The organism is Clostridium sp. UBA1056 (assembly GCA_002316385.1).
Taxonomy (GTDB): Bacteria; Bacillota; Clostridia; order Clostridiales; family Clostridiaceae; genus Clostridium_J.
The window spans coordinates 48086-105756 of the sequence record DCDL01000041.1 but is presented as its reverse complement, the minus strand read 5'-3'; the positions used below and the strand labels follow the sequence as shown (position 1 = coordinate 105756).

Sequence of the window (57671 nt, the reverse complement as noted above, 5' to 3'; positions counted from 1 at the left end):
CTTATTATATACCTCATTACTCTCTGATATTTCGACTAATTTTCCTAAGTACATTATTCCAACTCTGTTGGATATGTGCTTAACCATAGATAAATCATGAGCTATAAATAAATAAGTTAAGCCAAAGTCATTTTGTAAATCTTCAATCATATTAATTATCTGAGCTTGTATAGATACATCTAGTGCAGAAATAGGCTCATCACAAACAATAAATTCTGGATTAACAGCAAGAGCTCTTGCTATTCCAATTCTTTGTCGTTGTCCACCAGAAAATTCATGAGGATAACGATTCATGTGATTCTGATCAAGTCCTACCTTATCTAGAAAATACTTTACTTTTTCTTCCCTTTCTTTTCCTTTACACATCTTATAAATATCTAACGGCTCACCAATGATATCTCCAACAGTTAATCTTGGATTAAGAGAAGCATAGGGATCTTGGAATATCATTTGCATTTTCTTTCTATAAGGCAACATCTGCTTAGTATTTAACTTTTCAATTGCTTCATTATCATAAAATATTTCTCCTGCTGTAGGGTTATATAACTTTAATAAGGTTCTACCTAAAGTTGTTTTTCCACAGCCTGATTCTCCTACTAATCCTAAAGTTTCACCTTTTTTTATATGAAGAGATACACCGTCAACAGCCTTTAGTATACCTTTGTCTTTCTTAAAAACTGATTTTTTGGTATGAAAATATTTACATATATTTTTTACCTCTATTAAATTTTCTGTATTACTCATCTTCCTTCCTCCTCTTTATTGGAGTTTCAACCTTTGATGCCCTCTTGTCATTTAACCAACAAGCAGATTTATGTCCCTGAGCTATTTCATAGTATCCAGGTCTATGCTCTTTACATACTTCCATAGAATATTTACAGCGAGCATAAAATGGACATCCTTTTGGTGGCTTGAATAAATCTGGAGGCTGACCATCTATAGGTCTTAACCTTTCTCTTACCAAAGTATTAGGATTCGGAACACTTTCCATAAGACCCCAAGTATATGGATGTCTAGAATTATAAAAAATATCTTTTACAGTTCCTTGTTCTATAATAAGACCTCCATACATTACATTTACCTTGTCACATATATCTGCAACCACACCTAAGTCATGAGTAATTAATATTATGGAAGTATTTAATTTTTGTTTTATATCCTTCATTATCTCTAAAATCTGAGCTTGTATTGTAACATCAAGTGCAGTAGTTGGCTCATCAGCTATTAAAAGTTTTGGATTACAAGTTAGTGCCATAGCTATCATAACCCTTTGTCTCATACCGCCAGAAAACTCATGTGGATATTGCTTCATCCTACTTTCAGGACTTGGTATTCCAACTAAGTATAATAATTCTATAGCTTTTTTATGTGCCTCCGCCTTAGTCATCTTTTTGTGAATTCTAAGGGGCTCCATGATTTGATTTCCTATAGTCATAAGTGGATTTAACGATGTCATAGGATCTTGGAAAATCATAGATATTTCATTTCCTCTTATCTTTGACATAGCCTCTTCATTCAATGATACTAGATCACTATCTTCAAACCTTATATCTCCATCTTTTACCTTTCCATTTTGATCCAAAAGTCTCATGATAGACATCATAGTAACGCTCTTACCACTGCCTGACTCTCCAACAATTCCCATTACCTCTCCATATTCTAAATTAAAAGAAACTCCTCCAACAGCTTGAACTTCTCCAAATTGGGTATAGAAAGATGTTTTTAAATTATTTACTTCTAACAAATTGTTCATCCTTCCACCTCCTACTTTTTAACCCTTGGATCTAGAGCATCTCTTAGCCCATCACCAAGCATATTAAATGAAAAAATTGTTATACATATAGCCAAAGTTGGGAATAAAAGTTGATAAGGATATAATCTCAAAGTTGATAGAGCATCATTAGCTAAAGTTCCCCATGAAGCAAGAGGTGGAACTAGTCCTAATCCAATAAAGCTTAAGAATGCCTCTGTAAATATTGCCGTTGGAATTTGAAGAGTAAGAGTTACTATAATCGGTCCTAAACAATTTGGAATTAGATGCTTAAATAGTATTCTCTTTCCCTGTGCTCCTAAGGTTTTAGCTGCTAAAATAAACTCTTGTTGTTTAAGTTGAAGTATTTCTGCTCTAACTATTCTTGCCATTCCTATCCAATATGAGATAGCTAAGGCTACGATAATATTAAATAATCCACCTTTTTCTAGGATAACCATTAATAATATTACATATATGGTCATAGGTATAGATGATATTATATCTACAATTCTCATCATAACGTTATCTACCCATCCACCTACAAGGCCAGCAATTCCACCATATATTATACCTATAAATAAATTTAGTATAGATGCTACAAAGCCAATTATTAAGGAATATCTAGCTCCATACATAACCCTTACGAATAAATCTCTTCCCAATGAGTCAGTTCCAAACCAATGCTCTGCTGATGGCCATTGATTAGTTAACATCAGGTTGTTTGTTTTATAATCATGATGTGAAAACCACGGAATAAGTACAGCTCCTAGAGTTATAAGAATAACAAAAATAAGCCCCACTATTGCCAACTTATTTTTTTTAAGTTTTCTCCATGAATCTTTCCAATAAGATACACTTGGTCTATTTATAGTATCTTTTTTCTTATTAGCTTCATCTACAAATACAAAATCTTTCTCTAAAATTTCATTGATTTCCTCATTAAATTCCATAACCTCACCCCCTATGCTTCAACATTTTCTAATTTTATTCTTGGATCTATGATTACATACATAATATCCACAATTAAATTACATAGTATAAGAAGTGTACTGTAAAATATAGTTACTCCAAGTATTGTTGTATAATCCCTGTTTGTTATTGTGGTTACAAACTCTCTTCCTAAACCTGGTATCGCAAATATTTTTTCTACTACAAAGCTACCAGTTAATATACCTGCAATTAATGGTCCTACATAGGTTACTATTGGAATTAATGTATTTCTAAGAGCATGCTTAAACATAATTCTTCTACCATTAACTCCCTTGGCTTTAGCAGTTCTAATATAGTCTGATTTCAAAACTTCTAAGAGCTTTGATCTGGCAAGTCTAGATATAAATGCTATTGAGTATCCCGCTAAAGCTATTGATGGTAAGATATAGCTCTTCCAACTATCTAGGCCTGTTATAGGTACTAAGCTTAGTTTAACTCCAAATACATACATCAATAATGTCGCTATAACAAAGCTCGGTAGTGTAACTCCTAAAGTAGCTAGTACCATACATATAGTATCTGGCCATCTATTATATTTTAGAGCTGCAATTATTCCTAGAAGTATTCCGAAAGTTAAAGAAATTACCACTGCTACTCCACCAAGCTTTGCAGATGCTGGGAAAGAATAACTTATTATTTCTTGTACTTCTCTTCCTTTGTATTTCATGCTTGGACCTAGATCACCCTTAAGTAAGTCTTTTAAATACATGGAGTATTGCTCTCCTAAAGATTTATCCAATCCATATTTTGCTTCTAAACTAGCCTTTATTTCTGGTGGTAATGGTTTCTCTCCATCAAAAGGTCCTCCAGGCATTAATCTCATCAAGAAGAATGTGGCAGTAATAACTATAAATATAGTTATCACACTTATACCTAGTCTTTTTAGAATGTACTTAATCAAATTCTCACCCCCATTTTTTATATGATATATATATATTGAATTATTTTCTCAATATTCCATTAATTTTTATTTAACATATTACTTTAAATTGATAAATTGATAACAAACTTCATACATATATATTTCTTTATTTCATCAAAGAGTTAAGCCACATTATTAAATGTGTAAGTTACTTATATACGTTTTATTAAAGTTTCTATATGAAATTTACTTACAATCCTAAATTACGCTAAGAAATATTAATAAATTTTATTTATTGTAACTTATATAAAATAAAGAGCTATCTCAAAATAATTTATTACTTTTCATATAATATCTGATTAGTAATTTAATAACTTAAATACTAATCAAGTATTAATCTAAGTTTTAGATCATTTTAAAATAACTCTTTTATAATATTAATTTATAAGTTTCTTTACGAAGGTACCTTCTTTCATTATTACATCCATTTTATCACTTCTTATATCATGAATATCCTTTAATGGATTACCATTTAACACGATAATATCAGCAAACTTTCCAGATTCTAAAGTACCTGTTATATTCTCTATCTTAAGCATTTCTGCGCCATTTTTAGTGGCTGCTAAAATTACTTCCATATTTGTAAGTCCAGCCTTACAAAGGGTATACATTTCTGTAATTGCATATTCTCCATAAGGAGTTAAACTACTGCAGAAGGAATCTGAACCTACAGTTATCCTTATACCTTTCTTATTTGCATTTCGCAAATTACTTATGATACGATTTAGTTCCTTTTCAGCTACTGTATTTCCTTCATAATCATCTAGAATTTTTCTATAAGGAGGCTCGTACACTGTAAACCACTCGTAGAAAAATTGTAGGGTTGGACAAAAGCTTATATCCTTTTCCTTCATAATTTCTAGGCATTCTTCATTCAATTCCTGACCATGTATTATAGCAGAAACTCCTGCTTTACATGAATTTAATGCTCCTTCATACCCTTCCGCATGAGACCAAACTGGTAATCCAACCATATTGCACTCATCTACTACCGCTTGTATCTCCTCTATACAATAATGAGAAGCCGCTTTAGCATCGTGTCTCCATATTCCGCCTCCTGTAGACCATATTTTTATGGCATCAGGATTTTCACGAATTCTTTTTCTGATGGCTTTACGTAGATCCCATGGTCCATCCACTCTTTCTGCCCATGGATGTGAATTCTCATTATATTCCAATGGTAAATTATGCGAATCCCCATGACCCGAAGTTCTACAAAAACCTAATCCTGTTGCAACTATACGTGGTCCAGGTATTATTCCTTCTTCAATCATGTTCCTAAGATAAATTCCAGAGCGAGAAATTTCACCTACGGATGTTAGTCCATGCTCTAATGCTTCTTTGGCTTGAGCAACAGCTACTATAGTTTTTTGTATCACAGGCTCTAAAACCCATTCAGTATCGTTATCTGTTTTATTTCCACTGAAATGTAGATGAGAGTCTATAAGTCCAGGCATAATGGTTTTCCCAGATATATCTATAGTTTCATAGCCCCCTTCTATGTCTTGCATAGTTCCAGCATAAAGAATCTTCTTATTTTCAACAAGGACTAATGAATTTTCTATAGGCTCCTTTCCTGTACCATCTATTAAAAGTCCACCTATAAAGGCTATCCCTTTCATATTTATACCTCCTAAGTCTTACATATTACTATTAATTTTTACTATGTAATTATTAAAATATATGTAAAAACCAATAGTTTGCCTTAAATCATTATTATACCATATATGTAAAATTAGAAAGAATTAATTTTAGGATGTTAAGGATTAGTATATGAAAATTTATATTATATAAAATAAGTAGATAATAGCTTCATCATCTACTTATCTCGTAATCTATATTCATATAAATCAATTAGTTAACTCATCCTGCTAGCTAAATATAGAGTTTTTCATGAAACTAATATCTCTATTCGATATATAACCTCTTTTAACAAATATATACTTAGATATATGGAGCATTTTAACGTTTTAACAAGTTACCAAGAAAACTATTTAAATATTTAACTTTTTAAAATGTTAAATAGTTGCTCTATGCATAGGCTCATGGAATCTATTATTGGAATTCTCAATAAAATACAAAATGTTGACAGTATCATCTGTACTACTTTTAATTAGTACAGATGATTATATTATTAACTAGTTATAAATTGACCACCGTTTATATGAATAGTTTCCCCAGTTATAAAGGAAGCTCCTTCTCCAGCTAAAAACACATAGCTTTCTGCAATTTCAACTGGTTGCCCAGCCCTCTTAAATAAAGTATTACTACCAAAAGTAGATACTTTATTTGCATCAAATGATGATGGTATAAGTGGAGTCCATACTGGACCTGGTGCCACTGCATTTACTCTTATACCTTTAGCTGCTAATGACTTTGCTAAACTTCTAGTTAAAGCCGTCAAAGCTCCTTTGGTACAAGAATAATCTATTAAAGTTTCATTACCCTCATAAGCTGTTATAGAAGTAGTATATATTATACAATCTCCCTTCTTCATATGAAAAAGCACTTCCTTTGTTAAATAAAATGCTCCAAAGAAGTTTGTATCAAAGGTTTTATGCAACTGTTCACTAGTTATTTCATTAATTTGTTGACATTCATGCTGTTCCGCTGAATTTGATACAAATATATTTATAACTCCATACTTTTCTATCACCTTTTTTATAGCATCTTTACAAAAAGCTTCATTACCAATATCTCCAGCGATAAGCAAACACTCTCCGCCTCTTTCTTCAATGAGCTTTTTAGTTTCTTTAGCATCTTCATGTTCATTTAAATAAATGATACATACCTTTGCTCCTTCTTTTGCATATAGCAGAGAAATAGCCCTACCTATGCCACTATCTCCACCTGTAATTAAAGCTATTTTCCCCTTTAATCTATCTGACGTTTTATGATAGTCTTCTATTTCATATATAGGTTTTGGTTCCATTTTACTTTCAATACCTGGCTGTACATTCTGATGTTGTGGCTTAAAACCAATTGAAAAATTATAATCCATCTTAACTCTCCTCATTTATCATAGAAATCAATATCATATTTCCCATTTTATTATATCTTCTATGTCTATGTTATCTTTAGTTTTTAATTTATTTTATATCCTGTATGGCAAATACAATTTTTAATTTCTTCTGGAGTTGCTGGACTATTATAATTTACTTCTACTGTTCCTCTTCCTATATCTACACAAACTTGTTGTACTCCTTCAATTTTATCTAAAGAATTATTTAACTTAGTTCTACTTTCTGAGTTTACTAATCCTGAAACGTTATAATGTACTGATTTCATTTTATTACCCTCCAATTATTAGTTTTCTAATATATTATCTTTTAAAGTAGCAAATTTTATGCATGAAATTACTAATTCTAGACTACCCACTTTTTATTTACCATAAAAGATACACTTACCCAGTTATTATAATAGGACTGTTATAAATAAGTCATAGAATAAATACATAAAAAAAGATGCTACCTAGGTAACATCTTTAAACTTATATTTTATTCTTAAATGGCTTGAAGCTTGCTTAATAAATCATCTATTTCTAATCCATGAACCATGCATGCCTCTTCAAGTGTTTCTGCTTGTGCTGAAGGACACCCAACACATCCCATACCAAAACTCATTAAGACTTCTGCTGATTTTTCATTTTGTCTTATTACTTCTCCAATAGTCATTTCCTTTGTAACTTGCATAACTATTACCTCCATTTTTATTTTAACTAATTTTCATATAAAAATATATTCTTAATCATATTATACTACATTTCTACATATTCTAATTATTTATTTTTATATCTATATTAATTCTCCTATTTTCTTTATTAATGCAATGCAGTTTTTTGCAGTCATATCACTTTCATCTAAAGATGGATTAAATTCTACGAAATCCATAGATTTAACTAGTCTAGTATTAAATATACTAGTTAATAACTTTTCTGCATCATTTATATTGAATCCACCTGGCACTGGGGTTCCTGTACCTTTCATTATTTCTGGATCTACAGAATCTATGTCAAAACTAAGATGAATATTTTTTATTCCTCGTACCTCTAAAGCTTCTAAAAGTTCTTGACATACTTGTTCTACACCTATTTCTCTTACTTTCTCCATATTCCAAACAGTTAAATCTATATCTTTAATTAGTTGAAGCTCACCTTCATCTAAATCTCTTGCCCCAATTATAAATACATTTTCTTTTTTAACTTTGATGCCATCAAAATATAAATTTGTTAAAGATTTATCTCCAAATCCCATAGATGCAGCTAAAGGCATACCATGAACATTTCCTGAGGGACTTGTCTCAAATGTATTTATATCTCCATGAGCATCAATCCATATTACAGCTATATCTCCGTTGAAATACTTACTTACTCCTGCGACACTTCCTGTAGCTAGTGCATGATCTCCACCTAAGGTTATAGGAAAACCTCCACTACAAAGAGCTCCATAAACTGAATGAGCTAGATTCTCAGTTACTTCTAAAATTTCATTAATGTATTTTGCATTTACTCCGGCCGCAAAAGGTTGCTTATTCTTTGTATTATCAACATATATATTCCCTAAATCATATACCTTATTTTTATGATTTTCCAACAATTCTCTAATTCCATTTTCTCTTAGTGCATCTGGTCCATTTTCTACGCCTGCTCTATCACATCCATAATAAAGAGGTACTCCAATTAAGTTAATATCCATATAAATTCTCCTCCGTTAAAATGCTACTTATGTTATATTAGCATTTAGTTAAATTTTACTGTCAAATTCCTATTTCTATTATGTACCCTTCTAATATAACTTAGAAATTTTTCATCAATTATTACTTTATTCCAAAACTAATAAAATTACAATAGAAAACTAATATTTATTTTGTTTGATATATATATTTTTCTATACTAATAATTATATTATTCATTAATCTTAAAGATAATTGTATGGTTATCTTTAAGGCTTTATAATATCTGTAATAAACTTCATTTTATTTTAAAATATATTTCATAAAACTTTTATCTCTAAAGTATATTTGTATAGAAGCTATTTTTCATCTTAATAACATGTATTTTTATACATGAATTTAATACTAATTAAGGAGTGATATTTAAGTGAATGATGACTTTAATGGACTTAAAAACTTGAATAATCCAAAACACTCAAATTATGATAATGTGACTTTAGGTAGCTACAATAATGGAAGAGAAGATGTAGTTTCTACTGGAACATGGATCGTAATTATGATTATCATGGTTATTCCCTTCATAAATATAATTGCAATGTTTATTATGGCTTTTACTGATATGAATACTAATATTAAAAACTTTGCAAAGGCTGAATTAATTTTATTTACTATTATCTTTGTAATAATTTTTCTATTTAAAGGCTGTTCTATAATTATTTAGTCCTTTTTATTAATATTATAAAGACCTATTTCAACACTTTTCATGAAATAGGTCTTCTATCTATAACTTTTTATAAAGGGTTATTTCTGTTTCACCTTCCTGAAATTTGGCAAGCTCTGGCACAAGAGTGGTGAAGTGCTTAGTACTATTATGTAATTTTATTGCTTCTTCATTTTCCCAACGCTCAATAAATGCAACTACACTACTGTTATTTAAATCTTCATACAGTTCATATTCTATACATCCTTCCTCTTTTCTACTCTCATCTATAAGTTTGCTTGCTAAATTTTTAAACTCTTCTTTTTTCTCTTTATTAATAGTCTTTTTTGCTACAATAGTAATCATATTTATATTCCTCCGTGATTAATTATTTAGTTACCTATAAGAATTATAGCATCATTGTTAGTATTTATATATAAAAAGGAGGACTTAAAACATCTTTATAATATGCTATAAATCCTCCTTCCTCGTCTAATTTAATCTAAGAAAATACCACTATTTTGTTATTATAGTTCCTGTGCTACCATGTAATGCTTCTTTAGCTCTTTCTAAAGAAGTAATTAGGGCTTTACCATTATTAGTGAACCTTACATAGTCCATACATGCTTCTACTTTTGGTAACATTGACCCTTTAGCAAAATGACCTTCTTTTATATATTTATCTGCTTCTTCTAAATTAATTTCTGATAATTCTTCTTGGTTTGGTTTATTGAAGTTTATACAAACCCTATCAACAGCTGTTAAAATAACTAGCATTTCTGCACCTAGATCCTTTGCAAGTTTAGCACTTGATTTATCTTTATCTATAACTGCTGCAACACCTCTAAGAGATCCATCTAATTCTTCTACTACAGGAATACCACCACCACCAACAGTAATGACTATAGTCCCTTGCTCAACTAATTGTTTAACTGTTTCAAGTTCTACAATTTTTTGTGGCTGCGGAGATGCAACTACTCTTCTGTATCCTCTACCAGCGTCTTCAACAAAGGTAAATCCTTTTTCAGTAGCTATTTTTTCAGCTTCTTCTTTGCTATAGAACATTCCTACTGGTTTACTTAAGTTTGTAAAGGCTTCATCCTTTTCATCAACTACTACTTGAGTAACTATAGTAGCAACATTTTTTTTAATTCCTCTAGATAAAAGCTCTGATCTAATTGATTGTTGTAAATGATATCCAATATATCCTTGACTCATGGCACCACACTCTGCGAAAGGCATTAATGGAGTGTTAGCCCCACTATTTGCTGCAAACTCCATGGCTAAGTTTATCATTCCTACTTGTGGACCATTACCATGTCCAACAATTACATTATATCCTTCTTCTACTAAGTCAACGATAGTTTTTGCTGTATGTTTAACTAGCTCTAATTGTTCTTCTGCTGTTTTTCCTAAGGCATTTCCCCCTAAAGCTATTACTAGTTTTTTCATTTAATTCACCTCATATATAATTTAAAATAAAATATGTTCAGAATATAATATTTAATTAGTTAGTTAAATATTAGGTTAAGCCCCTTCCTTTCCTAACGGTAAGAAAGGAGCTTAATTATTATAGCCCTATAGTTGCAGCCATAACTGCTTTAATTGTATGCATTCTATTTTCAGCTTCATCAAATACTACAGATTGTTTTGATTCAAACACTTCATCAGTAACTTCCATTTCAGTCATTCCAAATTTTTCTCCCATTTCTTTTCCAACTGTAGTTTTTAAATCATGGAATGCTGGTAAACAATGCATGAATATAGCTTCTGAATTAACATTTTCCATAACAGCTTTGTTTACTTGATATGGTCTTAATTCTTTTATTCTTGCTTCCCAAACCTCATCTGGTTCTCCCATAGAAACCCAAACATCAGTATAAATTACATCTGCATTTTTGGTTCCTTGTAAGACATCTTCAGTTAATGTTATAGTACAACCATTTTCATCAGCAATTGCTTTACAAGTTTTAACTAACTCTTCAGCAGGGAATAATTCTTTAGGTGCACAAGCTGTAAAGTTTAAACCCATTTTTGCACAAGCAACCATTAAAGAGTTCCCCATATTATTTCTAGCATCACCCATGTATACAAAATTAATTCCTTTTAATGTTCCAAATTTCTCTTCTATAGTTAATAAATCTGCAAGCATTTGAGTTGGATGGAATTCATTTGTTAATCCATTCCAAACTGGAACTCCTGCATAAGCTGATAATTCTTCAACTATTTCTTGTTCAAAGCCTCTATATTCTATACCATCATACATTCTACCTAGCACTCTAGCTGTATCTGCAATAGATTCTTTTTTACCCATTTGAGAACCTGTAGGTCCTAAATAAGTAACACCCATTCCTAAATCCATAGCTCCTACTTCAAAAGCACATCTTGTTCTAGTAGAATCTTTAGCAAATAGTATTGCAACATTCTTTCCTTCCAAATATTTATGTGGTACTCCTGCTCTCTTTAAATTTTTGAAGTTCTTAGATAAATCTAATAAATATCTAATCTCTTCTGATGTGAAATCCAATAATTTCAAAAATGAACGTCCTCTTAAATTAATAGCCATTGTTATACTCCTCCTAATATGTTATAATAATTGTGTTTAGTTTTATTTTATTCTTCTTTAGTATTTTATTATTAGATACTTAAAGAAGATTTCTTATTTTGTAAAGTTTTATTTTCAAAATTAAATTTACAATATTAATAAGCTTAATTAGATTTATTTCTTTAAGGTTCACGAATTAAAGGCATAGACATACATCTTGGGCCTCCACGACCTCTTGATAATTCTGATGATGGTATAATATGAGTTTTTATTCCATAATCCGTTAATATTTTATTTGTTACATAGTTTCTTGAGTATACTATAACTTCACCTGGTCTTATACATAAGGTATTAGAACCATCATTCCATTGTTCTCTTTGTGAAATTACATAATCTCCACCACCACATCTAATCAATTTCACATCACATTCTAAATATTTAGACAATATTTCTTGTAAAGTCATACTCTCTTTAACTAATTTTACTTTCCCCTGTTCCCCTTTAGTTAATTCAAATATTTCAAGAGGCCCTTCTATTTGTGGGTGAATAGTGAACTTATCATAGTCAACCTGAGTAAATACTGTATCTAGATGCATATAAGCTCTTGTTTTTGGTATCTTGAATGCTAATACAGTTTCAATTTTATTATCTGGTGTTTCAAAGAATATTCTCTCCGATATTTTCTCAATAGCCTGTGGTGTTGTTCTTTGAGATATTCCTATAGCAAGAACCTTTTCTGATATATTCAGTATATCTCCACCCTCTATATTGTATTCAAAATCCCTATCGTATACTCTGTGAGTTCCCTTAAAATCTGGATGATATTTAAATATAAAATGTGCATATATTGTTTCTCTATTTCTAGTTTCAGAATACATTCTGTTTAAACTTACAGAATTACCTATAGATGCAAAGGGATCTCTTGTAAAATAAAGGTTTGGCATCGGATCTGTAATAAAAGGATATGATTGATTTACATAATCTTCTAAATGTTTTGTTTTAACCTTTGGCAATTCTGATTTACTAATTCCAGCCATCGTCTTTTTAATTAATTCCTCATTACACTTAAAGCTATTTAAATAATCATATAAATCCTCTTGAGCTTGATCACTTTCTACCCTTGCCTCTTTTATAAATAGTTTAATAAATTCATCTTTAACATCAGGTTCTTTTATTACTTCTGCAGCTAATTCATGTAAATACACAACCTCTACTCCATTGTTCCTTAAAACCTGTGCAAAAGCATCGTGCTCTTCCTGGGCTACTTTTAAATAAGGAATATCATCAAATAGTAATCTTTCTAGATATTCCGGTGTTAAATTTTCAATTTCAGCGCCAGGCCTATGCAACAAGACTTTTTTCAATGGCTTAATTTCGCTTGTAACATTTATCCCCATAACTCTTCCCCTTCTCATGTAATATTTTGTTAGTTAAAATTACTTTATTCAATCTAACAATTTTTTATTTATAATATCAATATCCCATAATTCAAATGATAAATTAAATTATGTAATATTGGTTTACACAAGTAAAAGTTTACACTTTTCAAGTAACTTTCTAAAGTTTATAGTTGATATGAATAAAATCACATGGACTTTCATATATTTTCAGCTTTAAATAACCCTAAGTTACTAGTTATATAAATTTCTCCATTTTTATCAATATTTTTCTTGATATAACTTTCAAACTCTTTTTTCTTATTATCAATGATATCTAGTATATTTCCAGGTATGGAATAGATATATTCTAATATGCCATTAGTATCGTTAACAATAAGCTTATCATCATATAAAACTTTCTCTACCTTATTAAAATATCTATTGAGTATACCCTTACCATTTTCAAGACCAAATTTAGAAGATAGCTTGTCTTCATATATACGTATACTACTACTAAAACTTAACATTAACTCTTGTAGTTCCTTCATATGATTACTTCCAAAGGTAGAACAATATACTAAACCTCCAGGTTTAACTACCCTCTTAATTTCAGATAAAGCCAAATCTATATCCTTCATAAAAAATAATATATGATTAGCAATTACTATATCAAAGCTGTTATCACTAAACGGTAATGAATTCAAGTCAGTTATTATGAAATTAAATCTATTGGAATTATCTCTTAAGTTTAATTTTGCTTCATCCATCATATCTTCACAGATTTCTGTTAAAGTAACATCTACATTTTTGTATAGATTGTCCATATTTTTAGCCCATAAGACTCCATTACCACAACCTACCTCTAAAACTTTATCATTCTTTTTAATATTTATATTATCAAATACCCAGGAGTACCAACCATACTTATTAGTAGAGAATCTATCCATTAGCTTAACACCTTCATTTAAATTAGATACATCTCTACTACGTTGTAATAACGCCTTCTCACTCTCTAGAGATTTTATTACATCAATAGCTTCCTCCCATTTCATATTAGAGTTCTCACTCATACTAAATTCTGCAGTTTCTATAGCGTTTAATACTTCCTTTATATTGTTCATCTTATTTTTAATAATACTTTTCTGAAGTTTCAGAGAATTTATTAGATCCTCTTTCTTGTAGTCACACTTTTCTGTGCTTATAATTTCATCTAAGGATAATCCTAGATATTTTAAAGCTAATATCTTTTTTAATTTTATGAAATCTTCATCGGAGTAATATCTATATCCTAAATTATTGAGATAAGATGGTTTAAGAATTCCTTTACTATCATAATATCTAATAGTTCTAATAGTAACTCCAGCCTTCTTTGCAAATTCCCCTGTGGTATAAAATTTATGATCATTCATATTTATCCCTCCAAAGTAATTGTATACCTTACCCCATACTAATATTTTAGAAGGTTACGTAAGGTAACTGTCAATACCCTTTATGAATTTTATTACATTTTTACAACTTATTAATTATGCATATAATAATTTTATCATAATTTTATACAATATTCCCACTTTTCAATATAATGCTAATATTTAGTCTAATATTTCTGTTGCTATATAATAAAAAAGATAGAATTAACTAGTATATTTTAGTCTTCTATCTTTTTATAGATTAATTATATAGTTTTACATCGGATATAAATTCTAATACTTTTTTCTCATCTGTTGCCCAAGATGTAACAAGACGAATAGCTGAGTTTTCTTTATCAACTTTTTCCCAAATTATAAATAAATATTTCTCCTCAAGTTTTTTAATTAAACCATTAGGCAATATAGGAAATATTTGATTACTAGATGAATTTATCATAAAACTGTAACCTGCATCTTCAATACCTCTTTTAAGAATCTCTGCCATATTATTAGCATGAATTGCTAAGTCAAAGTATAGGTTATCCTTAAATAATTCTTCAAATTGAATCCCTAATAGTCTTCCCTTTGCAAGTAGAGCTCCCTTTTGTTTGATATGATATCTGAAATCCTTCTTCAAAGAATCTCTACATATTATGAGAGCCTCTCCCATTAAAGCTCCTCCTTTAGTTCCTCCTATATAAAACGCATCAACTAATTGAGCTAATTCATGGATTTCCATATTATTCTCTTTAGAACATAGAGCTGATCCTAATCGTGCACCATCAAGATAAAGATATAAATCATTTTCTCTGCATACCTGGCTTAACTCTTCTAATTCTTCTTTTTTATATATTGTTCCTATTTCTGTGGAGTTTGAAATATATATAAGCTTCGGCTTTACCATATGTTCATCAGTATGTTCTTCTATTACAGCTTCTATATTTCCTCTTGTTAATTTTCCATCTTCCACATCTACAGAAATAACTTTGTGTCCCGTAGCCTCAATAGCTCCAGTTTCATGGACTAATACATGACCTGTTTTAGCTGCAATAACTGCTTCGTGAGGTCTTAAAAAAGCTGATATTGCAGTAAGATTAGTTTGGGTTCCTCCTACTAAAAGATGAACATCTATATCTTCTCTTCTTATTTTTTCTTTAATTAATTTAATTGCTCTTACTGTAAATAGATCTTCTCCGTAACCTTCACTCTGCTGTAAATTACATTTAGCTAAGGCTTCTAATATTCTTGGATGTGCTCCTTCACTATAATCATTTTTAAAACTGTACATCATATCCCCTCCATTTTAAGCCATATCTATATATAAATCTATATTCTCTTCTTAATCAATCCTATTAAAGAAAATATCATAAATGCTATAATATTTACTACTACTATGCTAGCTCCTGCTGGAGTTGAAAAAGCAAAGGATGCCATAATACCAAAGAAAAAGCAAACTATTGATACTATAGAAGAAGAGATTACCACTGATCTAAAGCTTCTACATACTCTCATTGATGTAAGGGCAGGAAAAATAATAAGACTAGATATTAACATAGTACCCATAATTCTCATTCCTATTACAATAGTAATAGCTGTTAAAAATGCAATAAGCATATTATATCCTTTTATCTTTGTACCTGTTGCTTTTGCAAAATTTTCATCAAATGTAACTGCAAAAATTTTATTATAAAATACTATAAATAAAATAAGTACTACCGCAGATAAGCTTAAGCTAAGGTATACATCTCCTTTGCTCATAGCTAAAACACTTCCAAACATATAGTTATATACATCTGTATTCATACCTGTAGTAATAGAAGTTACAATTACACCTATAGCTAACGCACTAGTTGATATAAGAGCAATGGCTGCATCACCTTTAATTTTACTATTTTCACTAATTCTAAGAAGTAAAAATGCTGCTAAAACTACTACCGGTACTGATACTTGAAGAGGTGCTAAATTCATAGCCATAGCAACAGATAGAGCTCCAAATCCAACGTGAGAAAGACCATCTCCTATCATAGAATATCTTTTTAGTACTAAGCTTACTCCTAAAAGAGCTGCACACAATGAAACTAAACTTCCAACAATTAAGGCTCTTATTATAAATCCATAGGAGAATAATTCTTGAAATAGACTAAACACTAGCAACACCCCCTATAAATCTATTACTCACATCACTATTTCTATATTCTTCTGTACTTCCATAAAATAAGACTTTTCCATCTATATGAAGTATCTTATTGGCATTTTCTATTGCACTAGTAATGTCATGTGACACCATAATAATAGTAATTTTATTTTCTTTATTAAGCTTTTTAATTAATTCATAGAACTCAGCAGTTACAACAGGATCAAGTCCTGTTACTGGCTCATCTAAAAGTAATAGCTTTTCTGTAGCACATAAAGCTCTTGATAAAAGTACTCTTTGCTGTTGCCCCCCTGATAAATCAGCATAGGATTTCTTTATTAAATCTTCTATTCCTAATTTTCTCATACTATCTAAAGCCATTTTCTTTTCCTTTTTGGAAAAGAAAGGTTTAAATCCTCTTTTATTTAAACATCCTGATAAAACCACTTCAAAAACTGAGGCTGGAAAATCTTTCTGAATACTAGTTTGTTGAGGTACATATCCTATTTGATTTTGCCTTACGCCATCTCCAAATCTAATTCTTCCAGACTTAGGTGCTTTAATTCCCAATAAGCCTTTTATTAAGGTACTCTTACCTGAGCCATTTTCTCCAACTATACATATGTAGTCACCTTCATTAATTTCAAAATTTATATCTTTTAGAACTATGCTATTTTCATAGCTCATAGTTAAATCTTCACAATAAATTAAAGCCATACTAATTAACACCTACTTTCAAGTTTTCTGCATTCTGTTTCATTAAGCTAATATAAGTAACTCCTCTTTGAAAATCAGCTTTAGATACATTATGGCAAGAATGTAATAATAACATTTTAGCCCCTGTTTCATCACTTATGGTCTTAGCTACTTTTGTACTTGAAAGTTCTCCATAATAAACTACTGGTATATTTTCTTCTTTGATCTCATTAGTAAGCTCTGCTACCCTCTTTACGCTTGGCTCTGAGTCCTCGCTACAAGAATCAAAGGCAGCCTCATAGTCAAGACCATACTCCTTTGCAAAGTAATGCATTGCAAATCTATCTCCAAAAATAATTTTTTTTCTTACTCCATTTTCTACAATAGTTCTAAACTCTTTATCTAACTTATCTAACTCTAATTTATAGTTATTAGCATTTTCTTTATAGTATTCTGCATTATCAGGGTCAGTAGTACATAATGATTCTAGAATATTATCTACCATGATTTTAGCATTAATAGGACTAGTCCAAATATGTGGGTCATATATATGGCTATGTTCTTCTTCACCATGGCTATGTTCTTCTTCATCATGACCATCTGCACTTTTATCTAAATTTATGTTTTTAGATACATCTAAAACTTTAAGATCCGCATTGTCAATACTATCAATTATAGTTTTTGCCCAAGGTTCCATATATTCTCCAGTATATATAAATAAATCTGATTTGTTTATTTTAATTATATCTGCTGGAGTAGGTTCATAGGTATGACTTTCTACTCCTTGGTCCATAAGCATTACAACTTCGCCTTTATCTCCTACGATTTCACGTGCAAAATCATATTGTGGGAATAAAGTAGCTACAACAGTGATTTTATTCGAATCCTTCGTTAATGAATTCTTATTTTCGTCTTCATTGACCTTAGATGTACATCCAGTCAACATACCCATTAAAAATATAGCTGTAATAAAAATTGATACTAATTTTCTTTTCATTCTATCCTTCTCCTTGTCTTACCGATGACACTTACCACAGTGTCCATATAACACGGTTTTTCTACTGTCTATTCTAAAATTATGATGATGTAAAATATGCTCATCAGCTTCTGCAAGGTAATTACATTGAAGATGTATGAGTCTACCACAATCAATACATTTTAAATGAAAATGTTCTTCACAATCATTATTCTCATCTTGATATTGATAACAAGCTCCAATTCCCTCTTCAATAAAGTACTTTCTAATAGCACCCTGCTCTATAAGCTTATCTAGATATCTGTAAACCGTTGATTTTCCTACTGATGTTCCTTCATTATTAAGGTGTATTACTATATCCTCTGCAGTTACATGTTTAGATCTATTTTCTATAAAGTAATTTAAAATTAAATCACGTTGTTTAGTTTTATATCCATTACTTGTACTCACTTTTCATCTCTCCTTAAATATGAAACTGATTCCCAATTTCATATTTTATCACTATGAATTTTTAGTGTCAATAAATTCTAAATAAAATTATCAAAGGTTTATAGTATATAATTTTATATTTTCTATGTAATATCTTATTCTATTTTTATGTTAAACTTATATTTATTACATAACTGTTAACTATTATTCGTTAATGTTTAGTAGGAAAATATATTTATGTATACTAGAAATATACTAGCCTATATATTACTCTGTTATATGGTAATACGATACTTATTAATCTGCACGAGGAGGTTAACTATGATTTACAAAAACATAATCACTATAAAAAAATTAATTATTATTGCACTTTTTCTGATAATCATCATGATTTTTTGCTATTGGCAAAACAATAGTATAATTGTAACTAATATAAATTATGTAAACTCAAAAATTCCTAATAGCTTTAATGGATACAAAATACTTCATATATCTGATTTACACAATAAAGAATTTGGAAAGAATCAGAAAAAATTAATATCTCTAACTAAAGAACTTAATCCAGATATAATTGTGGTTACTGGTGATTTAATCGATAGTCGTAGAACCACTATAGATGATATGCATATAGCTCTTTCCTATATGAAATCAGCCACAGATATAGCTCCTGTATACTATGTCTCCGGAAACCATGAAGAAAGATCGAATCTATATAATGATTTAAAGATTGCCCTTGAAGAATGCGGAGTTATAAATATGGGCGACACTCATAAAGATATAGAGTTAAATGGTGATAGTATTTCTCTTTTAGGCCTTGCGGATATCTCTTCTAACTCCATAATTAGTTCAGAATATAATACCTCGCCCTTAGGATTTGATGAGATATTAGGTAATCTAAAAACTGAAAGTAATAATAAATTTACTATCTTACTTTCTCATAGACCCGAACTAATTAAACTTTATTCTAAGGAAAATATTGATTTAGTATTTTCTGGCCATGCCCATGGTGGACAAATTAGACTTCCTTTTTTAGGTGGACTTATAGCTCCAAACCAAGGTTTCTTCCCAAAGTATACAAATGGTATTCATAAACTAAATTCTACATCTTTAGTAATTAGTAGAGGTCTTGGTAACAGTCTTGCTCCACAGAGATTATTCAATCGTCCCGAAGTTGTTGTTGTAAATTTATCAAATAAGTAGAGTGATGAGATACTATTCTGCATTAACATTTCCCAATATACTATATACATCAACAAATTTTTATTGAAATGCAATAAAAATTTGTTGTAATATTTTAATACCTATGATAATCTTAGATTGTAAACTTTTATTCATCTAAGATTTTTACTTATAGGAGGAAATAAAAAATGTTAAAAGAATTTAATGCTAAAATTCCAAAAAACTACAAAATATTATTATATTTATTAATCATCAATTCCTTAATAGCAATTATTTATTTATCTATAAGCATTATTATAAAACCTCTAGACTTGTATTTTAGAGGATGGATTGATATGATTGCAAGTATTTGTTTATACCTAAGCGGGATTAGTATAATAATTTTTGTTGCTACGGCTTTATGCAATTTATGTGAACATAAATTTTTAAAAACTCTTACCTTTACTTTAGCTACTTTACTTATATTAATATTTAGCTTTTTTAGTTTTATTATATTTGCATTTACTTATAGTCCTGAACATACTATTACAAAAAATAATGAAAAAGTAATAGCAAAAGTTCATATGGGCCTTCTTCACTCCTTTACTGAATTTTATGAACCAGCAACCATATTTTTCAAACGTCCATCTGATATTCAACATGAAGAATTCAAAGGTAGCTATGATCCCTACAAATAAATTATTTTATACTAACTCATTATTTCATAAGCATTTTTTGCAATATTTTAAGCAATTAAAGCACTATTTATTGCAAATTCACTCCGTATAATAAAAGTATAAGAATTTATTAGATGACGGAGGAATAATAATGAAGTTATATAAATTACTTAATGAAATAAGTTACACCCTAATAAATGGACATGTAAATATAAATATTGATAATGTATGCTATGATTCTAGAAAAGTAAAGTCAAATTCTTTATTTATATGCATAAGTGGTAATAATGTAGATGGTCATGACTTTATCAATAAAGCTGTTAAAAATGGCGCTGTAGCCATATTAGTTGAAAAGGATGTTAATTATACAAATCAAGATATAGTTATTATAAAAGTAAAGAATACCAGAATTGCTTTAGCTAATATAGCTAATCTGTTTTATAATGAACCCTCAAAAGAAATAGAACTTATAGGGGTGACGGGGACAAATGGAAAAACTACAATTGTACATTATATCAAAGATGTCCTAGAGAATTACGGAAAAATTATAGGCACCATAGGCACTCTAGGCTTTGATATGACAAATAAGAAAGTGAACATGAGTAAAACAACCCCTACTACTCCAGAAGCTTTAGAACTTCAAGAAGCATTAAGATATTTTAGTGATAACAGTGCTGATAGTGTTGTTATGGAAGTCACATCCTCTGCTCTTGCAAATCATAGAGTAGATTCTTGTGATTTCAATATAGGAATTTTTACAAATCTCTCCCAAGACCATTTAGACGAGCATGGTACTATGGAAGCATACAAAAAAGAAAAAATGAAATTATTTCATAAGTGTAAATTAGGAATTATTAATATAGATGATAATATTGCATCTGAAATAATAAACGATGCCACTTGTAAAATACTAACCTATGGTATAGAAAAGCCAGCTGATATTCGTGCTACTAATATAGTATACGATAATAGATCTGTTAGCTTTAAGATTATTTTAAAAGATTCTTGCAATGAGGTTAGTGTAAACATTCCTGGTAAATTTACTGTCTACAATATTCTAGCTACTATAGCTACCTGTTATGCTCTAGATATGAATATAGAAGATATTTTAAAATTAATTTCTAAAGTTAACCCTGTTCCTGGTAGGATTGAATTAATAAAAAATCATTTAAATAAAAATGTAATAGTAGACTACGCTCATACTCCTGATGCTTTGGAAAAACTTCTTATTATGGCAAGAGAAATAACCACTGGTAGAATTATCACTATCTTTGGGTGTGGTGGAGACAGAGATAAAAGTAAGCGAGGGATTATGGGTAAAATAGCTGGAGCACTATCAGATTATTGTATAATTACCTCAGATAATCCGAGAAACGAAAATCCAGAATTAATTATTAACGATATAGAGTCTGGTATGTTATCTTCCATAACTCCTTATGAAAAAATTGTTAATAGAAAAAATGCTATAGAACGAGGTTTAAAACTTTTAAAAGATAAAGATTTTCTTATAATTGCTGGTAAAGGTCATGAAGACTATCAAATTATAGGTGAAAGAAAACTTCATTTTGATGATAAAGAGGTTGTTAAAGATGCTCTAACAAATTTTCTTTAGCTAAAATATTATATCATTTATTAGTGACTTATGGATAAATTTCCTTAAGTCATTATTTTATAATAAGAATTATAAGTAAAATAAAACACATACTAAATTAGAGGTGATAATGTTGAATCATATATTAATAACTGGTTGTGGATCTGGCCTTGGACGTAAAGCGGCTATAACCTTAGCTAGTAGAGGTCATTATGTGTATGCAACTACTCATACCGATGAACAAGCTTATAGATTAAATATGTTAAATAGAAAATGGAAGCTTCCCATGGAGAACTTTAAACTAGATGTGTTATGTAAGGAGGATAGAGACAAGGTTAGAGATTTAAAAATAGACGTACTAATAAACAATGCTGCTATAGGTGATTCTGGCTCCATAGCTGAAATAGATGTAAATAGGTTTAGATCTACCTTCGAAACTAATGTGTTTTGTCCCATAGAATTGACTCAGATTGTTCTAGAGCAAATGATAAAAAGAGGTAGTGGTAGAATTATCTTTCTTTCCTCCTTAGCTGGTCGTATAGCTATACCATTTTTATCTCCTTATTGCTCTACTAAATTTGCTCTTGAATCTATTGGATATTGCTTAAATAAAGAACTTAAACAACTTCCAAAAGTTCACATTCCTGTAATCTTAATTGAACCTGGCTCCTATGCTACAGGATTTAATCAATTAAATATAAGTAAGCAGTTTAATTGGATGAAGATAAATTCATATTTTAAAAATCATATAAATAAATTGCAACGAAAGCAGTATCTATACTTTAAGGTCACTGAATCAACTAATATGGATAGCATAGTTAATAAATATATAGCTGCTGTGGAAAACCCTCGTCCTAAATTTAGATATATTGCACCTTGTATTCAGGGGTGTGTAGTTAAAGCTAGAGATATATTTTCTAAGTAATTATAAATACTAAATACATTTACTAATGTAATTACTATAATATTCTTATTTAGAAGTTTTTATTTTATAAATATAAGGAGGTCTAATATGACTACTAAATATAATGATAAATTTGAAGAAATTTTATTTAAACCAAGAAACATTGTATCTGCCATGGATGATGATTTAGATTATGTAACTACCTTAAACAAGGATTTAGATCATTTAAAAATTAATGACGATTTCTCTAATGAAGAACAGTTTAAGGATCAGCATTCAATACAAACTCAAAATTCTAAAAATATGTTAATAGATGCCTTAGGAAAAACAGAAAAAGGCCATGAAACCATAAATAATTTAAACCATAGAAAAGACTCCGTAGACTTAAATAGCTTACCTTTAATAAATAAGTAATTTATGATTTAATTCAAAAGCTTCTCATGATTGTACCATAAAATTTTCACTCTAAAGAACATGAGATCTCACAAAATAATATAATTTAAAATAAGGCTTTATTAAAGAATAGTGTTGGTATTATAGCATTTTTTGAAGGAACTCCAGAAGGAGTTCCTTCAGTTCGACTTTTTGAATATTGTTCATTATTACTCTTTATCTCTATTTTCTATTTCAATAATAGTCATGATAGAGTAATTGGCTAAATCTAATAGCGTATCTATAATGCTCTCGTCTTTTACTTCAGCATCCTGTTTAATTAATTGCTTATATCTTCGCAATTTATCTTCTAATCTAATTGCAGGCATAATAAAACCATACTCTTGAAATCCCTCGCTAAAACTATCTCCATAATCCTTATTCTTTGCGGTATATATCTTATTTAAATTTTCACATATTTCCTTATGTCGGTCAATTTTTTCCATATAAAATACTCCTTTCGTTTGATTCGTCATTTACTACAAAGATTCATTTATTATATTATACAGTACAAAATCACAATATTTCAAATATTTAGTATACCTTATACATAAATTGGTTCTCTTGCTCTAAAATCCTTTAATTTTACATCAGTATGATAGGTGTGAGATTGTACCAAAAGATTTTTACTCTTTATAGTATCCTTCTCTGTATTAAAGATTTCAAGCCATTTAAGCCAATACACATAGTTAGCAAGATATTTAGTCTCAACACCATTAAACCTATCCATCTACTTCTTGAGTTTGCTATGGAAAGCATTAATATGCTGTATGTGATATATTCCTTCTTTATGCTTGCCACGCTTAATCTGTTGAAGTTCAATGCCTAAATTCTGGGCGAACTGAATATAACTTTTTTGGGAGTCCGTACAAAGGATGGCTTCATCCTCAATCCTTCCAGTAAAGAGCCTTTCTAAATCTATATGTTTCATTCTTCCTTTGCATATAAATTCTGTAATAAGATTTCCTGTTCTATCGATAGCACAAAGAACACAGATCTGTTCCTTGGATATACCCCTTTTTCTCTTTTCGGTCTTACTACTAAAATTGCCTTTAACGCCTCTATTATGGGACTTTCGTGGCATAGTAAAGGTACTGCTTTTCTTATGGTTGCCTTTAAAAGACTCCCTAAAGAAAGCCTTGTCAACCTCTATAATGCCACCTACACTTCTGATACCCATAAAGGCTCTAATTGCGTCTAATATTTTATAAACATTAGTAAATGATTTATTTTGCCATAGCTACTTTATATTTATATAGGTTTTATCACTAAATTTCTTTCTGAGAATACTTTCCCTCATTAGAATATTTATTAATTAAATCGTACTTTAGTGTCCATAATTTTTCTGATAAATCTACATAATAATTATGTGGATTTTTTAATCTTAGGGATTCTTCCCATAAAGTTTCAAGTTCTTTTTTGCAATGATCTCTAATTTCCTTAATACTAGGAGAAGAATATACACATTGACCTTTTTCAAAAACTTTTACTTGCAATTCCTTTACATAATAATCTGCTAAAACTGTCTTTTTCCACGTATGAATTGGATCAAAAAGAATATAGGGCTTACTTTCATCTATTTCTTCATTGCTTAAAGCTAGTAAATCTCCTACAGATTTATTGGTTTTCTTATCATAAAATCTATATGGCTTTTTAAACCCTGGATTAGTTACTTTTTCTGGATTTTCACTTAATTTTATTTTCGAATCCAGTTTATGGCCGTTTTCTATGGCAACTAACTTATATACACCGCCAAATACAGGACTTGATTTAGATGTTATCAAATTTTCCCCTACTCCAAAGATATCTATTTCTGCCCCTTGTAGTAGCAAATCTTTTATGAGATATTCATCTAGCGAATTAGAGGCAGTTATTTTACAATCTTTCATTCCCGCTTCATCTAACATCCTTCTTGCACATTTTGAAAGATATGCGATGTCTCCGCTATCTAACCTAATTCCTTTTAATCTATTACCCTTTGGCTCTAATATCTCCTTAGCAACTTTTATAGCATTAGGTACACCACTCTTAAGGGTATTATAAGTATCTACAAGAAGCACACTTGATGTAGGATAAACTTCTGCATAAGCTTTAAAGGCTTCATATTCATTATCAAAGCTTTGAATCCAGCTATGAGCCATAGTTCCTACTGATGGAATTCCATAGATTCCTTCTACCATTGTACAGGCAGTACCAACACATCCTCCTATATAGGCAGCCCTTGCTCCTAAGAGAGCTCCATCATATCCTTGAGCTCTTCTAGAACCAAATTCTAAGACCTCTCTCCCCTGTGATACTCTTACAATTCTGCTTGCTTTGGTTGCAATCAAACTTTGATGATTTATAGTTAAAAGTAGCATGGTTTCTATTAATTGAGCCTGCGGAAGTGGACCTCTAACGGTTACAATAGGTTCATTAGGAAACACTACTGTTCCTTCTGGTATAGCCCATATATCGCATTGAAACTTAAAGTTTCTTAAATACTCCAAAAAATCTTCTGAAAATATCCTTCTCTTCCTTAAGAAATTAATATCTTCTTGTGAAAAGCTCAGATTGTTTATATATTCTATTAGCTGTTCTAGGCCTGCTATTACTACATATCCACCATCATCAGGAATTCTTCTAAAAAACATATCAAAATATGCTATTCTATCTTTCATGTCCTTCTTTAAATATCCATTTGCCATAGTTAATTGATAAAAATCTGTTAACATACTTAAATTTCTTTTTATATTTATGCTATCCTCTATTGTAGTACTCATATGCTGGTAAGCTTCCTTTCCTTAGTTTTGTATATTGTCTAAACCTATATTAAATCAAAGGTTTAAATTCAAAATCAGTTATACTATTGTTAGTTATTTCTTAATTGTTGAATTATTATACTAAGGATCATACCCACATATTTTAATTATATTACATTTAATCATTATTCATCTTTAAGTAATTCTTTAACCTTGTCCAAACTAAAATTTTCATCTACTATAACCCCAACTTATTTCTCTATTCAAACCACCTACCCTTAAAATCTCATCCTCTATGGTACTTTCGATTTTCTTTCATTGAAATAAAATTATAGTATAAGATAAATAATTTTAAGGAGAGATGTATATGAAAGTAGGCGTATTAATGGGTGGAATTTCCTCGGAAAGGGAAATATCCCTTTTATCCGGTGAAGAAATGGTTAAGAATTTAGATATGAATAAATATGAAGTTATTCCTGTGATTATAAATTCTAAAAGTGAAGTTATAGATAAGATTCAAAATTTAGAGTTTGCCTTTTTAGCCTTTCATGGAGAATTTGGTGAAGATGGTACTATTCAAAGTGTTTTAGAAAGTTTAGGAGTTCCTTATTCTGGAAGCAATCCTTTAACTAGTGCTCTCTGTATGAATAAAAAACAATCTAAGAGAATTCTTAAGGCTGAAGGTATTCCTATAGCAAATGGTATCAGCATATATAAACATGAAGGTGTAAATTTAAAAGAAATAGAAAAATTAAAATATCCTATGGTAGTTAAACCTAACAGTGGTGGTTCAAGTCTTGGAATTTCCTTAGTTTATAGTCGAGATGAGCTTAGAAGTGCTATTCTAGAAGGATTTAAATATGGAAATGAAATAATTATAGAAGAATATATAAATGGTAGTGAGTATACTGTTCCTCTATTAAATGGTGAGACATTACCTATTCTTTCTATAATCCATAAAGGCACTTTCTTTGATTATGAATCCAAGTATAATGATATAGATACTCTAGAGGAAGTAGCTATTCTTCCTGACTCTCTTCAAAGTGAAATCAATGAAATAGCTGAAAAATGTTACAGAATCTTTGATTGTAAAGCCTATGCTAGAGTTGATATAATAGTGAGCAATGGCAAACCTTATGTACTAGAATTAAATACCTTGCCTGGTATGACTAAAAATTCTTTATTCCCTAAAAGTGCGAAGGCTGCTCACATGAGCTATTCAACTTTACTAGATAAGATTATTGAATTTTCATTAATATAATAATATAAGTGGTGAGCCAATTGGCTCACCTCTTATATTCTATCTTTTAATAAGGCAATTCTTAAAATTAATCTCCCACTCCAAAATCTGTATTTTCAAATAACACTTCAATTTTACTAACATCCTTAAGGAATTTATATTCTCTTTCAAACCAACTTATTAATTCTTCATCCCTCCTTATAGGTGTAGTATTTTCTGTGAAAATATTTATTGTCCCATAATCAAAATGATTTAACACTATATCAATATCTCTTTTAATCATTTCTTTGCTTTGTCCTTTTATACCTACCATTAAGCACACTGAGCTAAAATACTTTCTAACTTCATTATAGTCTTTAAATCTAGCATTTTTATTTAATACTAAATTTCTAAAATTATTATCAAAACTTTCAACTCCAATTTTAAAAACAATTTCAATACCAAAGAAATCTCTTATTTCTTGCAACCTATTTCTATAGCACCAATGGCTTTCTAAAAACATCTTTTTTATATTCTTTTCTCTTATTACTTGTCTAATATTTTCTAAAGTTTCTTTAGGTAATTCAAAGCAACTTCCTGAATTAATTACTTCTAATGTACCATATGTTCCTTTTACTTCCTTTAACACCGACTTATTAATATCATTGATTTCTGAAGAATCTGTTGAATTATCTTCTATATAATCACAAAATGTACACTTCCCCCAAACACATGGAAAAGCCTTTAGTAATACTATTTCTCTTTTATTTTTTCCTATTATTATATTATATCTATCCATACTATTCATTCCTAACAATCTTACTTTTAATATCTAATGGTAGCATTTTAATAATTGTAAATACTAATCCAAAACTCACAGCTTTATCTAATAAATCTGTAAAAATTTGAGTAGAAAAAACTGCTGTAATAATACTAATTCCTGAATTTTTAAGTATTACAACTAAAATACTTGAACCTGAAGAAGTTACCCCTTTAAAAACAAAGGAAGCAATAACTGCTGCCGTTGCTGAACCTAAAACAGTAATTAATAGTATCCTTAAAATTAACTTTAAAACTCCAATCTTCATATCTTTAAAAAACATTCCTGTACTTATTCCCACCACTAATTGTACTGGTAAAAAATAAAAAGATATGGGATCAAAGGTTATACCATTAATAATTGATGATAATCCTCCAACCATAGCTCCGCTTACTGGCCCAAATAGTATTGAAACTAAAATAGTCCCTATGGTATCAATGTAAATCGGAAGTTTTAATGACAATGCTATAAATCCTCCTACTAAATTTATAGCTACTGCCAAACCCATAAATATAATTCTCTTATTCTCTTTACTGTTCATACTTTTAACCTCCCTATTCTTAATTTAATCCGTATTTAGAATTATTTAGAACTGAGATGATATCCTCTTTATGGTTTGGAAAAATTCTTGTTAGAAACATTTCCATAAAACCCTTTGAATTTACTTCCGATAACACTAAACAATTTGGTTTTTCTCTATAAAAGTTCCCTTCGTCCACCAGTGTCATTCCTATGGCTTTTCCTTCTGTAACTACATCCACAAAATATTCTTTTCCAGAGCATAATTCCGGATTAATAAAATATGCTACTGCTAGTGGATCATTAATTACACACCCTAATGTTCTTTCTTGGTTCCAATGAAAATCCACATAAAATTTAGTTATCTTTACAATTAGCTCTCCAAGGGGCTCATTAAACTGCCTTATCATCTCTATATAATTTGGAGTTAAAATACATTGTCTAGTAACATCTAATCCCACCATTGTAATCTTCCTTTTTAATTCCTTAAAGACTTTTTCTACACCATGAGGGTCAACCCAGAAATTAAACTCTGCTACTTGAGAGCAATTCCCAAAACTCTTAAAGGTACCTCCCATAAGAACTAGTTCCTTCATTTTTCTTATGCCTACACAATCTCTCTCTAAAGCTTTTGCTATATTAGTTAAAGGTCCTAGTGCGATAACTGTGATATCCTCTGATTTTAACTCATCCAGAATAAAATCTACTGCACCTTCTTTATAGGCTACCTCCTCTACCCTTGGTAAAAAACTTTCTCCAAGTCCATCACTTCCATGAGTATCTTCTGCAGTAATCAGTTCCCTTTCTATAGGATCACATTCCCCAAGATACACTGGTATATCTAACCTATTTAGCTCCTTAAGTATCTTTAATGCATTTTCTGCCCCTTTCTTTCCATGGACATTCCCTGATACTATAGTTATACCCTTCACTTCTAGCTCCTCTGATTTTAGTGCAAGGATTATAGCCAATGAATCATCAATTCCTGGATCACAATCTATTATTACTTTTCTCTTATCCATATTTTCTCTTCCTTTCTTAATTAAAGTACATATAATAATTAAAGCCTAATATAAAAAATGCCTTGGGATCCATCCCAAGGCATAAAAAATACAACCTAAAAAAGGTCGTACTAAGGGTATAGTACAACCATATAAGTCTTATTCCCTAGTTTTTTATAGAGGGATGGTTACGAACCTCTCCCACAGAATTCTGTGGATTTTTTATTAAATTCTTTAATTAACATATCACATTTTATACTTTATATCAACTTCTTGTCCATAATTATGTGTACCCTTATTTAATCAACATAACGACTAATCCTTGAACTATACCAATTGCAGCTCCTAGGATAAATCCTAGAACCTCGATATGTTTTAATTCCTTTTTTGCTACACTTACAATTATTCGCTCAAGCTCTTGTAAATCCAAATCATTTATTTTTTCTGCCACTAGTTTTTCAATATCTACTCTATTCTTAATATGGCCAATGACTTCACCTTCTATTTCCTTTAATGCTCCATCAACTTCTTGCTCTATAATGTTATCAATCGGCGCTTGTGCCATCATTCTAAAAGGTGCTGGTACAAAATCCATTTTTTCTGCCACTAGTTTTCTTATTTTATTTTTAACTAGCTGACTAAACATAATCTTATCATCTTCTGTAATGGCACTATTAATTATATCATCAATTGATAATAATTCCTTCGCCACTACTTCACCAATATTTTTTGCTATTTCATTTTTTCTCTTGGGAATTAATCCTACTATTTCAAAATTTATTATTGGAATTTTGATTGGATTTATTGGTCTAAACATCAACTTTATAGCCAATATATTAGTCACCCAGCCAATGACTCCTCCTACTAATGCTAATGATACTACTACAACTAAACTGTTCATGATTTCCTCCTAAGTGTCATAAAATTTCTATTAACATTCTACATCACTTACTCTTATTTTTCTATTGAAACTAACTTATTTTTCTAATAAACTATCTTTAAGAGATTACATTATTAAATTTTTAATTTTTTTTAAATTTACTAAAATAAATTTGTGATATTTTTACCATATTTTCTTATAACATTATTTATAAGTTAAAAATTAATAGAATAGGTGGTGTTAACATTGATATTTTCTACTCTTATTATAAATAAGGATGAACCTATTTATCTTCAACTAGAAAAACATATCATTGATGGAATTAAAAAAGGCGAACTAAAAAAAGATAGCAAGCTACCTTCTACCAGAGAGGCTAGTAAGCTTTTAAATATAAGTAGAAATTCTGTCATTGCTGCCTATGAAGAATTAGAAAGCAAAGGTATAATAGCTACTAAAAGAGGTGTTGGTACTTTCATTCTAATGGAAAGTAAAAATACATGTGAAGAGTATAATGTAGATCTTATGAGTATGATTAACAATTATGCTAGTACCCTTAGAGACCTGGATATTATCAAAAGTGAGCTTCCCTACATGAAAAATATGATTTCCTTTAAATCTATTGCTCCTGAACCTAGTCTTTTTAATAAAGATGACTTTAAAAGAGCTCTTTTAGATGCTTGGACCTACGAGGAAGCAAACTTATTAAATTATGGATATGCTAAGGGCTATGCCCCTTTAATTGGTTATTTTTTTCAATATATGAATGAAAAAAGGGTGAATACTGAAGAAAAGGATATACTAATTACTAACGGTTTTACTGAGGCCTTTGATATTATTATAGGTTCCTTAACTAAAAAAGGAGATATAATCCTTTGTGAAGAGCCCACCCATAATACAGCTTTAAAAATAATGAAAGCTCATGAAGTTAAAGCTATCCAAGTAAAAGTAGATGAGGAAGGTATGGATTTAAGGGATTTAGAAATAAAGCTTAAAAAATATAAGCCTAAATTTGGATATATAATTCCTTCTTATAATAATCCTACTGGTATTGTAACTAAAACTAAACGTAGAAAAGAGATTTATACTATTTTTAGAAAATACTCTGTCCCTATCATTGAAGATGGATTTAACGAAGAGCTTCTCTACTCCAGTTCTCCTATAGATCCCATAGCATCTTTAAGTGGTAAAGGTAACAGTGTAATTTATATAGGTAGCCTTTCTAAAATACTCTTTCCTGGACTTAGAATTGGATGGATTCTAGCTAGCAAAGAGTTGATAGATGTTTTAGAAAGCGTAAAAAGAGGTAGAACAATTCACTCTTCTTTCCTAGATCAAGCCTCCTTTTACTATTATTTAAAAAGTGGAGCCTTCAATAGATATGTAAAAAATGTACGAAAATACTATAGAGATAAGTATAACCTGGTTATGGAAATGGTGAATAAGTATATTCCCTATGAATATGTAACTGGAGAAGGCGGACTTCATATATTTATTAAGCTTAAAAATAATATAAATGCAAGACAGCTACTAGATCTCTGCTATAAGGATAATGTGCTCTTTATGCCTGGGGATATTTTTTATGAAAACAGTAAGGGGCAGGACTCCTTTAGAATAGGCTTTGGTAGAGTAAGTGATGATGATATAAAAAGAGGTATAAAAATAATTGGTGATAATATTATGCACTTAAGTAAACCACCTTACCTATAATTTCTTCCTTTACTGGTTCTTGTGATTTATTCTATAAATATTAAAATAATAATATAAGGTAAGTTTCACTTGATATAACGAAGTAAATTCTTTATAAACAGAGTTCTTTGCTTCAGATGGAGTTTTTAACTCCCTCTGAAACTTAGAAATCGTTATCCAGGGATGTACCAGCTATAATTCTTCTACTTTGAAGAAGAATTATAGCTGGTAGTCATCGGATAAATATAACTAAAATGACTTACTAGAAATTACGAGGTGTAACAATGGAAAAGATAATGAGACCTGTATGGGCTGAAATAGATTTAGATGCAATAGCATATAACACAAAAAACATAAAAAAGCTAATTGGAGATAAAGAACTAATTGCCATAGTTAAAGCTGATTGCTATGGCCATGGAGCTGTAGATGTAGTGCCTACTTTTTTAGAGAATGGAGCATCTAGACTTGCTGTGGCGATGCTTACAGAAGGAATAGAACTCAGAGAAAATAATATCAATGCTCCTATAGTTATTTTAGGCTATACTCCTTTATATTTAGGAGAAGAGCTAATAAATTATGATATTGAGCAAACGGTATATGACCTAGATTATGCAAAGGAATTATCCGAAATAGCCATAAGTCTTAATAAAAGAGCTAAGATTCATATTGCTATAGACACTGGTATGGGTAGAATTGGATTTCTTCCTTGTAATCAAACAGTTAAAACCATAGCAGAAATTTGTACTTTAAAAGGTTTGGAAATAGTTGGGATTTTTTCTCACTTTTCTACCTCTGATGAAGAAGATAAATCTTATACTAAGGAGCAGCTTCTAAAATTTACAAAGGTTATGGAGAGTTTAAAAGCTCTTGAAATTCAAATTCCTTTAAAACATCTTTCTAACAGTGGAGCAATTATAGATATGCCTGAAACCTATCTAAATGCAGTGAGACCTGGCATTATACTTTATGGTTATTATCCTTCCAATGAAGTTTTTAAGGATAATCTTTCAATAAAACCAGCTCTAACTTTGAAAGCAAAGATAGGCCATGTAAAAGAACTTGAGCCGGATATGTATATAGGGTATGGTAAAACTTTTGAAACTAATAAAAAAACTATTGTAGCTACATTGCCGATTGGTTATGGGGATGGCTATCCTAGGGCTTTAGCTGAAAATGCTAAGATAATTGTAAATGGTAAATTTGCTAAAATTTTAGGTAGAATTTGTATGGATCAATGTATGATTGATGTAACTGATATAGCAAACGTAAAAACTGGAGATGAAGTTATTATTTTAGGTGAAGAAGGAAATTTAAAATTTAATGCTGATGATATGGCAGGAGCTTTAGGCACAATCAACTACGAAATTCTTTGTATGCTTAAATCTAGAATTCCTAGAGTATATATTAAAAATAAGGAAATAGTTAAAGTAAAAAATAATAAATAATCAAAAAAGTCTTGCCACGTTTAAGTGACAAATCCATATCCTCTTCAGGAAATTATGCGTAAATATAACTTTAATCCTAATGAACTAATAATGATCGATGACTTGAAGTCAGGCTTTGATATGGCAAGAGCTGTAATGTAGATTTTGCTAGCGCTGGATGGTCACTTATATTGTGCTGATTTATTAGCTGTATTTCTATATAATAAAAAGAGCTAGATTTCACTAGCTCTATCAACCTATCAATCTTTTTTATGTGTCTTTTTACTATGTTTGGTTCCAGAATTATTTGCTTTCTTTTCCTTTTGCTGTTGACTTGCACAAGAACAGTCATATTTTTCACTCATAGCAATTATCTCTCCTTATAAAAAATGAAATTTACTCATAGTATTACTCTACTATTTTGTTCAATATACAAGTTATAATGCTATGAAAATCATCTGCAAAAACTATACTGGTAATACAAAGAATTTATTTTAATATGTTAAGATCTATATACCTAACATCTAATTTCTTGTCATCTATAATATGTCTATTAATATTTATCCAACTCTTACATTTATTAATGATAATTGCATCACTGGATACCACATTTTCTTTTGTTTCTAGTACACTATCCACATTATTAATATTCTCTACTTCTATTTCAAATTGTACGTTCTCTAGTAATTCTAAGATTTTCATCTTCAATCTCCCTGAATTTGAAACTGGCTTATCTAAATAAAATATAGCTTTATCAACTTTATATTTTGCTAATCTTTCACCAGTACTATATAGCATGGTATTTTGGTGTTGCCTTTCAATGGCTTTTTCTACTACATTTCCACCATTCATTATGCTCCACATTATAAGGATTATTCATTCCATTTCCATGGAGTTTGTTAAAATTGATAAATACTTTAATATGTGTTACTATTAGACGTTAACTAAAGGATGAAAGGTATGAGTAAATGAATTTTAAAGAATTAGGAATTAGTACAAATATAATAGATATATTAAACAAGTCTGGGATAAAAACTCCAACTGAGATCCAAAGAGAAAGTATTCCATATATTAAAGAGGGAAAAGATGTTATAGCTGAAGCTCAAACTGGTACAGGTAAAACTTTAGCATTTCTATTACCCATTTTTGAAAATATTAATCCAAACCTTGATGCTACACAAGTGTTAATATTGACACCAACCCGTGAGTTAGCTATCCAAATTACTAACGAGGCCTCTAAATTAGCTGATGGCATAAATATAAATATCTTAGCTGCTTATGGCGGAAAAGATATTGGTTCCCAGTTAAATAAGCTTAAGGGAAGCATTCACTTAATAATAGCTACCCCTGGAAGACTTCTTGACCATCTTGAGAGAAAATCAATCAATTTATCTAAACTTAAAACCTTTGTTCTTGATGAGGCAGATCAAATGCTACTTATGGGTTTTAAAAACGAAGTAGAAAATATAATTAAACATACTTCTAAAAAACATCAAACATTATGTTTTTCTGCTACTATGGATTCTTCCGTTAAAAAACTTGCCTATAGATATATGAAAGATCCTATTGTGGTATCTGTGAAAAAAGAAAGTATAACTCTTTCTACAATAAATCAAGAAATCGTTGAAACTACAGATCGATTAAAGCAAGATTCCCTCTTCAAAGCTCTTGAAGAAGACAACCCATTTATGGCAATAATCTTCTGCAGGACTAAAAGAAGAGCTGATGCTCTTGAAATGGCTATGTGTAAAAGAAAATTTAATTGTGAGAAAATCCATAGTGATGTTCCCCAAAATAAAAGAGAAAGAATCATGAAATCTTTTAGGAATGCAGATATTCAATATTTAATCGCCACCGATGTAGCTGCAAGAGGTATCGATATTTCTGGTATTACTCACATATATAACTATGACATTCCAGAATCTCCAGAAAGCTATATTCATAGAATTGGAAGAACAGCTAGAGCTGGTGAAAGTGGTTATACTTGCTGTTTCATGGATCCAAAAGACACCAATTTACTTGAAAAAATCGAAGAAAAAATTGGATTTAAAATTTCGAGAAGAACTATAGATTTATTTTAATTTAGAGTAGAAATTGATATAAGGTACTAAGAGGCTAATTTATTTCCCTTAGTACCTAACTTAAATATAATTAAGTGAAACTTTAACATTTTTGAGTTTTTGCCTTACTTTTCTATTACATATATAATGTGGTTACTGTAGCCAATTAATTCATCCTTTTCTTTCTACTATAATCAAATCCTATTTTAATAGCTTATGCCTATGAATTACTTCATCATATATTTGTCCAATATCCTTGTTTTGATTTATAGCCTCTAAAAGATATCCTTCAGTTAACTATCACAGCTCCTATAGGAATGGTATTCCTTTTAAAGGATTCCCAAGCTAACGAAAATGCTTCGTTCCAAATATTACTTAACTCATTCCACATTTAATTCTCCTCATACATTTTTAATTCTATAAGTTTAATTCCATTCTTCTATTTCTCACAGATATTCCCATTGATCCATAAAATTTAATAGCATCTTTGTTAAATTCCCATACAATCAACTGTAAAGATGAAGCTCCTTCTGTTTTTGCGTAGTCTACAATATACTCAAACAGCGATCTTCCAATGCTTTTCTTTTGTTCACTAGCTTTAACTCAAAAATCATCTATATAAGCAAATATCATTGGAGTAAGTATCTGAATACTTCTATGAGCCATAATTTTCACAATGCTATATGCTACTAACTCTTTATTATTAATGTAATTTGTTAAACTCATTGTCATATACGTGAAAAATTATTACATTCCTTTTTTTATATAATTTCACTTCATATTTCCAGTATTTCTGATTTCATACCTTCTCTACTAAAACCATATCATTTCCCTATGTTTAATATAAATGTTGATAAAGCAGAAAAAACAAGAGGACTTATGCTAGTCCTCTTATTTCTGTGATGACTTTAGGAGCATTTATTATAATTTAATTCCGCCTTCATCTGGCTGCAACCTTTGGCACAATATATTGATCAACGTAGTTTTACCTACTCCATTTACACCTAAAATACCTATTCTATCCTCGGAATAAACCTTTAAATTTTCTACATCCAAGATCAATCTATCACCAAAACTTTTTTTTATATTACTACATTCAACTAATAACAAAAAATCCCCTCCTTATAACTTGGAGAGGATAGTATCGCAACTATATCATAACCTTTAATATACACTAAATAAAACCATGAAATATATACAAAAATATTAGTATATATTAGGGCTTAAATAAATAATTAAGATTAATAACACATTATATTGACAAAATATCAACAGTTACAAAAACACTATCCACTCAAAAAATCAAATAAAATGCATAACAATAAAGCCCTTCTTTAGGCCTCATTTTAATTTTGATTTTCTGCAAATAAAAGTGAATTATATTCTCATCTCTGCAAAACCCTGCCCTTTCTTAAAATTAAATTTCTAATATTCTATAATAATTATATAAATAACTCATTTAGCTGTTAACGTATTCAACTCTAAAGCTAATGGAATGAGTATGTGTAATACAATATACCAGCCTTCTATACTGGCTTTGAAAGAATTATCCAAAGGCAAAAGGAAGAAGGTGGACTAGTTTGTGTTGTTTCTCATTCCTACAGTGAAAATATAAACCGTGATTATTTAAAGAATTGTGGCATTGCTCCAGATATGATTTTCAGTTGGGAACTCTGTGAAAAAGAGCGAAAGCCCAAGACTTTTTAAATATATATAATGGACCCTTAGTCCTTATAATTTTTAGATATTATTTTAAACCATTTTCACCATCCTATACAGGTATTGAGAAAAGTATTTTTCCTGCTTTTCAAATTTATAATCTAAATTTTCATAGAACTTTCTTACCTTCTCATCCTTAGCTAACAGTGAACAACCTTTATATCCTTTTTCTTTAGCTACCTTTTCTGCTAGCTTCATTAGCTCTTTTCCTATTCCAAGACCTCTAACTTCTTTAGTAGTTGCTAAGTTTGCTATATATAACTCTCTATCTCCACCCTCTTTTAAGTACATTCCTAAAATAAGGTCCTTTATAAATTTTACTTTTCCTTTAATTCCTTTTATCATATGAAGTAATTCAAAACTAGTTTTTGTATCTAAATCAGATATTTCTTCACTGTTTAAAAGAATTATAGCTCCACAGGTCTTTTCATTTAATTCTGCTACCTTTATATTTAAATATGAATATCTAGATTCCTGACTTAATACTAGCCATTGAATCCTATTTAAAATCTCCTCTTTAGTGCCCTGGCCCCAAATATGATCTGGTGTTTCCTCAGTATCATATATAAGACCAGCGATAATGGGGGCATCCACCTCCGTTGCATCTCTTAATGTTAAGTTTTTCATAATTATCCCTCTTTCATGAAATTTTTATTTAAATTTCTTTACTCTATTATATGATGACCGAGATAATTAATTAAGGCTTTAAGTGTATAGTATTATGGTACTTTTATGCTATTATCGAAGTTTTACTAATTTATACAATTATCCTAATAGTACTTATTCATGGCTATAATGAGTATTGTCTATAAGCTTTGCTACCCACTCTATTCCCTCACTGACAAATTCCTTACTAGGATTAGTCTCAGGAGTATGCTCAAAAATAAAAGTTACATCATTACAATTTCCTAAAGCTTCAATTATATGTTTAACTTTATAAAAGTCATTATCCTGCTCTTGGCTTGGATGAACTGGGGTCCAAATATATTCATCTTCAGAATAAAAAACATTATGTAAATGAACTTCACATATGAATTTCTTCCATTTCTCTATATAATTTAAAATTTTATCTTCTGTAGCAATAATATAATCCCCTATATCTATACATAGTCCTAGATTGTATTTTTCCCATATAGCTAAAGGAAACTTATTAAGATACTCTATACCTACACCTGAACGATTTAATCCAAGCTTAGGCTCACAAATTAATTTAATTGAGTACTTATCTTGTATATATAATAATTTTTTTAATCCCTCTTCTATTATTTCATCTGTATCAAAATCTACTTCTTCCTTGAAATAAGGAAAGTGAACTAAAATATACTTTGCCCCTAATCCAGCCATATTTTCTGCTTCTTTTTCTAACATGTCCCATGCATCACTAGGCTCATACCGAACCTTCTCAAGCAAATAATATTTACTTCCACTTCGTAACAGTGGAGAGTGGACTCCAAAAGTAGTACCCTTCTCTTTATTTATCCTGAGGAATTCCTTTACTGCTGCTTCATCCTGAAATTCTCCAATCTCAATATGATTAATACCATCTATAAATAGTTCTGAATATAATTTAGGTTCTGAAAAAATAGCACTTCCTGACATTCCTAATTTATGCTTCATAATATCACCTTCCAACTTACTTTTTGTATAGGTTCATATATATCTATTTTTATATGAACCTATACAAAAAGTTAAAATTTAAAATATTTGAAAAGTTAAATAGTTGCTATATCCATATTACTTTCAAGGTTTTTTCTATATGAATAGTATAATTAAAGCTATACTGAAATCTCAAAAATTAGAACCTATCTTCTTAATAATATAACTATTACAATTGATAGGTTTAATATCTTTACACATCTATTTCATCTTAAATAGAATCTATAGTTAATTTCTTCCCCATTTATCATACTTTGTAATAAAAGTAAATATTTTAAAAAATAATCTATTACTATATTTACTTTTTCAGCCATGGTGGTATAATGATCATGTATATATGTAATAATAAATATATTGAATATTATTATATTTAAGATAAATTAATGCAAAGAAAGAAGGAGAGTCGAATTGTGTAAAATGGTAGTTCTTGTAAGTGTTTTAGGTTAATAACGGGATAACTGCGCCCTTTTTTACCTAAACATTTGAATAGATTACCTTTTATAGGATGAGACTCTTTTTTCATGTTCTAAATCAGATAAGGTTTAAAGTAATATTGATTTAACTTTTTATATTACTATGGTTTTAGAATTATTATAAATGATGATTTGGAATATAACTTTCACTGCATTAATTTAGATGAAATTTAAGGAAAGAGGCCTTGCCTCTTTCCTTTTTTGTTTTACGGAGGTATATAAACATGAGTATATTAAATATTGAAAATATAAGCTTCAGTTTTGGCGATAAAACTATTTTTAAAAATATGTCCCTTAGATTATTAAAGGGTGAACACGCTGGTCTGATTGGCGTTAATGGTGCTGGTAAGACCACCCTATTTAATATTTTAACTGAAAAATTGATTTGTGATGAAGGTACATTTACTAAGGCTTCTTCATGCAAAATCGGATATCTTAAACAAAATTCCTATATAAACGAAAACTTAACTATAAAGGAAATATTAAAAGAGGCCTTTAATAATCTTTACGAATTAGAAGAAAAGATTTTATTTATAAGTGATGAATTAGCTATTGGAGATATTAATGACTATAATAAGTTAATTAATAAGTTAGGCCATCTTCAAGATAGACTAGACTCCAGTGAATTTTATAATATTGAAAAGCATATTGAAACTATGTCTAAGGGACTTGGTATAACTGCCCTTGGTATGGATACTCCCTTTAAAAATCTAAGCGGAGGTCAGAAAACTAAGGTTATGCTAGCAAAGCTACTGCTTGAAGCTCCTGATATATTACTTTTAGATGAACCTACTAACTATCTAGATAAGGAGCATATAGAATGGCTATCTAAATATCTGCAAGAATACAAAAATGCTTTTGTAGTTATATCCCATGACACTAGTTTCTTAAATAAAATCACAAATGTAATCTTTAATCTAGAGTTTTCTACTATAAAAAGATATCCGGGAAATTACGATAACTTTTTAAATTTACAAGATGAAGAAAGAAAAAGATATATAGCTGAATATACTGCTCAGCAAAAAGAAATTCAAAAGCTTCAGACTTTTATTGATAAAAATAAGGTTCGTGCTTCTACTGCAAAAATGGCAAAAGGTAGACAAAAGGCCCTTGATAAGATTGAAAGATTAGAGAAACCAAAAATAATTTCTCCTAAGCCTAGCTTTTCCTTTAATTTAACAAGGACTTCTACTTCCCTTGTAATGGAAAGCTGCATTCTAGATATCGGGTATAACTATCCACTTATAAAAAATCTTAATCTTACTTTAAAACGTGGTGATAAAATTGCTATTACAGGTTGTAATGGTATAGGTAAATCCACCTTCCTAAAAACTATAATGGGAGTAATCCCTCCAATAAATGGTGAAATAAAGTTTGGAGACTATTTATATCCTGCTTACTTTGAACAGCAAGTCCATGGTTCAGATCGTACTCCTCTTGAGGAAGTATAGGATTTCTTTCCTGAAAAATCTCAAAGTGAGATAAGAGCTGCTCTTGGTCGCTGTGGTATTAAAAATGAACACATGAATCAAAAGCTTAAAACTTTAAGTGGCGGAGAGCAATCTAAAGTTAGACTTTGTAAACTTACCTTAATTTCAACCAATTGGCTTTTACTTGATGAGCCAACTAACCATTTAGATGCTATATCTAAAGCTGAACTAAAAAAAGCTCTTATAGATTTTAAAGGTACTATCTTATTAGTTTGTCATGAAGCTGATTTCTATAAAGATTTAGTAACTAAGGTTTGGAATATGGAAGAACTTTTAAAATAATCTTGAATATCTTGTTTTACGTTCACTAATAAGTAATCTAAAGTAAATTTATAATGCTTTAAACACCTTATTAAGGAATTCCTTTATGGAATTCCTTAATTTCAATTTAATCTTCAAAATATAAAAATATAGTAAGACAAATTTAATACTATTTGGTAAAATATATATACTTATGAAATGAGTGCTGACAACCTATGAAAAATCTATTTTATTATGAAACTCCTATTGGCAAAATAGGAATCGCTGAGAAAAATCACAAATCTATTCTTTAAGAACAGTCCAACTCCTTATGGGTTTAATATGGAAGAAACACAAATTTTGATAGAGGCAAATAGTCAACTTCAAGAATACTTTCTTGGTAAACGTAAGTCTTTTAATCTACCGCTTAATCCAGGTGGTACTGAATTCATGAAAAATGTATGGAGTTCTCTATGTGATATTTCCTATGGAGAAACTAGAAGCTATAAATAAATTGCACAGATATTAAATAAAGATAAAGCTTATAGAGTAGTTGGTCTATCAAATAACAAAAATTCAATTCCAATATTTATTCAATGTCACAGGTTCCTTTCTTCAACGGGCAATTTAACAGGCTATTTAGGTGGGCTTGAAGTAAAATCATATCTTTTAAAATTGAAGAAACAATATATAATTTATTTTAAAAGGGGATATAAAAATGTATACAATTAAAAAACTATCATCAGATCAAGACTTTATTAATCTTGCAGACATAGTTTCCAACGCTTATCCTGGGCTTCATGTTCAAACTCAAGAGCAAAAATCAACTTATATTGAAAATGCTAAGGCGACACAACAAAATAACCCAGTAGTAAACTTCTACGGAGTATTTAAGGATGATAATCTATGTGGTAGTATGAGATTTCACGACTTTAAAATCAATCTACTCTCAGCAGAAATTAAAGCTGGCGGTATAGGACTAGTAGCTGTTGATCTTCTTCATAAAAAAGAAAAAATAGCTAAGACTATTTTGACAGAGTTTATCAACTACTATAAAAACACTGGTACTTCACTAGTTATGTTATATCCATTCAGACCTGATTTTTATAAAAAAATGGGCTTTGGATTTGGAACCAGTATAAACCAATATAAGATTAAACCATGCAATCTTCCAAATGGATCTTCAAAATCAAATATACATTTTATTAAAGAAGAAAATATTCCTGCTCTCTTGGAATGTTATACTAGAGTGTACGAAAAAACTAATGGATTACTCGAAAAGTATGAACTTGATTTTGAAAGGATATTTAAAAATCCTAATTCCAAAGTCATTGCATATAAAAATAATAACTCAATTCAAGGATATATGATTTTTGAATTCGTTTCTGGAAATGATAAAAATTCCATGATAAATGATGTTCTTGTAAATGATTTTATATTTGAAAATGTAGATGCATTAAATGAGATGATGACTTTCCTAAACAGTCAGAATGATCAAATAAGATATGTAATATTTAATATACAGGATGAGGATTTTAGATTCTTACTTGAAGATCCAAGAAATGACTCTACTAATCTTCTTGCACCAGTATATCATGAATGCAGTATGCAGGGTACAGGAATAATGTATCGCGTTATAGATGTTCCTGGTATCTTCTCTGAGCTCAAAAATCATAATTTTAATAAGGAAAACTGTACAGTAAAAATTACAGTAAGAGATGACTTTTTAACTACTAATGATGGAAGTGTTATTGTAAATTTTAAAGATGGCTTTCCTTCACTAAGTACTGCTGAAGATTATAATGTTGAAATTGAGCTTGATATATCTGATTTTTCATCCTTAATAACCTGTGCAGTTACTTTTAAAAGTCTATATAAATATGGACGAGCAACTATATCTAAAGCTGAATATTTAGATATAATAAATGGAATCTTTTCCTCATGCTCAAAACCAATATGTACATCAGTATTTTAGTTAATTTAATATTTAAGGAGCAGCTATCAATTTATAGCTGCTCCCTATTGATCTAATGTACATTTATTCTGCTTTAAGCTCTACTCTTATCCAAGACTCACAATATCCCTTTCCATTATCCTTTTCATAATACATCTCTAAATCATATCCTTCTAGCTTTTTATAAGTTGATGTAGGTAACCATTCAGTGTGTGCCCTCTTATTTAAATCTTGAAAAGCATTGCTAATATCCTTAAGTTCATATTCATCTGAAGTAAAAATTGCCCATGTAGCTGATGGAATGTCAACAGTTTTATAACCTATTGTATCGCTTTTATCACTCTTTAAAGCGCATATCATATATGGAAAAGTAGTACCACCAGTTTGTCTATAATCGCATATTGCATTTACTGGACATAACTCCTCTTGATTATTTAAGTTTCCTGTAGATTCAGCTAGCTTGTCACATTCCCCATTACTTTGTACCTCATCCCAAAACTTTGGTATTTCTCTTAAGTTTTCACCATAATTCATGTCAAATATTCTTTCAATGCCATAAACTTGAAAAGCTTCTCTTGTTTCAATCCTATACTTCATTTTACTTACTCCTTTAATAGAAATTTGAAAGGATATACGTGGGTAAGCCTTTAGACTAATCCCCTTACTTCTTGCTGCTGTAGGAGTAATTCCATGCAAATTTTGAAATGCACGAGTAAAAGCTTCTGGTGATTCATATCCATATTTTAGTGCAATATCGATAACCTTCTTAGAGCTGTTTTGCAATTCAAAAGCTGACATAGTCATCCTTCTACGTCTAACATACTCTACCATTGAAATATCAGTAATAAAAGAAAACATTCTTTGAAAGTGATGCACTGAATATCCAATTTCATTAGCTACTTTCTCATAGTCAATTTTATTTGTTAGATTAGTTTCAATATATTCAATGGCTCTATTCATTTTGTCTAAAAGTTCCATATCTATCCCTCCTTTAATAAAAGTATATCAAGTTATATTACATTGAGCCTTGCAGTTCTTGTCCTCTTCTGCAAGATTATTTAACTTAAATTATATATTACACTAGAATATATTTCTACATCATTATTTCACTTATATAGATTAATTTATATACAAAAATAAAGGTATTAACTTAATATATAAGGTCAATACCTTTATTTTTACTGATATATTTATAAGTTTAGGATAAATATATTAGGGATAAATCAGGGGTAAATATATTATCCTAAAAACATTTCTAAATCTTCATCCACAGTTCCTATTCCTGCTATTCCAAAATTCTCTACTAATACTTTTGCTACATTTGGTGATAAGAATCCTGGAAGTGTTGGTCCTAGATGAATATTTTTTACTCCTAAATAAAGTAATGCTAGAAGTACTATTACAGCTTTTTGTTCATACCATGCTATGTTATAAGCTATAGGAAGTTCATTTACATCATTTAGTTCAAATATTTCTTTTAATTTTAAAGCTATTACAGCTAATGAGTAAGAATCATTACACTGTCCTGCATCTAAAACTCTTGGAATTCCACCTATATCACCAAGATTTAATTTATTATAACGATATTTAGCACATCCTGCAGTTAATATCACCGTATCTTTTGGTAATTTTTCTGCAAATTCTGTATAATAATTTCTTGATTTCATTCTTCCATCGCAACCAGCCATAACAAAGAACTTCTTAATAGCACCAGATTTAACAGCTTCTACTACCTTATCTGCTAAAGCAAATACTTGTGCATGAGCAAAACCTCCTACAATTTTGCCCTTCTCGATTTCTTTAGGAGATGGTAATTTTTTAGCATGTTCTATAATCTCACTGAAATCTTTAGTTTTTCCATCTTCTCTATCTTTAATATATTTAAATCCTGGATATCCAGTAGCACCTGTAGTATAAACTCTATCTGCATAACTTTCCTTTGGTGGTACTATACAATTTGTTGTAAATAGTATTGGTCCATTAAAAGGTTCAAATTCTTCATTTTGTTTCCACCAAGCATTACCATAGTTACCTACAAAATTAGAATATTTCTTAAAGAATGGATAATAGTGAGCAGGTAACATTTCACCATGAGTATAAACATCTACTCCTGTATCTTTTGTTTGTTCTAAAAGCTCTTCTAAATCCTTTAAATCATGTCCTGATATCAAAATAGCAGGATTATCTCTAACACCTATATTTACTTCAGTAATTTCTGGATTTCCATAGGCTTCTGTATTAGCAGAATCAAGCATTGCCATAGTATCTACACCAAATTTTCCTGTTTCTAAAGTAAGTGCAACTAGTTCATCTGCACTTAATGTATTATCTAATGCAGCTACTAATGCCTTTACCATAAAATCATAAACTTCTTCATTTTCTTTTCCTAAATTTAATGCATGTTCAGCATAGGCTGCCATACCTTTTACACCATAAATAATTAATTCTCTAAGAGAACGTACATCTTCATTTTCAGTAGCTAATATTCCAACTTCAATAGCCTTTGATTTTTCTAAAAGTTCTAAATCACCTTCTACTACAAAAGTAGTAGCATCATGTAATTCTCCTAAATTTATTCCTTTATCCAGTAATTCTTTCTTAACTTCTTCTCTAAGTTCTATAGCTTCCTTTATTTTTTCAACAAATGCAGAATCATCAAAATTAGCATTTGTAATAGTCATAAATAATCCACTTACTATAAAATGATTAGCTTTAGGAAATCTTATACCTTTCTCTAATCCTTTTTGCTGAAAAATAGCCATTCCCTTCAATGCATAAATCATTAAATCTTGTAAGTTAGCAACCTTCTCTGTCTTTCCACATACACCTCTTATTGTACAGCCTGTACCTTTTGCAGTTTCTTGACATTGATAACAAAACATACCCATTTAAAAACCTCCTTTAAAATTTTGTTTTAATTGGTTTTTTCAATCTATATTAATATAATATGTAATTTTACACTTAATTTCGGTATCTCAGGGTACCATTGTTAGACATTTGTAAATTTTATGATTATTTATAGATTTTAAATCTACAATCACAATATAAATATATCAAGAGAGGCTTTCTCAAAATNNATTTTGAGAAAGCCTCTCTTGAATAACTCTTTATCCTAGACATTCTTTTAAACTTTTTAGATCAATTATTTGAAAGGAACTTCTGTGAAAATCTATAATTCCTTCTTCCTTCATATTTATTAATTCTCTCGAAAGGGAAGGTCTAGATACTAGTATATATTCAGCTAATTCATTTCTCTTTAAAGGTATATCAAAGGTAAGACTATTATTAATATTATATTGCTGAATTAAGTATGTGCTAATTTTCTTTCTTATACTCTTTAATGAAAGAATTTCTACCTTTTCATTTAAGCTAAGAGCCTTTTTAGCTACTATTTGCAACATGTTCTGTATTAGATTTTTGTGTCCCTGACACGCTTTATTACATACTCCCACAATCTTATCTGGGTGTAAAAATAGGATAGTACAATCAGTATACGCCTCTACAGTTGAAAGCCATCCATCCTTAGAAAAAGCATCTATTTCTCCAAATAAATCTCCTCTTTTTACTCTTGACATCATAACTCTATCACCATCTAAAGTTTCCTTACTAACACTTACTTCACCCTCTAAAACTACTCCTATCCCAGTTAATTTATCTTTTTCAATAGTTATTATATCTCTTTTTTTATAGGTTTTTATGCTAGACTTTAAACAACTTAATACACTTCTAAGCTCTTCTTTTTCAATATCTTTAAATAACTCAATGGTCATTAACTGATTAATCCATTTTTCATCCATAAGACTTCACCATTCCTTACTAATCCTTTATTTCTTCATTTTGTAATATAATATCACACGTCACTGTAAATTGCTGTAATAAGTGTTACAAGACAAAGATTATTTCCTCATATGTTTAAAATCTTTATAATACATTTTTAAAATTAATAACTTAATCAATATTTTAATATCTACTCTTCATTAAAATAGGAATATGTACTTTCATATTGCCTTAGTAATTGTTGATAATATGAAATTTGAATATTTACCCTATCATGAAAATATTCTATACTAGTTTTAGTAGAAAACTTTTCTTTTAAAAGTTGTTGCAATCTTTCAATTCTATTTTGTAATAAAGTAATTCCATCTTTGTTACTTAGCGCTTCAAACTTTTCCCATCTTATAATCGCAATTGTCTACTAGTCCTATAATCTTTCTAATCATTTATTTTTATTCCGAAATACTTTTCAAGTGCGTCATCGATTTCCTCTTTATTTTTTAACTCGACTTTTTTCATTACTTTTGCATTTTCATAGATTTGTAACGTATCGTCTACAAGAGTAATATTAGATGTATCAGTAAAAATTGATATTTTTTTATATCCAGTAAAAAGTGATTGTAGATGTTTCTCGCAGAAGAAAGAAGGCATGATATAATCAATGTCCAGTTGAGATTCTTCTGTAAAGCCATAAATTCTTTTCCAGCCTTTATCTTGTTCTTTTTGCCAAAGGGTATGTCCATAAAAGTCATCATGCTCAAATTTATATTCACTTACACCGTCATTTTGTATTAACCCATCTATCAATTTAAGTGCTATTCTAGGTGATTCACTTCTTACACCCACATCACAGATATAGATACCATCATTCGTTGTAACTTTAAGTATCCGATGGCTTCGCATCTTAATAGTAGTCTCATCATTTGCGAAACGCCCTGCCAGGTTTATGACATTAAAACCAAGGCTTTTTAACAAATTGCTATATAATCCGTTTAGTTCAAAGCAATACCCGCCCCTACGGTTTATTATCATTTTTTTGAATAAGTCTTCCGCTTCAAGAGACAGTGGAACATGATTTAAAATATCTAAGTTTTCATATGGAATATTTTTTAAGTGAGCAATTTGTAAGTGTTGAAGTGTTTTTCCATTCAGTTCAATCTTCTTATTGTATCCTATTTTACGTAAGTAGATATTAATTTGCTCTTCATTGTATATCATGGTATATGTCCTCCGTAATATATAAATAATTTTTAAATACATGTCAATGACGTATATTTATTTCAAATAATTACCATAAGTATTTAAGTCAATATCCTATACATCTCCAACAATATAATCAATAGAAGTATTTGCACAATGAGCTAATTTCAGAGCTACTTTTTATTTTCTTCTTAAATATCAAATACTGTTACCTTTCCTCTTAGCAAAGCTAAAGGAGCTGCTTTTCTTCCATTAGATCCATAAAAATTAGCTATCTTCTTACATTTCACTCCTTAACATAAAGTATATATTTAAATTATATATCATTACAGAATATATTGTTATAATATTCTTAATTTTACACAGCATATTTTAGAAAACAATTATATTTATCCTAATTAAAGATTATCAGCTGAACCTCATTAACCTTTCGTATGTTTTTATATTTTTATATTCTTGGGCTTTCAATCTATTGGTACTATTAGGTTTAGACCACATAGAAGAAACATAATTTTTTATAATTAAAATGCAAAGTAATATATACAGGACGTAAACAAAAATTCATAATCTAAAAACTATAGCCATTCGCCTATTTATACTAGGTTAGAAATCGTTATCCAAGGTAATAGCCGCTCTTTACTCCCACTTTGAATAAGATGGGAGTATTAGAGCGGGTAGTCATATGATAAAATAATCCCTTATCATAAAATAATTCATATATTTTACATAAGAGATTATTATTAAATCTATGTACACTAAAAAAGAGGTCAAACACCTCTATTCTCAAAGTTTTTTAGTTTTATCTCAATTCTCATGTAAATAATGATTTTATATTTTTACTAAAATACCTCATTAAATTATAATATTTTAAGTATAATCAAAAAACAAAATTACCTCGTTATTTAAGTAATAACAAGGTATTTTAATTTATAAAAACTATTTTATATCTTTTATTTTTTCTAAATCTAAGCTACATAATTTATCCAAATTAGAAAAAATCTTTTCTGGTGACCAGTCCCACCATTTTATCTTAAGAAGATATTCTATAAGATTATCCTCAAATCTTTTACGAATTATTTTAATGGGATTTCCTCCTGCAATATTATATGCTGGAATATCTTTAGTAACAACCGAATTTGCTGCAACTATAGCCCCATCACCAATTTTTACACCTGCCATAATCGTTACATTTTGTCCTATCCAGACATCATTTCCTACTATCGTATCACCTTTAAATGATAAATCCTCTATGGTTGGTATTGAAACTTCCCATCCGTTTCCCATAATATTAAATGGGTAGGTTGTTACACTATTCATTCTATGATTTGCCCCATTCATAACAAACTCTACTCCTGAAGCAATTGCACAGAACTTTCCAATGATTAATTTATCTCCTATAAATTCATAGTGATGAGTTACATGTTTCTCAAACTCCTCTGCTTCATTTTCATCACTATAATAGGTATAATCACCAACTATTATATTAGGATTTTTAATAACATTTTTTATGAAACAAATTTGCTTTATATTTGAATTTGGATATATATCCTTTGGATTAGGGCCTAAATTTTTATTCATAAAAACCTCTCCTGTATTCTACTGCAATTTAATATTAATTATCACTTAACTACACTAGTTTTATAAAATATATAACTAGTGTAGTATAATTTCATTATATTATTTTACATATTCTGTTACAAGATCAGTAAATAGTATTCCATCTAAATGGTCAATTTCATGACAGAAGCATTTTGCTAAGTCACCTGTCCCAGTAAATGTAACTTCCTCACCATTCTCGTCTAAGGCTTGCACTATAACCTTTGATGGTCTTTTTAGCTTTCCCCAAGTATTTGGTATACTTAAGCAACCCTCTACAACCTTTTGTTCTCCTTCTTGATAAACTATCCTTGGATTAACTAATTTTATCAATCCTTGTCCCATATCTATTACAACCAACCTTTTTAATATTCCTACCTGTGGAGCCGCTAATCCACCACCATTTTCCGTATTATACATAGTATCTGCCATATCATTTAAAATTAGCCTTATTCTATCATCTACCTTTTCAACCACTTTACTTTTTTTTCTCAATATGTCATCACTTGAAAGCCTAATTTTTCTTAATGCCATTTAAACTACACCTCTACTTTGCTGTGATCTAGATTTTCTTTCACTTTCTTCAAAGATAAAAATATCCTCTATAGAACAGTTAAACACCTTTGAAATATCATAGGCTAACCATATTGAAGGCTCGAATTTTTCTGTCTCTATAGCATTAATTGCCTGCCTTGATACACCTATAAGCTTTCCAAGCTGCTCTTGAGTTATTCCCATAAACTCACGAAGTTCTTTTATTCTATTCTTCATAAATAATCCTCCATTGTAATGTATACCTTACTTATTAATATATTAATATTTATAAAGAATGTCAAGTTAACATTACATAATATACTTAAAGCTGAATATTAATTCTTCTAGATAATTCTATTATCATATTTCTTCTTGTAGAACTTATTGTCTTTAAATAAGAGTTAAGTTTATTATGCCACTGTTTTTCTGCTTCGGTTCCATAGTAAAAATCTATATGCTCTATATCAGGAATATACTTTAAAAGCAAGGCAAGATCACTATCACTAAGATTATCAAATACCTTCTCAAACTCCTCATCAAAAATACAATCTGCCCCTAGAACATCAACTAAATCAATTAAGCTTTTAATTCCGTCTTTAATTATTTTGATTTTGTCCTCTATTAAAGTGCACTCCCTGATTTCATCAGTTATATATCTAAATAGACTATCTTCTAGCCTTTCTCCTTCTTCAAAGTTAATAGACTCCTCAAAAGAATTTTTTCCTACTATAAATAGGGTATTTAATTTTTTAAGTTCAAGGATTTCTTTAAGTATCGTAAGTTTAGAAATAGCTTTATAAACATAATCTCTTAACTCATAACTTTCTATATTTAACTCATCACAACACCTAATTGATGATTTTAACAGTGCTTCATTTAATTCTGATTGTGATAAGTCTTCTAGAAGCTTTTGTATATATCTTATATCATTGTTTGTTATATCTAAATTTCGTGCTCTCTTTCCAGAAAGTATGGAGGCTATTACATTTCTGAGGACTAACTCGAATATATTTATGAGTAGGTGATGTGAATTTTTGTCATAATTCATTAATAACTTCTCTATTTCATTACTATTGTAGTATGAACAAAACTGATTCTCTAAATATATTTTCTTTAAATAATCCTGTATATATTCTATTCCTACTTTCTCCATTTTATCATTGCATAGTGGATAGTCTATAGATCCAGGAGTCTCATGACTACCAAAATCACTGTCATATTCCTTAAAAAATATTGATATACCATAATCAATGGTATCATTATAACCATAGTTTTCTGTAGATAATCTATTTTGAGTTACCAGATTAAAAAGTGCTTTTGCCTCTTCTATTTCATCCTTTACTAATTCTTCTCCTTTTGATAGAGAAAATTTTATTCCCTTATTTTTAATTAAATCTATAATTTTATTAATAGAGCCTTGTGTTTTTAAAAATACTCCTATAGTATAATAGATTGATTCCATTATGTTCTCAGCAACTTCTATTTTTACTGAAGTACTCTCTCCTTTAGTATAATATTGAATCTTTTCAGTCAATACTTCTAAAATTTGAAGCTGAATATTTTCTATATCATATTCATGTATTAAGTTATTCTTGTTTAACATTATTAATATATCTTTAAAATAATCCTCTTCACTAAGCCTTATGGTTATCATGTCACTAATTTTCATAACATCTTTATTCATCTTCATCACCTACTTCTTCTCTATCTTCAAATATATTAAGATAATCAGTTATCCCATACTTAATATTATGAGCAACTCTATATAGTTCCCTATCTTGTAAAAGTTCTAGTGAACCTTGGCAGCTATTATCAAAGAATTCCTTCATGATATGAATTAACTCATCATCACTTATAAAGTCTAAAGTTTCATTTTTATAGTAATAGAAGATTTCAATAAGCTCATTAATAGTACTAACATAATTGTATTGAGATATATAGGGAGAGTCACAAAACTCAGCAATTATTTTATTTACTATTCCTCCTCTAAACTCTATTCTCCCATTTTTACTTAACGCTTCACTTCTCGTTTCTACAAGTGATTTAGTATCCTCTTCTGATAATTTCAAGCCATATTCAATGGTAAATTCATTACACTTTATAATTTCTTTATGAGCTTGCTGTGTTAATAATAATTGTGGAATTGATATAATAAAATTCATTATAAAATTCGCCCCCATTTTTCTCAAAACCTATTGACTTACACATACTTTTATGATATGATGAAGATGTATAAGTATTTTTATTTTCGATAATATATTTTATCATTGTCCATTCCATTGGTCAATGATTTTTTGTATCTAAAATAATTTAATAATATATAAATAAAAGTAGCATCTATAATAATTTAAGTTATTATAGATGCTACTTCTCTATGAGCAAATAAATATTTAATCTTATATTCTATATTGCTCTTTCTTCTAATATTTTAATAAATTTTTTCTCATTTAGGATATCATTTGTTATGAATTCTCCATCATAGAATAAGCTATAGGTAGTAAATGGTGATGGTGAGTTTTGAGCCTCTTCTATAGTTTCATATTTCTTAATTTGCATATTAATATTTCTGCTTTTAGCAATTTCCTCAATAATAGGTACATACTTAGCAGTAAAAGGACATTGATTACTGTAATAAAGCACAAATCCCTCTTCATCTATTTTACCTTCTTTTGCACATAGCTTAAAAGAAGGTTTATCTGCATCTTTATCAAAGGGTAGATACAATAATTCATAATAAGGCTTTGCTTCATCTGCAACTAAAAATCCCTTATGCGTTAGATATTTTTTATCCGCCAAATAAGGTTTTTTTTTATCTGAAGATAGAATTACTAATCCTTTTTTCCCATTATTTTTACTATCTACAATGCATTCATCTAGTAATTTATTAGAAATTCCTTGTCCCTTATATTGACCAGAAACCCAAAGACAATTTATAAACATGTATCCATCTGCAATAATAGGACTCCAGGCTTTCTCAGCAGGTATATATTCAATAAAGACTTTACCTCTCACATCACCTTTTTTAAATATCAATCCATCATGAAATCTGGCTTTCATCCATTCCTTCTTTGATGACACCTGATATTCACCTTTTTTATCAGCAATAGCACAGCAAATATGTTCTTTTTCAATATTTTCATTGTTCACAGTAACAATATTCAATGATTTATTCCCCTTCCCCAAAATAGTTGGACTCATTGCCGCTATTTAATTTTCCAAATCCTATTTATAAAAATTCCTACTTCTCTCCATGCAGCTTTACTTTCCGGGATCAAATCTCCTGACATCTGAAATACATGAAACATGCCTTCATAAACAGATAATTTAACTTTAACATTTTGCTTTTTTGCTTTCTCTGCCACAGTAAGAGTATCACTTAAAAGCACTTCATGGGTTCCTACTTGCATAAGCATTGGTGGGAAGCCTGTAAAATCTCCATAAATTGGCGATATGTATGGATTATGTGGATCATTTTCTCCTATGTAAGTTGAATCATATAACATATTGTTTGTGGTTTTACCAAAAAGAGGATCAATCTCATAATTTTCTATATAACTTGTACCACTATTAGTTAAATCATTCCAAGGTGACATAGTAACAATTCCTGCTGGAAGCGAAATCATATTATCCCTTAAATAAAGACAAAGAGCTAAAGCTAATCCACCTCCAGCAGAATCTCCCACTACTATTATATCTTTTGATTCATAATTTTTTTCTTCTATAAGCCATCTATATGCCGCTACTGCATCTTCTAATGCGGCAGGAAATGGATCTTCTGGAGCTACCCTATAATCAATGGTTAAAACTTCTGCACCTTTGCTTAATTCAGAATAATTTATTGCAAATCTCCTATATAAATTCTTCATGGGACCAATGTAGCCCCCTCCATGAAGCTGTAAAATTACCTTTCCACTAGATTTTTCTTCTGGCTTTAAGTATTCCATAATAAAGTCATCTATTTTCATTTTCTCATACAAATATCCACTAGGACACTTCCACTGCGGCTCTACAGGATGTTTTCTAAATTTTCCTGTTTGAATAGGTTCCCCTAAGGAAGTGTCTGTAATATTAGCAATTAATTCTCTAACTAAGTTTCCACGAATACTAGTCTTTTTCTCTTTCATATCTTTTCTCCTAAGTGTTAAATCTACGAATCAATTCATTTTTTACGCTTCTATCACCAAAAACTATAGTTCCAATTAAAATAAGAATTGAAATCGAACTAGTTAAAATAGCTAAAAATGGTCTATCTATTAGCTTTACCCAAAATAAAATCAAGGGAATAAAGCTAAAAATAGTAATAGCAATTTGATACATAAAATAGCTTTGCCAATTCATCGGATTTACTATCATAAGAAGTATAATCGCTAGATTAGCAGACAATATCATTACCGGAATTGCATAATTTACAGACCATCCTATATATCCCGTAACATTATCAATAACTATAACTAGTATCCCAGCTCCTATAGTTTGAACTAGTATTTTAGAAGCAAAGTTAGCATTATTCATAATAGAATAGGTAACTGTCACTGCAAAATATACAATTCCAACTACTGCAATCAATGACCATATAACTCCTGAATAAGTAATATAGTTTATAAATCCTAAAGCTACAGAAATTACAGTTAAAATAAATAAGAAAATTCTTCTTATCTTCTTGTATTTATCTATATCAAACTCTACATTTGGATACATCCTAGTTGATTCTTCATTTATTTCATCATACTCCAAGACTCCTCTACATAAAGGACAAGTATGAGTTTCATCTAATACATCTATCTGGCATCTTCTACACCTTTTCATTTAATACACCATTACTTTCTATTATTACATCAATTCCCTCTTTAGTTAAAGCTCTAAAGAAAGCTCTTTGTAAATATGTATCTTTTAAAACTGATGAAAAAGTCACTACTACTTTATCCTTGTAAGAACATACACCACACTTCATTTTTTGTTTTTTAGATACTCCTATAATAAAATGAAATCCTTCTATATATTTCTCAAATTCAGGAAGAATCTTTATGGGACCTAAATTAGATAAGGTCATAGTATTTCTTCGACTTATCCTTCTATAAACCAGCTGTAATGCAATATATTTAATGGCTAATGGAGCAAATCTAACCAGAGGTTTTTTTTCATTAGATACATTATAAGAAATAATTTCTTCTAGTTTTTCTTTAGTTATATTTTCATCCATCTGCTTATTTACCATGGACAAGACATCTTCAAATGTATAATCTTTACCATCAGATAGAAATTCTATAGCTGTTATAGCAAAGAAATTCATAGTAGTTGTAGATTCAAAAAAAGATCTAAGATTAATTGGTAAGTTAATTGATATAGGTTCTCCATATTTTTGCTTATTTAAATATTCCTCGTAAATACACCATATCAATAAGGCCATTAAGTATTTGGTTACACTTACTCCTTTTTCTTTACACTTCTTCTTAAGGTTATTTAAATCAACATATCCATGAATAACACTTACAGTATCTAGATATAATAACTCGCCCTTTAATTGATACGCTTTTTTAGTACTATAAGACTTATTAGACACCTTCTTATAATTCTTTAAATAGCTGTCCTCAGTATCAAGTATACACTCTCTACTAGGTCTTCTAGATATTTTCCTAGAAGAATCCTGCATTTTAAGCAATTCTATATAATGATAGGTAAGCTCTTTTAAAAAATTAATAGCTCCCATACCATCGGTAATAGCATGAAAAACTTCTAGATTAATTCTTTTTTCATAGTAAGATACCCGAAACAAAAATTGCTGATTACTACGAGGATCTATATATTTACATGGATAGGTAGCTTCTTTTTCCACTATGGGTACCTTTTTATTCCCTTCAAAATAATACCAAAAAAATCCTCTTCTAAGTCTTACATTAAATCCATCAAACCATGGAAGTACTTCTTCCAAAGCTTGTTGTAAGATTTCTTGTATTATATCTTCCTTTAAAGTGACAGACACCCTAAAAACATTACTTAAGTTTTCATTGGCAATTACCGGAAATAACTTTGCTGTATTATCTAGACGTCTCCATTGCGTTGGATGACTTTTTCTGTCCATTTATCTTCACTCTTTCTTTACTATTATTGATAAAATAATTCCTATTTATTATAACAAATTTTATCTATGTTTTCATTAACTTCTATGTTTCTATTTATTTTGTATATGTAGATTATATTTTAAATTTACTTAAATACAACATGTTATTCATAATACACTTTTGTATTCTAGCCATATTAATAAAAAAATATTTAAAGAGCAGTAACAAAGTAAGTTGTTAATCTATAAAATGTTAATTAGCCCGTTATGCTAGTTAATTACTATCAAAGCAAATTAATTTAACTTATTATACTAGTTGAATGTAGAGTTCTTCATGGAAATCATCTCTTCAGCCGATATATGATATGCTTAAATAAATATATACATAGTTATATATGGATCATTTTACCATTTTAAAATGTTATAAATGAAACTTTTTAACTATTACAACAAGTAGTTTGATGTATTATAATGGATGTATAAATTAAACTAAAATAACATTTGAGGTGATTTTTATGATGAATACTTTGTCCCATATAGGCAATGAACTTAATAAAGCAAATATTTTATGGGCAGTTGGAGCTTCTATTCTCCTTATGCAGTATAAACTTGTTAATAATCCTAACGATATTGATTTACTAATCCACATAAATGATATTGAAAAAGCTGATAAAATTCTAAAGTCTATGGGTGAAAAGAAAACCTTTGAAAAAACAGATATCTACTCTACTGAATATTTTTATGAATATGTTATTAATGGATTTGATATAGATGTAATGTCTGGATTAAAAATCAATCATTATGCTGGAACCTATAACTATATTTTTGATAAAGATTCAATTTCTCAATATATAAATATACATGATATAAATATACCTTTAACCTCTTTAGAAGATTGGTATGTTCTTTATCAACTAATACCTAATAGAGGAAAAAAGGTGAAAATCATAGAAGATTACTTAAAAAGTACTGGAGTTAATAATACTAATTTATTAAAAAGATCTTTATTAGGAAATTTACCCTCCAATGTTGACTATAAAATTAGAGAGCTATTAATGCATGATTAATTATATAACTAGCATTATTTTCAAAAATATAAGGGACTTTCACAAAATGAGGTAATCTAAATAAATATTGAATAAGCACTTATATTATTAACGCTCAGCTCTTTCGGAATATTGATTTACTAAAGCATTTATTCAATATAAAATCTATAGCACAACAACTCGTATACACTCAAACAAGTTGTGTTGCTTACGATTTT

Annotated in this window: 57 protein-coding genes, 3 pseudogenes and 1 riboswitch (1 of these 61 cut by a window edge); of the genes and pseudogenes, 15 read left to right on the top strand and 45 right to left on the bottom strand. The window is 29.5% G+C overall.

Annotated features, from left to right (window positions below; all coding sequences use genetic code 11):
• The 9 genes from B3W71_RS11160 to rocF all read right to left on the bottom strand — a co-directional run.
• Positions 1-744 carry the 5' portion of a dipeptide ABC transporter ATP-binding protein gene (locus B3W71_RS11160; RefSeq protein WP_346889004.1) on the bottom strand. Its footprint begins 234 nt before the window's first position, so only the first 744 of its 978 coding nucleotides appear in the window; it begins with the start codon at positions 742-744; its stop codon lies off the left edge, out of view.
• A complete protein-coding gene (locus B3W71_RS11155; RefSeq protein ID WP_346889003.1) occupies positions 737-1753 on the bottom strand; it encodes an ABC transporter ATP-binding protein in 1017 nt (338 codons plus the stop codon). Before B3W71_RS11155 ends, B3W71_RS11160 begins: the two co-directional genes overlap by 8 nt.
• Before the next feature lie 11 nt (positions 1754-1764).
• Positions 1765-2703, bottom strand: coding sequence for an ABC transporter permease (locus tag B3W71_RS11150; RefSeq protein ID WP_346889002.1), 939 nt, complete (start codon positions 2701-2703; stop codon positions 1765-1767).
• Positions 2704-2714: 11 nt separating this feature from the next.
• A complete protein-coding gene (locus B3W71_RS11145; protein ID WP_346889001.1) occupies positions 2715-3644 on the bottom strand; it encodes an ABC transporter permease in 930 nt (309 codons plus the stop codon).
• Positions 3645-4042: 398 nt separating this feature from the next.
• Positions 4043-5287 carry an amidohydrolase family protein gene (locus B3W71_RS11140; RefSeq protein ID WP_346889000.1) on the bottom strand — a complete coding sequence of 415 codons (1245 nt, stop codon included), beginning with the start codon at positions 5285-5287 and terminating at the stop codon, positions 4043-4045.
• A 512-nt stretch (positions 5288-5799) separates the two neighbouring features.
• Positions 5800-6666, bottom strand: a complete 867-nt coding sequence (locus tag B3W71_RS11135) for an SDR family oxidoreductase (RefSeq protein WP_346888999.1) — start codon at positions 6664-6666, stop codon at positions 5800-5802.
• 83 nt (positions 6667-6749) lie between these two features.
• A complete protein-coding gene (locus B3W71_RS11130) occupies positions 6750-6953 on the bottom strand; it encodes a heavy metal-associated domain-containing protein (protein WP_346888998.1) in 204 nt (67 codons plus the stop codon).
• Between the two features lie 215 nt (positions 6954-7168).
• Complete coding sequence (locus tag B3W71_RS11125) at positions 7169-7357, bottom strand: DUF1858 domain-containing protein (protein WP_346888997.1); 189 nt, start codon at positions 7355-7357, stop codon at positions 7169-7171.
• Positions 7358-7459: 102 nt separating this feature from the next.
• Positions 7460-8359, bottom strand: coding sequence for an arginase (rocF, locus tag B3W71_RS11120; protein WP_346888996.1), 900 nt, complete (start codon positions 8357-8359; stop codon positions 7460-7462).
• 404 nt (positions 8360-8763) lie between these two features.
• On the opposite strand from rocF, the gene B3W71_RS11115 reads away from it, so the two are divergent.
• Complete coding sequence (locus tag B3W71_RS11115) at positions 8764-9057, top strand: hypothetical protein (RefSeq protein WP_346888995.1); 294 nt, start codon at positions 8764-8766, stop codon at positions 9055-9057.
• Positions 9058-9117: 60 nt separating this feature from the next.
• Here the strand turns inward: B3W71_RS11115 and B3W71_RS11110 are convergent, their stop codons facing one another.
• The 10 genes from B3W71_RS11110 to B3W71_RS11065 form a co-directional block, all read right to left on the bottom strand.
• A complete protein-coding gene (locus tag B3W71_RS11110; RefSeq protein ID WP_346888994.1) occupies positions 9118-9402 on the bottom strand; it encodes a putative quinol monooxygenase in 285 nt (94 codons plus the stop codon).
• Positions 9403-9552: 150 nt separating this feature from the next.
• Complete coding sequence (gene arcC, locus B3W71_RS11105) at positions 9553-10488, bottom strand: carbamate kinase (protein ID WP_346888993.1); 936 nt, start codon at positions 10486-10488, stop codon at positions 9553-9555.
• A 118-nt stretch (positions 10489-10606) separates the two neighbouring features.
• On the bottom strand, positions 10607-11602 hold the full coding sequence (argF, locus tag B3W71_RS11100) for an ornithine carbamoyltransferase (protein ID WP_346888992.1): 996 nt from the start codon (positions 11600-11602) through the stop codon (positions 10607-10609).
• A gap of 161 nt (positions 11603-11763) precedes the next feature.
• The gene (gene arcA / locus B3W71_RS11095; RefSeq protein ID WP_414632020.1) at positions 11764-12996 is read right to left on the bottom strand and encodes an arginine deiminase; all 1233 of its coding nucleotides are present in this window, start codon (positions 12994-12996) and stop codon (positions 11764-11766) included.
• Between the two features lie 182 nt (positions 12997-13178).
• Complete coding sequence (locus B3W71_RS11090; RefSeq protein ID WP_346888990.1) at positions 13179-14369, bottom strand: MerR family transcriptional regulator; 1191 nt, start codon at positions 14367-14369, stop codon at positions 13179-13181.
• 259 nt (positions 14370-14628) lie between these two features.
• Positions 14629-15654, bottom strand: coding sequence for a low specificity L-threonine aldolase (locus B3W71_RS11085; protein ID WP_346888989.1), 1026 nt, complete (start codon positions 15652-15654; stop codon positions 14629-14631).
• Between the two features lie 38 nt (positions 15655-15692).
• Positions 15693-16514, bottom strand: coding sequence for a metal ABC transporter permease (locus B3W71_RS11080; protein ID WP_346888988.1), 822 nt, complete (start codon positions 16512-16514; stop codon positions 15693-15695).
• On the bottom strand, positions 16507-17217 hold the full coding sequence (locus B3W71_RS11075; protein ID WP_346888987.1) for a metal ABC transporter ATP-binding protein: 711 nt from the start codon (positions 17215-17217) through the stop codon (positions 16507-16509). Before B3W71_RS11075 ends, B3W71_RS11080 begins: the two co-directional genes overlap by 8 nt.
• Position 17218: 1 nt before the next feature.
• Positions 17219-18193, bottom strand: a complete 975-nt coding sequence (locus tag B3W71_RS11070; RefSeq protein ID WP_346888986.1) for a metal ABC transporter substrate-binding protein — start codon at positions 18191-18193, stop codon at positions 17219-17221.
• Positions 18194-18211: 18 nt separating this feature from the next.
• Entirely contained in the window at positions 18212-18622 is a 411-nt protein-coding gene (locus tag B3W71_RS11065) for a Fur family transcriptional regulator (RefSeq protein WP_346888985.1), read from the bottom strand.
• A gap of 300 nt (positions 18623-18922) precedes the next feature.
• On the opposite strand from B3W71_RS11065, the gene B3W71_RS11060 reads away from it, so the two are divergent.
• The 5 genes from B3W71_RS11060 to B3W71_RS11040 all read left to right on the top strand — a co-directional run bounded on the left by B3W71_RS11060 (position 18923) and on the right by B3W71_RS11040 (position 23345).
• Positions 18923-19801, top strand: coding sequence for a metallophosphoesterase (locus tag B3W71_RS11060; protein WP_346888984.1), 879 nt, complete (start codon positions 18923-18925; stop codon positions 19799-19801).
• A gap of 167 nt (positions 19802-19968) precedes the next feature.
• Positions 19969-20457, top strand: a complete 489-nt coding sequence (locus tag B3W71_RS11055; protein ID WP_346888983.1) for a hypothetical protein — start codon at positions 19969-19971, stop codon at positions 20455-20457.
• A gap of 130 nt (positions 20458-20587) precedes the next feature.
• Positions 20588-22048, top strand: a complete 1461-nt coding sequence (locus tag B3W71_RS11050) for a UDP-N-acetylmuramoyl-L-alanyl-D-glutamate--2,6-diaminopimelate ligase (RefSeq protein WP_346888982.1) — start codon at positions 20588-20590, stop codon at positions 22046-22048.
• A 112-nt stretch (positions 22049-22160) separates the two neighbouring features.
• Positions 22161-22952: an SDR family NAD(P)-dependent oxidoreductase gene (locus B3W71_RS11045; protein ID WP_346889017.1), complete on the top strand. Its 792-nt coding sequence runs from the start codon at positions 22161-22163 to the stop codon at positions 22950-22952.
• Between the two features lie 87 nt (positions 22953-23039).
• Positions 23040-23345 carry a hypothetical protein gene (locus tag B3W71_RS11040; RefSeq protein WP_346888981.1) on the top strand — a complete coding sequence of 102 codons (306 nt, stop codon included), beginning with the start codon at positions 23040-23042 and terminating at the stop codon, positions 23343-23345.
• 188 nt (positions 23346-23533) lie between these two features.
• Here the strand turns inward: B3W71_RS11040 and B3W71_RS11035 are convergent, their stop codons facing one another.
• From B3W71_RS11035 to B3W71_RS11020, 4 genes and pseudogenes are all read right to left on the bottom strand, one after another.
• Positions 23534-23809, bottom strand: coding sequence for a nucleotide modification associated domain-containing protein (locus B3W71_RS11035; RefSeq protein ID WP_346888980.1), 276 nt, complete (start codon positions 23807-23809; stop codon positions 23534-23536).
• A gap of 98 nt (positions 23810-23907) precedes the next feature.
• The gene (locus B3W71_RS11030) at positions 23908-24093 is read right to left on the bottom strand and encodes a hypothetical protein (protein WP_346888979.1); all 186 of its coding nucleotides are present in this window, start codon (positions 24091-24093) and stop codon (positions 23908-23910) included.
• Positions 24094-24573, bottom strand: a pseudogene (locus B3W71_RS11025) (IS1595 family transposase); the annotation flags it as partial.
• A gap of 58 nt (positions 24574-24631) precedes the next feature.
• A complete protein-coding gene (locus B3W71_RS11020; RefSeq protein ID WP_346888978.1) occupies positions 24632-26125 on the bottom strand; it encodes a nicotinate phosphoribosyltransferase in 1494 nt (497 codons plus the stop codon).
• 346 nt (positions 26126-26471) lie between these two features.
• Here B3W71_RS11020 and B3W71_RS11015 point away from each other — a divergent pair, with 346 nt between their 5' ends.
• Complete coding sequence (locus B3W71_RS11015; RefSeq protein WP_346888977.1) at positions 26472-27365, top strand: D-alanine--D-alanine ligase; 894 nt, start codon at positions 26472-26474, stop codon at positions 27363-27365.
• Between the two features lie 67 nt (positions 27366-27432).
• On the opposite strand, the gene B3W71_RS11010 is transcribed toward B3W71_RS11015, so the two are convergent.
• The 4 genes from B3W71_RS11010 to B3W71_RS10995 all read right to left on the bottom strand — a co-directional run bounded on the left by B3W71_RS11010 (position 27433) and on the right by B3W71_RS10995 (position 30564).
• Entirely contained in the window at positions 27433-28122 is a 690-nt protein-coding gene (locus B3W71_RS11010; protein WP_346888976.1) for a radical SAM protein, read from the bottom strand.
• A 1-nt stretch (position 28123) separates the two neighbouring features.
• Complete coding sequence (locus tag B3W71_RS11005; protein WP_346888975.1) at positions 28124-28684, bottom strand: ECF transporter S component; 561 nt, start codon at positions 28682-28684, stop codon at positions 28124-28126.
• 19 nt (positions 28685-28703) lie between these two features.
• Positions 28704-29684 (bottom strand): nucleoside hydrolase, encoded by a 981-nt coding sequence (locus B3W71_RS11000; protein WP_346888974.1) that lies wholly within the window; start codon positions 29682-29684, stop codon positions 28704-28706.
• Between the two features lie 139 nt (positions 29685-29823).
• Positions 29824-29868, bottom strand: a riboswitch (PreQ1 riboswitch).
• A 90-nt stretch (positions 29869-29958) separates the two neighbouring features.
• The gene (locus B3W71_RS10995) at positions 29959-30564 is read right to left on the bottom strand and encodes a DUF445 domain-containing protein (RefSeq protein WP_346888973.1); all 606 of its coding nucleotides are present in this window, start codon (positions 30562-30564) and stop codon (positions 29959-29961) included.
• 225 nt (positions 30565-30789) lie between these two features.
• On the opposite strand from B3W71_RS10995, the gene B3W71_RS10990 reads away from it, so the two are divergent.
• Positions 30790-32250 carry a PLP-dependent aminotransferase family protein gene (locus B3W71_RS10990; protein WP_346888972.1) on the top strand — a complete coding sequence of 487 codons (1461 nt, stop codon included), beginning with the start codon at positions 30790-30792 and terminating at the stop codon, positions 32248-32250.
• 263 nt (positions 32251-32513) lie between these two features.
• Positions 32514-33674: an alanine racemase gene (gene alr, locus B3W71_RS10985; protein ID WP_346888971.1), complete on the top strand. Its 1161-nt coding sequence runs from the start codon at positions 32514-32516 to the stop codon at positions 33672-33674.
• Positions 33675-34142: 468 nt separating this feature from the next.
• Here alr and B3W71_RS10980 read toward each other — a convergent pair whose 3' ends face one another.
• Positions 34143-34505, bottom strand: coding sequence for a DUF5616 domain-containing protein (locus tag B3W71_RS10980; protein WP_346888970.1), 363 nt, complete (start codon positions 34503-34505; stop codon positions 34143-34145).
• Between the two features lie 116 nt (positions 34506-34621).
• Here B3W71_RS10980 and B3W71_RS10975 point away from each other — a divergent pair, with 116 nt between their 5' ends.
• Positions 34622-35734 carry a DEAD/DEAH box helicase gene (locus B3W71_RS10975; RefSeq protein ID WP_346888969.1) on the top strand — a complete coding sequence of 371 codons (1113 nt, stop codon included), beginning with the start codon at positions 34622-34624 and terminating at the stop codon, positions 35732-35734.
• A 396-nt stretch (positions 35735-36130) separates the two neighbouring features.
• Here the strand turns inward: B3W71_RS10975 and B3W71_RS19310 are convergent.
• The 4 genes and pseudogenes from B3W71_RS19310 to B3W71_RS10960 all read right to left on the bottom strand — a co-directional run.
• Positions 36131-36304: pseudogene (locus B3W71_RS19310) on the bottom strand (GNAT family N-acetyltransferase); the annotation flags it as partial.
• A gap of 330 nt (positions 36305-36634) precedes the next feature.
• Positions 36635-36823 (bottom strand): ATP-binding cassette domain-containing protein, encoded by a 189-nt coding sequence (locus tag B3W71_RS10970; protein ID WP_346888968.1) that lies wholly within the window; start codon positions 36821-36823, stop codon positions 36635-36637.
• Between the two features lie 642 nt (positions 36824-37465).
• Positions 37466-38059, bottom strand: a complete 594-nt coding sequence (locus tag B3W71_RS10965) for a GNAT family N-acetyltransferase (protein ID WP_346888967.1) — start codon at positions 38057-38059, stop codon at positions 37466-37468.
• A 153-nt stretch (positions 38060-38212) separates the two neighbouring features.
• Positions 38213-39049 (bottom strand): sugar phosphate isomerase/epimerase family protein, encoded by an 837-nt coding sequence (locus tag B3W71_RS10960; RefSeq protein WP_346888966.1) that lies wholly within the window; start codon positions 39047-39049, stop codon positions 38213-38215.
• A gap of 736 nt (positions 39050-39785) precedes the next feature.
• Here B3W71_RS10960 and B3W71_RS10955 point away from each other — a divergent pair.
• From B3W71_RS10955 to B3W71_RS10940, 4 genes and pseudogenes are all read left to right on the top strand, one after another.
• Positions 39786-41333, top strand: a pseudogene (locus B3W71_RS10955) (ABC-F family ATP-binding cassette domain-containing protein).
• A gap of 300 nt (positions 41334-41633) precedes the next feature.
• Positions 41634-41804: a hypothetical protein gene (locus B3W71_RS10950; RefSeq protein WP_346888965.1), complete on the top strand. Its 171-nt coding sequence runs from the start codon at positions 41634-41636 to the stop codon at positions 41802-41804.
• Positions 41805-42023 carry a methylated-DNA--[protein]-cysteine S-methyltransferase gene (locus B3W71_RS10945; RefSeq protein ID WP_346889016.1) on the top strand — a complete coding sequence of 73 codons (219 nt, stop codon included), beginning with the start codon at positions 41805-41807 and terminating at the stop codon, positions 42021-42023. It abuts the gene before it with no gap.
• A complete protein-coding gene (locus B3W71_RS10940) occupies positions 42010-43266 on the top strand; it encodes a GNAT family N-acetyltransferase (protein WP_346888964.1) in 1257 nt (418 codons plus the stop codon). Before B3W71_RS10945 ends, B3W71_RS10940 begins: the two co-directional genes overlap by 14 nt.
• A gap of 63 nt (positions 43267-43329) precedes the next feature.
• Here the strand turns inward: B3W71_RS10940 and B3W71_RS10935 are convergent, their stop codons facing one another.
• The 13 genes from B3W71_RS10935 to B3W71_RS10875 form a co-directional block, all read right to left on the bottom strand.
• Complete coding sequence (locus B3W71_RS10935) at positions 43330-44223, bottom strand: AraC family transcriptional regulator (protein ID WP_346888963.1); 894 nt, start codon at positions 44221-44223, stop codon at positions 43330-43332.
• A gap of 260 nt (positions 44224-44483) precedes the next feature.
• On the bottom strand, positions 44484-46133 hold the full coding sequence (hcp, locus tag B3W71_RS10930) for a hydroxylamine reductase (protein ID WP_346888962.1): 1650 nt from the start codon (positions 46131-46133) through the stop codon (positions 44484-44486).
• Positions 46134-46352: 219 nt separating this feature from the next.
• On the bottom strand, positions 46353-47042 hold the full coding sequence (locus tag B3W71_RS10925) for a Crp/Fnr family transcriptional regulator (protein WP_346888961.1): 690 nt from the start codon (positions 47040-47042) through the stop codon (positions 46353-46355).
• A gap of 415 nt (positions 47043-47457) precedes the next feature.
• Entirely contained in the window at positions 47458-48237 is a 780-nt protein-coding gene (locus B3W71_RS10920) for an arylamine N-acetyltransferase family protein (protein WP_346888960.1), read from the bottom strand.
• 918 nt (positions 48238-49155) lie between these two features.
• On the bottom strand, positions 49156-49797 hold the full coding sequence (locus B3W71_RS10915) for a Vat family streptogramin A O-acetyltransferase (protein WP_346888959.1): 642 nt from the start codon (positions 49795-49797) through the stop codon (positions 49156-49158).
• 99 nt (positions 49798-49896) lie between these two features.
• A complete protein-coding gene (gene def, locus B3W71_RS10910; RefSeq protein WP_346888958.1) occupies positions 49897-50349 on the bottom strand; it encodes a peptide deformylase in 453 nt (150 codons plus the stop codon).
• Complete coding sequence (locus B3W71_RS10905; RefSeq protein WP_346888957.1) at positions 50350-50586, bottom strand: helix-turn-helix transcriptional regulator; 237 nt, start codon at positions 50584-50586, stop codon at positions 50350-50352.
• Between the two features lie 85 nt (positions 50587-50671).
• Positions 50672-52033, bottom strand: coding sequence for a DUF6179 domain-containing protein (locus tag B3W71_RS10900; protein WP_346888956.1), 1362 nt, complete (start codon positions 52031-52033; stop codon positions 50672-50674).
• The gene (locus B3W71_RS10895; protein WP_414632022.1) at positions 52026-52514 is read right to left on the bottom strand and encodes a DUF6323 family protein; all 489 of its coding nucleotides are present in this window, start codon (positions 52512-52514) and stop codon (positions 52026-52028) included. The genes B3W71_RS10900 and B3W71_RS10895 overlap by 8 nt, the downstream gene beginning before the upstream one ends.
• Before the next feature lie 238 nt (positions 52515-52752).
• On the bottom strand, positions 52753-53511 hold the full coding sequence (locus B3W71_RS10890) for a YoaP domain-containing protein (protein ID WP_346888954.1): 759 nt from the start codon (positions 53509-53511) through the stop codon (positions 52753-52755).
• A 41-nt stretch (positions 53512-53552) separates the two neighbouring features.
• The gene (locus B3W71_RS10885) at positions 53553-54473 is read right to left on the bottom strand and encodes an alpha/beta hydrolase (RefSeq protein WP_346888953.1); all 921 of its coding nucleotides are present in this window, start codon (positions 54471-54473) and stop codon (positions 53553-53555) included.
• 10 nt (positions 54474-54483) lie between these two features.
• A complete protein-coding gene (locus B3W71_RS10880; RefSeq protein ID WP_346888952.1) occupies positions 54484-55155 on the bottom strand; it encodes a DUF6320 domain-containing protein in 672 nt (223 codons plus the stop codon).
• On the bottom strand, positions 55142-56428 hold the full coding sequence (locus B3W71_RS10875; RefSeq protein WP_346888951.1) for a hypothetical protein: 1287 nt from the start codon (positions 56426-56428) through the stop codon (positions 55142-55144). Before B3W71_RS10875 ends, B3W71_RS10880 begins: the two co-directional genes overlap by 14 nt.
• 494 nt (positions 56429-56922) lie before the next feature.
• On the opposite strand from B3W71_RS10875, the gene B3W71_RS10870 reads away from it, so the two are divergent.
• Entirely contained in the window at positions 56923-57474 is a 552-nt protein-coding gene (locus tag B3W71_RS10870; RefSeq protein WP_346888950.1) for a hypothetical protein, read from the top strand.
• The last annotated feature ends 197 nt before the right edge of the window (positions 57475-57671 follow it).

Excerpts from the sequence above, each read along its gene's own strand:
- B3W71_RS11110 (WP_346888994.1), bottom strand. The coding sequence starts at position 9,402 with ATGATTACTATTGTAGCAAAAAAGACTATTAATAAAGAGAAAAAAGAA.
- B3W71_RS10975 (WP_346888969.1), top strand. The coding sequence starts at position 34,622 with ATGAATTTTAAAGAATTAGGAATTAGTACAAATATAATAGATATATTA.
- B3W71_RS11090 (WP_346888990.1), bottom strand. The coding sequence starts at position 14,369 with ATGAATGATCATAAATTTTATACCACAGGGGAATTTGCAAAGAAGGCT.
- B3W71_RS10875 (WP_346888951.1), bottom strand. The coding sequence starts at position 56,428 with ATGGACAGAAAAAGTCATCCAACGCAATGGAGACGTCTAGATAATACA.
- B3W71_RS11130 (WP_346888998.1), bottom strand. The coding sequence starts at position 6,953 with ATGAAATCAGTACATTATAACGTTTCAGGATTAGTAAACTCAGAAAGT.
- B3W71_RS10965 (WP_346888967.1), bottom strand. The coding sequence starts at position 38,059 with ATGAAAAACTTAACATTAAGAGATGCAACGGAGGTGGATGCCCCCATT.
- B3W71_RS11085 (WP_346888989.1), bottom strand. The coding sequence starts at position 15,654 with ATGTACAGTTTTAAAAATGATTATAGTGAAGGAGCACATCCAAGAATA.
- B3W71_RS10935 (WP_346888963.1), bottom strand. The coding sequence starts at position 44,223 with ATGGAACTTTTAGACAAAATGAATAGAGCCATTGAATATATTGAAACT.
- B3W71_RS10925 (WP_346888961.1), bottom strand. The coding sequence starts at position 47,042 with ATGGATGAAAAATGGATTAATCAGTTAATGACCATTGAGTTATTTAAA.
- B3W71_RS11040 (WP_346888981.1), top strand. The coding sequence starts at position 23,040 with ATGACTACTAAATATAATGATAAATTTGAAGAAATTTTATTTAAACCA.
- arcC (WP_346888993.1), bottom strand. The coding sequence starts at position 10,488 with ATGAAAAAACTAGTAATAGCTTTAGGGGGAAATGCCTTAGGAAAAACA.
- B3W71_RS10915 (WP_346888959.1), bottom strand. The coding sequence starts at position 49,797 with ATGAATAAAAATTTAGGCCCTAATCCAAAGGATATATATCCAAATTCA.
- B3W71_RS11060 (WP_346888984.1), top strand. The coding sequence starts at position 18,923 with ATGATTTACAAAAACATAATCACTATAAAAAAATTAATTATTATTGCA.
- B3W71_RS11155 (WP_346889003.1), bottom strand. The coding sequence starts at position 1,753 with ATGAACAATTTGTTAGAAGTAAATAATTTAAAAACATCTTTCTATACC.
- B3W71_RS11015 (WP_346888977.1), top strand. The coding sequence starts at position 26,472 with ATGAAAGTAGGCGTATTAATGGGTGGAATTTCCTCGGAAAGGGAAATA.
- arcA (WP_414632020.1), bottom strand. The coding sequence starts at position 12,996 with ATGAGAAGGGGAAGAGTTATGGGGATAAATGTTACAAGCGAAATTAAG.
- B3W71_RS11075 (WP_346888987.1), bottom strand. The coding sequence starts at position 17,217 with ATGGCTTTAATTTATTGTGAAGATTTAACTATGAGCTATGAAAATAGC.
- B3W71_RS11150 (WP_346889002.1), bottom strand. The coding sequence starts at position 2,703 with ATGGAATTTAATGAGGAAATCAATGAAATTTTAGAGAAAGATTTTGTA.
- B3W71_RS11000 (WP_346888974.1), bottom strand. The coding sequence starts at position 29,684 with ATGGATAAGAGAAAAGTAATAATAGATTGTGATCCAGGAATTGATGAT.
- B3W71_RS11135 (WP_346888999.1), bottom strand. The coding sequence starts at position 6,666 with ATGGATTATAATTTTTCAATTGGTTTTAAGCCACAACATCAGAATGTA.
- argF (WP_346888992.1), bottom strand. The coding sequence starts at position 11,602 with ATGGCTATTAATTTAAGAGGACGTTCATTTTTGAAATTATTGGATTTC.
- B3W71_RS10870 (WP_346888950.1), top strand. The coding sequence starts at position 56,923 with ATGATGAATACTTTGTCCCATATAGGCAATGAACTTAATAAAGCAAAT.
- B3W71_RS10900 (WP_346888956.1), bottom strand. The coding sequence starts at position 52,033 with ATGAATAAAGATGTTATGAAAATTAGTGACATGATAACCATAAGGCTT.
- B3W71_RS10995 (WP_346888973.1), bottom strand. The coding sequence starts at position 30,564 with ATGAACAGTTTAGTTGTAGTAGTATCATTAGCATTAGTAGGAGGAGTC.
- B3W71_RS11030 (WP_346888979.1), bottom strand. The coding sequence starts at position 24,093 with ATGGATAGGTTTAATGGTGTTGAGACTAAATATCTTGCTAACTATGTG.
- B3W71_RS11005 (WP_346888975.1), bottom strand. The coding sequence starts at position 28,684 with ATGAACAGTAAAGAGAATAAGAGAATTATATTTATGGGTTTGGCAGTA.
- def (WP_346888958.1), bottom strand. The coding sequence starts at position 50,349 with ATGGCATTAAGAAAAATTAGGCTTTCAAGTGATGACATATTGAGAAAA.
- B3W71_RS10950 (WP_346888965.1), top strand. The coding sequence starts at position 41,634 with ATGGAAGAAACACAAATTTTGATAGAGGCAAATAGTCAACTTCAAGAA.
- alr (WP_346888971.1), top strand. The coding sequence starts at position 32,514 with ATGGAAAAGATAATGAGACCTGTATGGGCTGAAATAGATTTAGATGCA.
- B3W71_RS11020 (WP_346888978.1), bottom strand. The coding sequence starts at position 26,125 with ATGAGTACTACAATAGAGGATAGCATAAATATAAAAAGAAATTTAAGT.
- B3W71_RS11050 (WP_346888982.1), top strand. The coding sequence starts at position 20,588 with ATGAAGTTATATAAATTACTTAATGAAATAAGTTACACCCTAATAAAT.
- B3W71_RS10960 (WP_346888966.1), bottom strand. The coding sequence starts at position 39,049 with ATGAAGCATAAATTAGGAATGTCAGGAAGTGCTATTTTTTCAGAACCT.
- hcp (WP_346888962.1), bottom strand. The coding sequence starts at position 46,133 with ATGGGTATGTTTTGTTATCAATGTCAAGAAACTGCAAAAGGTACAGGC.
- B3W71_RS10905 (WP_346888957.1), bottom strand. The coding sequence starts at position 50,586 with ATGAAGAATAGAATAAAAGAACTTCGTGAGTTTATGGGAATAACTCAA.
- B3W71_RS11125 (WP_346888997.1), bottom strand. The coding sequence starts at position 7,357 with ATGCAAGTTACAAAGGAAATGACTATTGGAGAAGTAATAAGACAAAAT.
- B3W71_RS10940 (WP_346888964.1), top strand. The coding sequence starts at position 42,010 with ATGTATACAATTAAAAAACTATCATCAGATCAAGACTTTATTAATCTT.
- B3W71_RS10885 (WP_346888953.1), bottom strand. The coding sequence starts at position 54,473 with ATGAAAGAGAAAAAGACTAGTATTCGTGGAAACTTAGTTAGAGAATTA.
- B3W71_RS11035 (WP_346888980.1), bottom strand. The coding sequence starts at position 23,809 with ATGGAAAAAATTGACCGACATAAGGAAATATGTGAAAATTTAAATAAG.
- B3W71_RS11140 (WP_346889000.1), bottom strand. The coding sequence starts at position 5,287 with ATGAAAGGGATAGCCTTTATAGGTGGACTTTTAATAGATGGTACAGGA.
- B3W71_RS10880 (WP_346888952.1), bottom strand. The coding sequence starts at position 55,155 with ATGAAAAGGTGTAGAAGATGCCAGATAGATGTATTAGATGAAACTCAT.
- B3W71_RS11070 (WP_346888986.1), bottom strand. The coding sequence starts at position 18,193 with ATGAAAAGAAAATTAGTATCAATTTTTATTACAGCTATATTTTTAATG.
- B3W71_RS11055 (WP_346888983.1), top strand. The coding sequence starts at position 19,969 with ATGTTAAAAGAATTTAATGCTAAAATTCCAAAAAACTACAAAATATTA.
- rocF (WP_346888996.1), bottom strand. The coding sequence starts at position 8,359 with ATGGATATTAACTTAATTGGAGTACCTCTTTATTATGGATGTGATAGA.
- B3W71_RS10920 (WP_346888960.1), bottom strand. The coding sequence starts at position 48,237 with ATGATATACAATGAAGAGCAAATTAATATCTACTTACGTAAAATAGGA.
- B3W71_RS10980 (WP_346888970.1), bottom strand. The coding sequence starts at position 34,505 with ATGAATGGTGGAAATGTAGTAGAAAAAGCCATTGAAAGGCAACACCAA.
- B3W71_RS11010 (WP_346888976.1), bottom strand. The coding sequence starts at position 28,122 with ATGGATAGATATAATATAATAATAGGAAAAAATAAAAGAGAAATAGTA.